The sequence below is a fragment of the Nonomuraea sp. NPDC049750 genome (assembly GCF_040659625.1).
Lineage (GTDB): Bacteria > Actinomycetota > Actinomycetes > Streptosporangiales > Streptosporangiaceae > Nonomuraea.
The window spans coordinates 570139-626333 of record NZ_JBFANB010000005.1; the positions used below are offsets into that span (position 1 = coordinate 570139).

At 69.1% G+C, this 56195-nt stretch carries 51 protein-coding genes and 1 tRNA gene (2 of these 52 only partly in view); 27 read left to right on the forward strand and 25 right to left on the reverse strand.

All coding sequences use genetic code 11. The features are described 5' to 3' along the window. A protein-coding gene (locus tag AB0J16_RS17705; RefSeq protein ID WP_358540181.1) for a class II aldolase/adducin family protein crosses the window boundary here: on the reverse strand, nt 1–556 show its 5' portion. The gene continues 83 nt to the left of window position 1, outside the view; the window shows 556 of its 639 coding nt (coding positions 1–556); the start codon lies at nt 554–556; the stop codon falls past the left edge of the window. A gap of 210 nt (nt 557–766) precedes the next feature. Next, the gene (locus AB0J16_RS17710) at nt 767–1351 is read right to left on the reverse strand and encodes a TetR/AcrR family transcriptional regulator (RefSeq protein ID WP_358540183.1); all 585 of its coding nucleotides are present in this window, start codon (nt 1349–1351) and stop codon (nt 767–769) included. A gap of 72 nt (nt 1352–1423) precedes the next feature. Between AB0J16_RS17710 and AB0J16_RS17715 the strand changes: the two genes are divergently transcribed. From AB0J16_RS17715 to AB0J16_RS17745, 7 genes are all read left to right on the forward strand, one after another. Beyond that, a complete protein-coding gene (locus tag AB0J16_RS17715; RefSeq protein ID WP_358540186.1) occupies nt 1424–2437 on the forward strand; it encodes a PfkB family carbohydrate kinase in 1014 nt (337 codons plus the stop codon). 49 nt (nt 2438–2486) lie between these two features. Next, on the forward strand, nt 2487–3701 hold the full coding sequence (locus AB0J16_RS17720; RefSeq protein ID WP_358540188.1) for an aminotransferase class III-fold pyridoxal phosphate-dependent enzyme: 1215 nt from the start codon (nt 2487–2489) through the stop codon (nt 3699–3701). A 206-nt stretch (nt 3702–3907) separates the two neighbouring features. Continuing rightward, the gene (ngcE, locus tag AB0J16_RS17725) at nt 3908–5353 is read left to right on the forward strand and encodes an N-acetylglucosamine/diacetylchitobiose ABC transporter substrate-binding protein (RefSeq protein ID WP_358540191.1); all 1446 of its coding nucleotides are present in this window, start codon (nt 3908–3910) and stop codon (nt 5351–5353) included. A 3-nt stretch (nt 5354–5356) separates the two neighbouring features. Further along, a complete protein-coding gene (locus tag AB0J16_RS17730) occupies nt 5357–6271 on the forward strand; it encodes a sugar ABC transporter permease (protein WP_358540193.1) in 915 nt (304 codons plus the stop codon). Between the two features lies 1 nt (nt 6272). Then, nucleotides 6273–7148 carry a carbohydrate ABC transporter permease gene (locus AB0J16_RS17735; protein ID WP_358540196.1) on the forward strand — a complete coding sequence of 292 codons (876 nt, stop codon included), beginning with the start codon at nt 6273–6275 and terminating at the stop codon, nt 7146–7148. Between the two features lie 9 nt (nt 7149–7157). Next, the gene (locus AB0J16_RS17740) at nt 7158–7433 is read left to right on the forward strand and encodes a 4a-hydroxytetrahydrobiopterin dehydratase (RefSeq protein ID WP_358540199.1); all 276 of its coding nucleotides are present in this window, start codon (nt 7158–7160) and stop codon (nt 7431–7433) included. Nucleotides 7434–7504: 71 nt separating this feature from the next. Continuing rightward, complete coding sequence (locus AB0J16_RS17745) at nt 7505–8200, forward strand: hypothetical protein (protein WP_358540202.1); 696 nt, start codon at nt 7505–7507, stop codon at nt 8198–8200. A 365-nt stretch (nt 8201–8565) separates the two neighbouring features. On the opposite strand, the gene AB0J16_RS17750 is transcribed toward AB0J16_RS17745, so the two are convergent. Then, nucleotides 8566–9963, reverse strand: coding sequence for a M6 family metalloprotease domain-containing protein (locus AB0J16_RS17750; RefSeq protein WP_358540204.1), 1398 nt, complete (start codon nt 9961–9963; stop codon nt 8566–8568). A gap of 139 nt (nt 9964–10102) precedes the next feature. Here AB0J16_RS17750 and AB0J16_RS17755 point away from each other — a divergent pair, with 139 nt between their 5' ends. Next, entirely contained in the window at nt 10103–11203 is a 1101-nt protein-coding gene (locus AB0J16_RS17755) for a low temperature requirement protein A (RefSeq protein ID WP_358540207.1), read from the forward strand. Beyond that, the gene (locus AB0J16_RS17760) at nt 11200–11529 is read left to right on the forward strand and encodes a nuclear transport factor 2 family protein (protein ID WP_358540209.1); all 330 of its coding nucleotides are present in this window, start codon (nt 11200–11202) and stop codon (nt 11527–11529) included. Before AB0J16_RS17755 ends, AB0J16_RS17760 begins: the two co-directional genes overlap by 4 nt. Before the next feature lie 16 nt (nt 11530–11545). Here the strand turns inward: AB0J16_RS17760 and AB0J16_RS17765 are convergent, their stop codons facing one another. Both AB0J16_RS17765 and AB0J16_RS17770 read right to left on the reverse strand, forming a co-directional pair. Beyond that, on the reverse strand, nt 11546–11917 hold the full coding sequence (locus AB0J16_RS17765; RefSeq protein ID WP_358540211.1) for a hypothetical protein: 372 nt from the start codon (nt 11915–11917) through the stop codon (nt 11546–11548). Beyond that, nucleotides 11914–12468 (reverse strand): MarR family transcriptional regulator, encoded by a 555-nt coding sequence (locus tag AB0J16_RS17770; protein ID WP_358540213.1) that lies wholly within the window; start codon nt 12466–12468, stop codon nt 11914–11916. Before AB0J16_RS17770 ends, AB0J16_RS17765 begins: the two co-directional genes overlap by 4 nt. Nucleotides 12469–12680: 212 nt before the next feature. Between AB0J16_RS17770 and AB0J16_RS17775 the strand changes: the two genes are divergently transcribed. Then, entirely contained in the window at nt 12681–13064 is a 384-nt protein-coding gene (locus AB0J16_RS17775) for a hypothetical protein (protein WP_358178222.1), read from the forward strand. Between the two features lie 153 nt (nt 13065–13217). On the opposite strand, the gene AB0J16_RS17780 is transcribed toward AB0J16_RS17775, so the two are convergent. After that, nucleotides 13218–14177 carry a pirin family protein gene (locus AB0J16_RS17780; protein ID WP_358540216.1) on the reverse strand — a complete coding sequence of 320 codons (960 nt, stop codon included), beginning with the start codon at nt 14175–14177 and terminating at the stop codon, nt 13218–13220. Between the two features lie 136 nt (nt 14178–14313). Continuing rightward, entirely contained in the window at nt 14314–15855 is a 1542-nt protein-coding gene (locus AB0J16_RS17785; RefSeq protein ID WP_358540218.1) for a serine hydrolase, read from the reverse strand. Between the two features lie 186 nt (nt 15856–16041). Here AB0J16_RS17785 and AB0J16_RS17790 point away from each other — a divergent pair, with 186 nt between their 5' ends. Both AB0J16_RS17790 and AB0J16_RS17795 read left to right on the forward strand, forming a co-directional pair. Then, nucleotides 16042–17784: a histidine kinase gene (locus AB0J16_RS17790; protein WP_358540220.1), complete on the forward strand. Its 1743-nt coding sequence runs from the start codon at nt 16042–16044 to the stop codon at nt 17782–17784. Further along, on the forward strand, nt 17777–18469 hold the full coding sequence (locus AB0J16_RS17795; protein ID WP_358540222.1) for a response regulator transcription factor: 693 nt from the start codon (nt 17777–17779) through the stop codon (nt 18467–18469). Before AB0J16_RS17790 ends, AB0J16_RS17795 begins: the two co-directional genes overlap by 8 nt. Before the next feature lie 80 nt (nt 18470–18549). Here the strand turns inward: AB0J16_RS17795 and AB0J16_RS17800 are convergent, their stop codons facing one another. Continuing rightward, on the reverse strand, nt 18550–19395 hold the full coding sequence (locus AB0J16_RS17800) for a fused MFS/spermidine synthase (protein ID WP_358540224.1): 846 nt from the start codon (nt 19393–19395) through the stop codon (nt 18550–18552). A gap of 95 nt (nt 19396–19490) precedes the next feature. Between AB0J16_RS17800 and AB0J16_RS17805 the strand changes: the two genes are divergently transcribed. The 4 genes from AB0J16_RS17805 to lat all read left to right on the forward strand — a co-directional run bounded on the left by AB0J16_RS17805 (nt 19491) and on the right by lat (nt 23696). After that, nucleotides 19491–20957 (forward strand): penicillin-binding transpeptidase domain-containing protein, encoded by a 1467-nt coding sequence (locus tag AB0J16_RS17805; RefSeq protein WP_358540227.1) that lies wholly within the window; start codon nt 19491–19493, stop codon nt 20955–20957. 109 nt (nt 20958–21066) lie between these two features. After that, entirely contained in the window at nt 21067–21714 is a 648-nt protein-coding gene (locus AB0J16_RS17810; protein ID WP_358540229.1) for a hemolysin III family protein, read from the forward strand. Between the two features lie 85 nt (nt 21715–21799). Further along, entirely contained in the window at nt 21800–22333 is a 534-nt protein-coding gene (locus tag AB0J16_RS17815; protein ID WP_358540232.1) for an HdeD family acid-resistance protein, read from the forward strand. A gap of 76 nt (nt 22334–22409) precedes the next feature. Beyond that, nucleotides 22410–23696, forward strand: a complete 1287-nt coding sequence (gene lat / locus AB0J16_RS17820; RefSeq protein ID WP_358540234.1) for an L-lysine 6-transaminase — start codon at nt 22410–22412, stop codon at nt 23694–23696. 80 nt (nt 23697–23776) lie between these two features. Here the strand turns inward: lat and AB0J16_RS17825 are convergent, their stop codons facing one another. From AB0J16_RS17825 to AB0J16_RS17865, 9 genes are all read right to left on the reverse strand, one after another. After that, nucleotides 23777–24547 carry a helix-turn-helix transcriptional regulator gene (locus AB0J16_RS17825; RefSeq protein ID WP_358540236.1) on the reverse strand — a complete coding sequence of 257 codons (771 nt, stop codon included), beginning with the start codon at nt 24545–24547 and terminating at the stop codon, nt 23777–23779. A gap of 485 nt (nt 24548–25032) precedes the next feature. Continuing rightward, nucleotides 25033–25260, reverse strand: coding sequence for a response regulator transcription factor (locus tag AB0J16_RS17830; RefSeq protein WP_357956073.1), 228 nt, complete (start codon nt 25258–25260; stop codon nt 25033–25035). Nucleotides 25261–25416: 156 nt separating this feature from the next. Further along, nucleotides 25417–25492: transfer RNA gene (locus AB0J16_RS17835), tRNA-His, on the reverse strand. A 66-nt stretch (nt 25493–25558) separates the two neighbouring features. Then, nucleotides 25559–26152: an oligoribonuclease gene (gene orn, locus AB0J16_RS17840; RefSeq protein ID WP_358178208.1), complete on the reverse strand. Its 594-nt coding sequence runs from the start codon at nt 26150–26152 to the stop codon at nt 25559–25561. A 70-nt stretch (nt 26153–26222) separates the two neighbouring features. Next, complete coding sequence (locus AB0J16_RS17845) at nt 26223–27365, reverse strand: DUF2510 domain-containing protein (RefSeq protein WP_358540239.1); 1143 nt, start codon at nt 27363–27365, stop codon at nt 26223–26225. A 90-nt stretch (nt 27366–27455) separates the two neighbouring features. Further along, nucleotides 27456–28811: a hypothetical protein gene (locus tag AB0J16_RS17850; RefSeq protein ID WP_358540241.1), complete on the reverse strand. Its 1356-nt coding sequence runs from the start codon at nt 28809–28811 to the stop codon at nt 27456–27458. 23 nt (nt 28812–28834) lie between these two features. Beyond that, the gene (locus tag AB0J16_RS17855; protein ID WP_358540243.1) at nt 28835–30469 is read right to left on the reverse strand and encodes a serine/threonine-protein kinase; all 1635 of its coding nucleotides are present in this window, start codon (nt 30467–30469) and stop codon (nt 28835–28837) included. Between the two features lie 113 nt (nt 30470–30582). Beyond that, nucleotides 30583–33033: a serine/threonine-protein kinase gene (locus tag AB0J16_RS17860; protein WP_358540246.1), complete on the reverse strand. Its 2451-nt coding sequence runs from the start codon at nt 33031–33033 to the stop codon at nt 30583–30585. A gap of 86 nt (nt 33034–33119) precedes the next feature. After that, nucleotides 33120–33758, reverse strand: a complete 639-nt coding sequence (locus tag AB0J16_RS17865) for a pyridoxamine 5'-phosphate oxidase family protein (RefSeq protein WP_358540248.1) — start codon at nt 33756–33758, stop codon at nt 33120–33122. A gap of 71 nt (nt 33759–33829) precedes the next feature. Between AB0J16_RS17865 and AB0J16_RS17870 the strand changes: the two genes are divergently transcribed. Beyond that, on the forward strand, nt 33830–35215 hold the full coding sequence (locus tag AB0J16_RS17870) for a PLP-dependent aminotransferase family protein (RefSeq protein WP_358540251.1): 1386 nt from the start codon (nt 33830–33832) through the stop codon (nt 35213–35215). A gap of 64 nt (nt 35216–35279) precedes the next feature. On the opposite strand, the gene AB0J16_RS17875 is transcribed toward AB0J16_RS17870, so the two are convergent. Beyond that, a complete protein-coding gene (locus tag AB0J16_RS17875) occupies nt 35280–36401 on the reverse strand; it encodes a DegT/DnrJ/EryC1/StrS family aminotransferase (RefSeq protein ID WP_358540254.1) in 1122 nt (373 codons plus the stop codon). Next, on the reverse strand, nt 36398–37480 hold the full coding sequence (locus AB0J16_RS17880) for a GNAT family N-acetyltransferase (protein ID WP_358540258.1): 1083 nt from the start codon (nt 37478–37480) through the stop codon (nt 36398–36400). The genes AB0J16_RS17875 and AB0J16_RS17880 overlap by 4 nt, the downstream gene beginning before the upstream one ends. Before the next feature lie 153 nt (nt 37481–37633). Between AB0J16_RS17880 and AB0J16_RS17885 the strand changes: the two genes are divergently transcribed. From AB0J16_RS17885 to AB0J16_RS17925, 9 genes are all read left to right on the forward strand, one after another. Next, nucleotides 37634–38674 (forward strand): phosphotransferase family protein, encoded by a 1041-nt coding sequence (locus AB0J16_RS17885; protein ID WP_358540261.1) that lies wholly within the window; start codon nt 37634–37636, stop codon nt 38672–38674. A 54-nt stretch (nt 38675–38728) separates the two neighbouring features. After that, complete coding sequence (locus AB0J16_RS17890; protein ID WP_358540264.1) at nt 38729–39478, forward strand: SDR family NAD(P)-dependent oxidoreductase; 750 nt, start codon at nt 38729–38731, stop codon at nt 39476–39478. Between the two features lie 94 nt (nt 39479–39572). Continuing rightward, on the forward strand, nt 39573–40958 hold the full coding sequence (locus AB0J16_RS17895; protein WP_358540267.1) for a xylan 1,4-beta-xylosidase: 1386 nt from the start codon (nt 39573–39575) through the stop codon (nt 40956–40958). A gap of 471 nt (nt 40959–41429) precedes the next feature. Then, nucleotides 41430–43265: an ABC transporter ATP-binding protein gene (locus AB0J16_RS17900; protein WP_358540269.1), complete on the forward strand. Its 1836-nt coding sequence runs from the start codon at nt 41430–41432 to the stop codon at nt 43263–43265. 392 nt (nt 43266–43657) lie between these two features. Beyond that, nucleotides 43658–45016 (forward strand): ATP-binding protein, encoded by a 1359-nt coding sequence (locus AB0J16_RS17905; RefSeq protein ID WP_358540276.1) that lies wholly within the window; start codon nt 43658–43660, stop codon nt 45014–45016. A 65-nt stretch (nt 45017–45081) separates the two neighbouring features. Beyond that, entirely contained in the window at nt 45082–45501 is a 420-nt protein-coding gene (locus tag AB0J16_RS17910) for a roadblock/LC7 domain-containing protein (RefSeq protein ID WP_225292333.1), read from the forward strand. Then, a complete protein-coding gene (locus AB0J16_RS17915; protein ID WP_357956041.1) occupies nt 45498–45857 on the forward strand; it encodes a DUF742 domain-containing protein in 360 nt (119 codons plus the stop codon). Before AB0J16_RS17910 ends, AB0J16_RS17915 begins: the two co-directional genes overlap by 4 nt. Nucleotides 45858–45888: 31 nt before the next feature. Continuing rightward, on the forward strand, nt 45889–46446 hold the full coding sequence (locus AB0J16_RS17920) for an ATP/GTP-binding protein (protein WP_358540278.1): 558 nt from the start codon (nt 45889–45891) through the stop codon (nt 46444–46446). After that, nucleotides 46443–47672, forward strand: coding sequence for a cytochrome P450 (locus tag AB0J16_RS17925; protein WP_358540281.1), 1230 nt, complete (start codon nt 46443–46445; stop codon nt 47670–47672). The genes AB0J16_RS17920 and AB0J16_RS17925 overlap by 4 nt, the downstream gene beginning before the upstream one ends. A gap of 60 nt (nt 47673–47732) precedes the next feature. Here AB0J16_RS17925 and AB0J16_RS17930 read toward each other — a convergent pair whose 3' ends face one another. The 3 genes from AB0J16_RS17930 to AB0J16_RS17940 all read right to left on the reverse strand — a co-directional run bounded on the left by AB0J16_RS17930 (nt 47733) and on the right by AB0J16_RS17940 (nt 50699). Then, nucleotides 47733–49316: an alpha/beta hydrolase gene (locus AB0J16_RS17930; RefSeq protein WP_358540283.1), complete on the reverse strand. Its 1584-nt coding sequence runs from the start codon at nt 49314–49316 to the stop codon at nt 47733–47735. A 91-nt stretch (nt 49317–49407) separates the two neighbouring features. Beyond that, nucleotides 49408–49833: a nucleoside deaminase gene (locus AB0J16_RS17935; protein ID WP_358540285.1), complete on the reverse strand. Its 426-nt coding sequence runs from the start codon at nt 49831–49833 to the stop codon at nt 49408–49410. After that, on the reverse strand, nt 49830–50699 hold the full coding sequence (locus tag AB0J16_RS17940) for an LLM class flavin-dependent oxidoreductase (RefSeq protein WP_358540287.1): 870 nt from the start codon (nt 50697–50699) through the stop codon (nt 49830–49832). The genes AB0J16_RS17935 and AB0J16_RS17940 overlap by 4 nt, the downstream gene beginning before the upstream one ends. Nucleotides 50700–50792: 93 nt before the next feature. Between AB0J16_RS17940 and AB0J16_RS17945 the strand changes: the two genes are divergently transcribed. After that, complete coding sequence (locus AB0J16_RS17945) at nt 50793–51248, forward strand: Lrp/AsnC family transcriptional regulator (protein ID WP_358540290.1); 456 nt, start codon at nt 50793–50795, stop codon at nt 51246–51248. Here AB0J16_RS17945 and AB0J16_RS17950 read toward each other — a convergent pair. From AB0J16_RS17950 to AB0J16_RS17960, 3 genes are all read right to left on the reverse strand, one after another. Beyond that, on the reverse strand, nt 51227–52408 hold the full coding sequence (locus AB0J16_RS17950) for a DUF418 domain-containing protein (RefSeq protein ID WP_358540293.1): 1182 nt from the start codon (nt 52406–52408) through the stop codon (nt 51227–51229). The genes AB0J16_RS17945 and AB0J16_RS17950 overlap by 22 nt on opposite strands. Before the next feature lie 78 nt (nt 52409–52486). Then, nucleotides 52487–55228, reverse strand: coding sequence for a hypothetical protein (locus AB0J16_RS17955; RefSeq protein ID WP_358540296.1), 2742 nt, complete (start codon nt 55226–55228; stop codon nt 52487–52489). Between the two features lie 8 nt (nt 55229–55236). Next, on the reverse strand, nt 55237–56195 hold the 3' portion of the coding sequence (locus AB0J16_RS17960; protein ID WP_358540299.1) for a hypothetical protein. Its footprint extends 358 nt past the window's final position; 959 of the gene's 1317 nt are visible here — the last part of the coding sequence; the start codon falls outside the window, past its right edge; its stop codon occupies nt 55237–55239.

The window sequence follows — 56195 nt, forward strand, 5'->3', positions numbered from 1 at the left end:
GCTTGCCGACGCTCAACCCCCGCACGTACACCTCACACAGCCATTCGAGTAACCGGGTGGCCTCGAAGGCCTGCTCAAGCGTGGCGCCGATGGTGACGCCGCCGTGGTTGGCCATGAGCGCCGCCTGCTTGCCGTCCAGCGCCGCCCGGACGTTGGCCGCCAGCTCCGGCGTCCCGTACGTCGCGTACTCGGCCACCCGCACCACCCCGCCCAGCAGCAGCGCGTTGTAGTGGACCGGCGGCAGCTCGGTCATCGTGGTGGCCACGACGGTCCCGAACACCGAGTGCGTGTGGACGATGGCCTGCGCGCCGGTGGTCTCGTAGACGGCCAGGTGCATCGGGGTCTCCGAGGACGGCTGCAGGTCGCCCTCGACCAGGTACCCCTCGATGTCCACGATCGGGCACATCTCCGGTGTCAGCCGGTCGAGCGCGACTCCGGACGGGGTGACCGCGACCAGTTCGCCCTGACGGACGCTCAGGTTGCCCGACGTGCCGATGACCAGGCCTTGCTCGACGGCTCTCTGCCCGTACTCGCACAGCTGCTCGCGGAGGCTCATGGCGGAGCAATGTAGTCGGTCGTCCGAAATGCGGCAATGCCAGGGTGTTCGGCACCGGCCGAGGATGAGGGCTGAATCGGCCGACGAGGCGCCGTTGCGGCGGGACGTTGCGCCCGGTCAGCGGGCGTCTCCCTGGACAGACGCCCGCCACGTGCGGCGGTTGGCGGGTGGGGCGGCTTGCCGTACAGGATGGAAGGTCTTAAAAGACCATCACAGATGGTCGAGAGTGGCGAGCATCAGGCGCTCCAGGTCCACGCGGGCAAGGCGGCCGGGATAGAGCAGCAGGTGCAGGCTGAGCCCGTCGACCAGCGCCAGCAGGCGCTCCGTGATGTCGTCGAGGTTCTCGTCGCTGGTGAGTTCGCCCGCCGCCCGAGCCTCGCCGAGCACTGTCCGTACGGCGCCGCGGAGCTCGGCGGCCTCGGCGCGCTGGACCTCGGCGAGCCGCTCCGAGGCCAGACTGCGGCTCCAGAAACTGACCTCTAGACGCGTCTCCTGGGTACGCTCCGCGTCGAGGGGCAGGTTGTCCAGCAGCAGCTCGCGCAGGGCGGCCAGGCCGGTGGCGCCCTCGATCTTGCGCGTCAGGCGCTCGCGGATGCGCTGGTGGGACTGCCGCAGCGCCGACAGCAGGATCTCGTCCTTGTCGGCGAAGTAGTGCGCCAGCACGCCGTTGGAGTAGCCCGCCTCCTTGGCGATGGCCCGGGTCGTGGCGGCGTCGATGCCGTCCCTGACGATCACCCGGCGGGCGGCTGAGAGCACCTCGCGCCTGCGCTCGTCATGGTCAACGATCTTCGGCATCCGGTGGCCCCCTTCTTCGGTGCTGTCCTGAGCATATTGACTTTTTATTCGGACGTCTGTCTATTTAGACCCATGACCGTCGCCACGATCGGCGTGCACATCGTCGACATCCTCGCCAGGCCCGTCTCGTACATCCCGGAAGGGCAGGACACCGCCCTGGTGGACCAGATTCGGCTGACCGCCGCCGGATCCGCGGCCGGGACGGCGGTCGACCTAGTCAAACTGGGCAACGAGGTCGTCTCCATGGGCGCGATCGGGGACGACGAGCTCGGGGACTTCCTGGTGGCGGTGATGGCCAAGCGTGGCGTGGACGTCTCCCTGCTCACCCGCAAGTCCGGCGAGCAGACGGCGGCCTCGATCCTGCCGATCAGGCCCGACGGCGGGCGCCCCAGCTTCCACGTCCCCGGGGCGAACCTCGGGGTCACGACGGCGGACCTGGACGAGGCGCGGCTGCGTGGTGTGCGGGCCGTCCATCTGGGCGGGATGGATGTGACGTTCGGGCTGGGGGATCCGGCGTTCTTCGCGCTGCTGGACTCACTCCGGGCGGCCGGGGTGATCGTGACGATGGACCTGTTGTCGGAAATGCCGGACTTGCTGGGGATGGCGCGGGCATTCCTCCCGCACGTGGACTATGTCCTCCCGAACGACTCCCAGGCGCTCCTCATGGCAGCCGGCCTCACCGCCGGCTCCGACACGGGCTCGGGCGCGTCGGCGGGAGACACCTCCGCCGCCGAGGGCGATTCGCCTCCGTCGGCTTCGTCGCCTTCCGTGGCGGAGGTGTCGGCGGCGGCCCTGGCGTTGCTGGGGGAAGGGCCGCGCGGGGTGCTCGTCACGATGGGAGCCGAGGGAAGCCTGGTGGTGACCGAGGCGGGGATCGAGCAGGTGCCCGCGCTGAAGGTCGAGGTCAGCGACACGACCGGCTGCGGGGACGCGTACTGCGCCGGGTTCATCACCGGGCTGCTGCACGGACAGGACGTGGTGGGCGCCGCCCGCTGGGGCACGGCCGCCGCCGCCCAGGTCGCCACCGGACTCGGCTCGGACGCGGGCCTCACCGACCTCGAATCCACCCTCGCCCTCCTGACATGACAACGCCGGCTGCTGTGTTCGACCCGTGGAACTTGGAGAGGGATTTCAGATGACAGACGCTGAGCTTCGTCAGCGGGCGTTGAAGGTCGTGCCCGGCGGCATGTACGGGCACCTCAACGCCGCGATCTTCGCCCCCGGATACCCGCAGTTCTTCGAGCGGGGCGAAGGGTGCCGCCAGTGGGACGTGGACGGCCGCGAGTACATCGACTTCATGTGCAGCTGGGGCCCGGTGGTGCTCGGGCACCGGCACCCGCGCGTGGAGGAGGCGGCCGCCAAGCAACTGGCTCTCGGCGACTGCCTCAACGGGCCGGGGCCGATCATGGTCGAGCTGGCCGAGCTGCTGGTCGACACCGTGCCCAGCGCCGACTGGGCGATGTTCTCCAAGAACGGCACCGACGCCACCACCCAGGCCCTCATGGTCGCCAGAGCGGCCACCGGCCGGACGAAGGTGCTGATGGCCCACGGCGCCTACCACGGGGCCGACCCCTGGTGCACGCCGTCGCTGGCCGGGACGACGCCGAACGAGCGGGCCGACCTGGTGGAGTTCGACTACAACTCGATCGAGTCGCTGGAGGCCGCGGCCGCCACAGTCGAGGGGGAGGTCGCGGCGATCATCGTGACGCCGTTCAAGCACGACTCCTTCGAGGACCAGGAGCTGGTGGAGCCCGCTTTCGCGCGGGCCGCGCGGGCGCTGGCCGACCGGATCGGGGCCGCGCTGGTGATCGACGACGTCCGGGCGGGGTTCAGGATCGACCTGCGGGGGTCGTGGGAGCCCTATGGCGTACGGCCGGACCTGACGGCGTGGTCCAAGGCCATGGCGAACGGCTACGCCATAGCCGCCGTGACCGGCACGGACGCGCTGCGCGGACCGGCTCAGACGCTGTATTCGACGGGTTCGTTCTGGTTCTCGGCCGTGGCGATGGCGGCGGCGAAGGCGACGATCGAGACGCTGCGCGACACCGACGGCATCGCGGCCATGGAGCGGGCCGGGACGCGGCTGCGTGACGGGCTGTATGGGCAGGCCAAGGCGCACGGGTTCGTGGTGAACCAGACCGGACCTGTGACGATCCCGTGGCTGAGCTTCGACGGCGACGCCGACCTGTCGACCGCCATGTACTGGAGCGACGCCTGCCTGCGGCACGGTGTGTACATCCACCCGTGGCACAACTGGTTCATGTCGGCCGCGCACACAGAGGAGGACGTGGCCCGAGCCCTGGAGGGCACCGACCTGGCCTTCGCCGAGACCAGGGCGCACTTCGGCTGACGGGACCCGAGAGCGCTTCGGGTTGACGGTGGGTGGCCGTTTGGGCGGCAGGCATCTAGTGTCCTTTCTGCGGAAGGTTCACGGCAAAGGATCGTGGCAAAGGTGTTACGGCTCGATTGCGCCCCTTGACGGGTGCGCCCGGCCGTTCGTACCTTCGGGCAAACGGTTAGGAAACTTTCCTAATTCGTCCTCTTCAGGAGCCCCCCATGACCCACCCGGGAGAGATCACTCGGCGTCAGCTGCTGCGCCGAATCGGCATGACCGCGTTCGTCGCCGGCCCCGGCGCGGGCCTGCTGAGCGCCTGCGCCACCAGTGGCGCCGGCGACGAGCCCACCGCGACGCCGACCGGCTCGATCGCCGTCTCCGCCGACCCGAAGAACCCCTTCGGCGTCGACGCCAAGAAGCCGCTGGAGGTCACGATCTTCAGCGGCGGCTACGGCGACGCGTACGCCAAGGACCTGCACGAGAAGATGTACGAGAAGAGGTTCCCCGGCGCGACGGTCAAGCACAACGCGACCCAGCAGATCGGCACCCAGCTGCGCCCGCGCTTCGTCAGCGGCGACGTGCCCGACGTGGTCAACAACTCGGGCCCCGAGGCACTCGACCTGGCCGCCATGGCCGGCGAGGGCCAGCTGGCCGACCTGACCGCGCTGTTCGACGCGCCGTCCTTGGACGACCCGTCCAAGAAGGTCCGCGACACCGTGACGCCGGCCGTACTGGACAACGCGAAGATCGACGACAAGGACCTGGTCCTCAACTACACCGTCTCCCACCGCGCGCTCTGGTACAACGCCAAGCTCTTCGCGGCCAAGGGGTGGGCGCTTCCGAAGACGTGGGCGGAGTTCAAGGCGCTCGGCGACACGGCGAAGAAGGAGGGCATCCTGCTGTTCGCCTATCCCGGACAGAAGGGCCCGTACTACCAGCTCTGGAACGCCCTCTACACGGCCGCCAAGATCGGCGGCAACCAGGTCCTCATCGACATCGACAACCTGGTCGACAACGCCTGGAACGCCGAGCCGGTGAAGCAGTCGGTGACCGCCTGGGTGGAGATCCAGACGCTTTATGGCGACAAGGCGTACTTCGGCCTCGACCACACCCAGACCCAGGTCAAGCAGCTCCAGAACAAGCTGCTCTTCTACCCGGTCGGCTCGTGGATCGAGAACGAGATGGCCAAGGACAAGCCCAAGGACTTCGAGTACGCCATCGCCCCGATCCCCGACGTCACCGCCGCCGACAAGATGCCGTACGGGGCCATCCAGGTGGGGGTCGGCGAGAACTTCTTCGTCTCCGCCAAAGGCAAGAACCCGCAGGGCGGCCTGGAGTATCTCCGCATCATGCTGTCGAAGGAAGGGGCCAAGGGCTTCACCGAGAAGACGCTGAACCTCACCGTGGTCAACGGCGCGGCCGAGGGACTGGATCTCACCCCGGGCCTCAAGAGCGCGGCCAAGGCACAGGACGCCGCCGGCCAGAACATCATCACCGACGCCCGTTTCGAGGGCTGGTACAAGGAGTTGTTCGACTACGGCACCCAGCAGATAAACGTGGTCATGGCCGGGCGCATCACGCCCGAGAAGTTCTGCCAGAACATGCAGAAGAAGGCGGACGCCATCAAGAAGGACTCGTCCGTCGTCAAGCAGACGCGGAGCAACTAGCCCATGGAGCGGTTGCGCAAGTACGGGTTCGTCGCCGCGTTTCTCGCCGTTCCTGTCGCTCTCTACTCGGTGTTCGTGATCAGCCCCTACATCCAGGCGTTCCAGATCTCCCTGACGGACTGGAACGGCTACAAGTCGAGGCTGCACTACATCGGGCTGGACAACTTCACCCGGTTATTCGGGGACGAGGTCTTCTGGCGGGCCCTGCGCAATCACGGAATCCTGCTGCTCGTGCTACCGCTCGTGACGGTCGCCATCGCGTTGTTCTTCGCGTTCCTGCTGAACCTGGGCGGGGGAACGCGCGGCGCGGGAATGAAGGGGATCTGGGGGTCGAGGTTCTATCGGGTGGTGTTCTTCTTCCCCCAGGTGCTCGCCGTGGCCGTGGTCGGGGTGCTGTTCAAGGCGGTCTACCGGCCCGACGAGAGCGGCGTGATCAACGGAGTCCTGGTCAAGCTGGGCCTTGATCCCGTCGGCTGGCTCGTCGAGCCGAACCTGGCCCTCTGGGCGATTCTGGCGGTGATGATCTGGCAGGCCGTCGGATTCTACGTGGTGCTCTTCTCGGCGGGAATGGCCGCCATTCCGAAGGACTATTTCGAGGCGGCGGCGCTCGACGGGGCCGGGCGGGCGCGGCTGTTCTTCTCGATAACGCTGCCGCTGCTGCGCGACACCATCCAGGTGGGCTGGGTGTATTTGGGGATCGCGGCGTTCGACGGGTTCGCGCTGATCCTCGTACTCGCCGGGGACAAAGGAGAGCCCGACGGGGCCACGACCGTGCTGCCCGTGGAGATATGGAAGACCGCGTTCACCTATTCCAAGGTCGGTTACGCCTCGGCGATGGGGGTCGTGCTGTTCTTTCTCACCGTGACGTTCGCGGTGCTGACCTTGCGCACCACGCGGCGCGAGAGGATCGAGCTCTGACATGACATCGACCTCCTCTCGCATGGCCACGCCTCGTCCGGCCAGACCCCGGCTCGGGGTCCTTGGCGGCCTTTCTCATCTGGCGCTCTTCATCTGGGCGCTGCTGATCATCCTGCCGCTGCTCTGGACGTTCCTCGCGTCGTTCAAGAACAACACGGAGATCTTCGGGGACGCGCTTCAGCTGCCCGGTCAGTTGCGGCTCGACGCCTGGGGGAGGGCCTGGGACAAGGCCCATGTGGGGCAGTACATGCTCAACACCGTTGTCGTCGTATTTTTCAGCACTTTGGGGACGATGCTGTTCGGCTCTATGGCGGCGTATGTGCTGGCGCGCTACCAGTTTTTCGGCAACAGGGTGATTTACTACTTCTTCGTGGCGGGGATGGCGTTCCCGATCTTCCTGGCGCTGGGGCCGCTGTTCTTCGTCGTCCTCCAGCTCGGGCTGCTGAACTCCCACATCGGGCTCATCCTGGTCTACATCGCGTACTCGCTGCCGTTCACGGTCTTCTTCTTGGCCGCATTTTTCCGTACATTGCCGGACACCGTGGCCGAAGCGGCGGCGATCGACGGCGCCTCCCACACCCGCACGTTCTTCCAGATCATGCTCCCCATGGCCAAGCCCGGCCTGATCAGCATCACCATCTTCAACGTGCTCGGCCAATGGAACCAATACCTGCTGCCTCTGGTCCTGCTCACGGACGACAAGGACAAGTGGGTCATCACCCAGGGCATCGCCGACATCTCCACCATCGCCGGGTACGAGGCGGACTGGCCGAGCCTGTTCGCCGCCCTCAGCATGGCGATCATTCCGGTGATGATCGTCTACATCATCTTCCAGCGCCAGATCCAGTCCGGCCTCGGCGCGGGGGCGCTGAAGTAACGTGAGCTTATGGACGTCGACAGCAAGCTCAACGACCTGCCCAAATGGCGTAGGGAGGGCGAGGAGATCCGGCGCACGATCACCGCGCCCGACTTCCCCACGGCCATCCGGATCGTCGACGAGATCGCGGTCCAGGCCGAAGAGATGAACCACCATCCCGACATCGACATCCGGTGGCGCAAACTGCACCTCTCGCTGACCACCCACGACAAGGGGCGGCTCACGGAGAACGACTTCACCCTGGCCGGACTCATCGACGGGATCGCCGCCAAACACGGTGCGTAGTGGGTCGGTTACTGGTTAGAGTGGTGGCCCCGTGAGCCTGGCCAGGGCTCGTCATCGCTTTGGGGGTTCCCATGCGCCTGCCCACGCCCGCCATCGCACAACGGATGCCCGCGTCCGTCCGGTCACAGAGGGCGCGTGCCCAACTGAGTCCTGGATACCCCGACTTCGTCATCGTGGAGCAGTCCACCGCCCCGCGCGTTCGCCCGCTGAGGGTGCGTTCGGCCGCGTTGCTGCTCGCTCTGGCGGTCGCGGGCTGTGCGCAGAGCCCGGCCGATCCCGAGGCCGAAGCGCCCGTGGGAAACGCCGTCCACAGCTCCGACGCCGCCGCGGCGCCCACCACGCTCACGGGCGCCGGGGTGTTCAAGCCGCGCACCACGATGGCCATCGTCTACAACCGCAAGCTGGTGCCCAAGGGGGCTCAGGCGAGCGTGACCGCCGAGTCCACGGGCGGTAAGACGGTGACCTCGTTGGTGGTGGAGGGCCTGGTGCCCAACCATCGATACGGCGCCCACCTCCATGTCGCGCCCTGCGGAAAGGGCCCCGCCGACGCGGGGGCGCACTTCCAGCACATAGCCGGCCGAGCCGACGCCACCAGCGAGGTGTGGCTGGACCTGAAGACGGACGGCTCCGGCGCCGGGCGCGCCACCGCCCGCCACGACTGGCCGCTGACGGGTGGCGAAGTGCCCCACTCCCTGGTCCTCCACGCCAGGCCGACCACCCCCTCCGAGCAGCCCGCCCCGCGCATCGCCTGCCTCACACTGAACTGAGCGTCTTTACGGGCGATTTTTACGGGCGATTTTTTACGGCCGGCCACACCCACCCCACCCATCGTCCCACCTGGGCTCCGTCCAGGGGCACGCTCCTGCGGTTTACGTGGCTGGGCGCCGTGACGCGCGCACTCTTGGCCGCCCGCAGGGCCCATTCGCAGACCGGTGGCAGCACGTATGACGAGAGGTTCGTGGATCGCTGTCAGCGCGTGCGACGGGAGTTTCGTCGACCGCGGTCAGCCCGTACGACGAGAGAATGGCGGACCGCGGTCGGCGTGTGCGACGAGATAGAGCCAGTTACGGCAGATGCTGGGCGGTCGCGGCACTCGCCCAGCATCTGCCGTAGTCCCCGTCATGGACTGCCCTTATGAGCTGACCACGACGTCGATCGTCATCTCATCGTCGCCCGGTGTGCCGGAGACTTCGATGGTCACGCCGGTCCATCCGCCCCCGGGCAGATCGAGCGGGGGCCTGGTGTCCCGGCCGATGCTCGTGTTGCCCAGTGAGGGATACAGATCGTTGGCGTCGCCCCTGTTTCCCAGGCTGCCGATCTGGGCGAGTTGGCGCAGGCCGTCGGCCTGCATCAGCTCGATCGCCAGCCGCCGCTCGTCGTCGACGTTGGGAATGGCCTCGTCCACGACGTAGGCCGCGATGCCCTGGTCGGGCAGGAACTCGTCCTGGCCCCGCTTGCGGCGGTATTCCACGACGATGTACTGCGAGTCCTTCATCGTCCGATCGTTACGGACGACGACGAAGTCACCGCCCTCGGCCACCGGCCGGAGCGTGATGCCGTGGGTGGTCTCGGTGACCAGTCGCGGGGTGACCCAGTCGTGGAACATCCGCAGCATGCTGGTCGGGAAGACGGGCGTGACGCCGCGGTTGCCCCACGAGCCGGCCGCCATCAGGCAGAAGTTGCCCAGCCCGTGCGACTTGGCGCCGGTCTGCGCCCGGTCGGTGTCGTAGTAGTCGGCCCAGCGCGCCGCCAGGTGCCCCCACTCGTGGGCGCAGACGCCGACGTTGCAGTCCTCGGGCACGGTCAGGAAGGTGCTCACCTCCAGGTCGGGCCCGACCGCGATGGGCTCGTCGCCGACGGTCCACTTCAGGCTCCAGATGTACTGCAGCCCTTCGGCGTCGGCGAAGGTCTCGGCGCCCGGCCCGGCGTGCACGACGAACAGCGCGGTGACCCGGTGCTCGTCGAGTACGTCGTAGGAGGGGTCGAACTCGACACCCGCCGCCAGGGCGGCCTGTACGGCGTCCCGCGCCATACCTTGGGCGTTGCGCGGGAAGTGGTCCTCGTCCAGCCCCGACTTGTTGTTGGCGTAGAAGGCCAGGGTCTCCGGCAGCCGGAACCAGCCGAACACCTCGCCCTGCACGTCGATGCCGTGGTCGTCGCCGAAGCCGCTGACCTTCCGGTAGAAGTCGCGCATACTGCCCGGCTGGGTGCCGAACAGCAGCCGCCTGAAGTGCTCCGCGTCGTGAGCCGGATCGTGCGGCTTGTCGGCGAAGTCGACCAGCAGCACCAGCGTCTTGATGACGCCCTTGAGCTTCTTCGGCGGCCGGTTGATCAGGCTCACGTCGGGAGCCTGCGGGGTGAGGTTGCCGTCATCCAGGCCCACCGAGCGCGGCCCACGCCGCTCGGAACGCCACATCGCGTAGTAGTCCTCGAACGTCAGGTGCTCGGGCAGGAGCCCGGCCGCCTTCAGCTCGTAGAAGCGGGTCTCCAGCTTGGCCAGCGCATCCGGCGCTAATGGAACGAAGTGCATGGTGTCCCCCCATCGTCCGTCCTTCCGTGAAGGTAGGCCGGATAATGGGGTTCGTCCTGAGTACCCCCTACTCAACCGATGCCGTGCGCACCAGACCTCCAGGGCGACATAATTACACGATTACATGTGGGAGGTATGGGTGAGCAGGAGTTGGCAGCCGCCTAGGTTACGGCTGTTCGAGGGAGTGCAGCGACGGGCCACCTGGCTGGAGCTGCTCTATGACCTGGTGTTCGTGGTGGCCGTGGCCGAGTTGGCCGATGTGCTGGCCGAGGGGACCGAACCAGGGCGGATTCTGGCGTTCATAGGGCTGTTCGTGCCCATCTGGTGGGCCTGGGCGGGGTACGTGTTCTACGCGAACAGGTTCGACACCGATGACGTGAGCCATCGTCTGCTCGTACTACCCCAAATCCTGGCCATTGGCACGATGGCCGCGAGCGTGGGCGACATCGGGCAGCGTTCCGCGTTGTTCGCGCTCTCCTATGTGGCGGTGCGGATCCTGCTCATCGTGGCCTACCTGCGCGCCGGGCGGCATGTGCCCGAGGGGCGGCCGCTGACCAGCAGCTATGTGGCCGGGTTCACGGTGTCGGTGGTCATCTGGACGGCGTCGCTGGCCGTCGAGCCGCCGCTGCGCTATGTCCTGTGGGCCGTCGCCATGGTGATCGACCTGGCCACGCCGCTCCTGGCGCGGCGGCACCAGGGCGCGCTGCCGCCGCAGAGTGAGCACCTGCCCGAGCGGTTCGGACTGTTCGTGGTGATCGTGCTGGGCGAGGTCGTCGCCGCGGTGGTGGTCGGGCTGAAGAGCCACGCGGTCACGCCCGGCACCCTGCTGATCGCCCTCGCGGGCATCGCGATCGCCATGGCGTTCTGGTGGCTGTATTTCGGGCATATTGACGAGTCCGTGGTGCTGCGTACTCAGCTGGCCGGACAGGTCTGGGTCTACTCCCATCTGCCGCTGTCGCTGGGTCTTGTCGCGTTCGGCATCGGTGTCGAGCACGCGATCACCCACCCGGGGACGGGCTGGGCCGTCGGAGTCCCCGCCGCGGTGGTGTTCGTCACTCTCGGCCTCCAGCACCTGTGCTCCGGCGACCGGCTCGCGACCGGCATCCGCGTGGCGGCCGCCGTGCTCACGCTCGTCACCTCCGCGCTCCCGGCCGCGCTGGCGCTCCCCTTGATTCTCTTGTACGGCGGAGCGCAGGTCGCCTACGATCTTCGCCGTCCCCTGCCCGGAGGAGAGGCATGACCGTGATGGAGCTGTTCGACCGCCAACTGGCCGCGATCGCGGACCGGGACCTGGAGGCCCTGCTGGCGCAGTACCACGAGGAGGCCATGGTCGTCCGCTTCGACCGCGTGGCCAGGGGTGCGGCGGAGATCCGGGAGCTGTTCGGCGCCTATCTGGCCGCCGAGCCGCAGGTCGTCGAGGTCACGTCGGTCCAGGCGGTGGACGACGTCATCTTCTACAACGCCCTCATGACCATCGCCGGCAACAAGGTCACCACGTTCGGCACGCTAGTGATCAAGGACGGCAGGATCTGGCGCCAGACCGCCGCCGCCCTGCCGTCCCCCTGACCGCTCACGGCTGAGCTCAGCCCATCAGCTGTCTCATCGGCTGCCACGGCGTGGCGTCGAAGATCAGCATGATGGAGACGATCCGGCCGTCGACGAGCTGGAAGTGCTCGGCGGTGCGCTGGGTGCCCACCGGCGTGGCGGTGTGCACGTCGTACACGAGCGTGGCCTCCGACTCGCCGTAGAGCTCGCTGATCAGGTCGACGCCGGTGACCACTTGGACGAAGCCGGTGATCCCGGCCAGGTGGCCGGCGGCGTCGTCGGAGCTCATGAGCGGGCTACGGAAGCTGAACCCGTCGCCAATGAGCGCGGCGGCCGTGGCCACATCGCCACGGAAGCGCGCCTCGTGGTAGTCGCGTACGACCTCACGCGTCCGGTTCTCGCCGCTCATGAGGCACCTTCCAGATACTGCGCGAGCCGGTGCTGATTGTCGGCCACCCGCAGGCACAGGTCCCGGAACCGGGTCAGGTCGTCGGCTGTGAAGTCCCTGAACATCGCCGCCATCGCCCGCTGCGACGGCTCGCTGAACGCCTTGATCCAATCCCGTCCCTCTGTCGTGATCTGGGCCAGGACCGAACGCCGATCCCGCTGGTCGGGGACCCGCCGCACCAGACCCTCACGCTCCAGCGTGTCGACCAGCCCGGTCACGTTACGGGAGCTGACACCCGCGGACTGGGCCAGCTCCCCGATGCTCACTCCGTCTCCCTCGGCGGCGCCGAGCCGCATCAGCAAGTCCATCGCGCCGGAACTCAACCCCCTGCCCTGGCTGCCATGGGCGCGCATCCGCTCGATGGCGTGGAAGGCGGTGCGAACGGCGGCCGCGGCCTCCAGCGCGGCGGTGTCGCCTCCGCCGGTGAACTGCCGCATGGCGGTCCTGGTCGTGGGATCGAAGAGGCTTCCGTCGGGGTCAGTGTCGAAATCTGATTTATGTACGTCCTTCATGATGAATCAGCACATTAGTACGTACTTCACGACTTGTCGATCGGCTGGTGCCGGGATCGCGGGGGCTTCCCGGGCGCCTCGTCGCGCCCGGCCGGTCCGCCCGGCCATGGGCCGCCCTCGACGAGCGCGCCGAAATCGGCTCGCACTTTTTATGAACTTTGCCGCCGATGTCGTCGTCTTTCCTACGGAAATGCAAAACGACAGGGGGCATTGTGAAAAAGCTGCTACTCGTCACCGCCATCGCCGGACTGGCGCTCGCCACCGTGGGCACCACCGCCGCTTCGGCCACCGCTCGGGCGATTCCCCGCGCATCCCTGAGTGACGGGCACGGGGGCGTGCTCGCCGAAGCCCAATTGGAGAGCGACACGAGAATCATCGTCTGCGACCGGAATGCCGACCACCGCTACGCGATGGCCAAAGTCAGGTATCAGGGGCACACCTATCAGTACGCCAACTACTACAAGAACCAGGACTGCCTTGAGCAGCGGACCAGGCGCATGTCGCACGGCAAGATCGAGCTCTGGGCCTGTGTGAGCAAGCCGTACAAGGTGAAATTCGACCACTGCGGGCCGAAGAAGACGGTGGTCCGCCCGTAACCGCCGCGTCGCCCTTTAAACACAATGGGCCGCCGTGAATAACGGCGGCCCAGTTCCAATGACTTGGCGGCGCGCTCAACAGCGCCCGTTCAACAGCGGCCTACTCGATAGCGGACCCGCTTAACAGCGGGCCGCTCGATGCGATTCTCGTAATCAGGCGGCGGGAATGGAGCCCAGGCGTCCCGCCTGATAGTCCTCGAAAGCCTGGGCCAGCTCGGCGCGGGTGTTCATGACGAACGGGCCGTAATGGGCCACCGGCTCGCCGATCGGCTGACCGCCGAGAATGATGACCTCCATCGTGTCCTTCGCCGACAGCGTGATCGTCTCGCCCGACGTGGTCAGCCCCGGACGGTCGCCGAAGCCGTCGAACACGGCCAGCTGGCCGCTGACCAGCGGGCGCCGCTCGGTCCCGACCGTGCCGCGGCCCGACAGGACGTAGGCGAGGGCGTTGAAGTCCTTGCGCCACGGCATGGTCAGCCGCGCACCCGGGCTGATCGTGGCGTGCAGCAGGGTGATCGGCGTCTGGGTGCTCCCGGGTCCGGTGTTCCCGGCCAGGTCGCCCGCGATCAGGCGGACCAGGGCGCCGCCGTCGTGGCTGCTGAGCAGCGCGACGCTGGAGCTTCCGATGTCCTGATATTTCGGGGCGATCATCTTCTTGGCGCCCGGCAGGTTCACCCACAGCTGGACGCCGTGGAACAGCCCGCCCTGCTGCACCAGCCACTCCGGCGGCGCCTCCTTGTGCAAGATGCCGGCGCCGGCGGTCATCCACTGGGTGTCACCGTTCGTGATCGTGCCGCCGCCTCCGTTGGAGTCGAGGTGCTCCATCACACCGTCGATCATGTACGTGACGGTCTCGAAGCCGCGATGTGGGTGCCACGGGGTGCCCTTGGGCTCGCCGGCCGCGTAGTCGACCTCTCCCATCTGGTCCATCATCACGAACGGGTCGAGGTATTCAGGCTTGATCGCGGCCAGGGCCCGGCGTACCGGGAAGCCCTCGCCCTCGAAGCCGCTCGGCGCGGTCTCGACGGCGAGCACCTTGCGGTCCTGCGCCTCGGCCAGCGGCTCCGGCAGGCGGGGCAGGCTGAGCGGGTTCTCTACGGTGACGGCGGGCATGTCGGGCTCCCTTCGGCGGAATCTGCTGTGCTCAACCAAGTTGAGAATTCAACTATTCCAGGCGAGCGGACTCCGCCGCCAGGAGCCCGGACTCGGCCGTCGGAAATCCAGCCTCAGGACGCCGAAGGGCCCAGGGTCAGGACGACTTGAGCAAGGCGAAGGCGCCCCGCGAGAGCGCGACGAGCTCCTCGTACACCTGGTCCTCCTTGAGGGCGGCGGACGGGTCGGAGGCCAGGGCCGTGACCACGAAGGTGCGGCCGGATGGCGTGCGGGCCAGGTAGCTCAGGTCGAGCACGCCCGGCTCGGAGCCGCCCTTGTACCAGACGGTGGACCACTCCTTGGCCGGCAAGTTGATCCCGCCGTCGTTCTGCGACATCACCTCGCCGATCCGCTTGTCCCGGCTCTTCGCCAGTCCCGCGTACGCGCGGCAGATGTCGGCCGGGGAGCCGAACCACTCCACGGTGTCCAGCTCACGCGGCGCGATCCACGGGACGATGCTGGACAGCGGGAGCTTGTCGACGACCGCCGACAGGTAGCCCCGCCGCCCGGCCGTGTCGCGCGACAGGAACTCCTTGGAGTGTCGCGGGTAGTCGGCGCCCTTGAGCGCGAACAGCTCCCTGGTGGTCAGGAACGGCGTGTTCCGCTTCACCTGGCCGCGCCAGGCCCGGACGCGCTCCTCGACCGCCGTCCGGCCGGCCTGGTGGAGCAGCAGGTCCGCGCCCGTGTTGTCGCTGATGGAGATCATCATCTTGGCAGCCTCCAGCACCGGCACCTGGCTGTTGTCGGGGCGGTCCTGGAGCTGGCCGCTGGGCAGGCTCTTCAACTCGGGCTTGATCGTCATCGCGGTGTCCCACGAGAACCTGCCCTGCTCGATCTTCTTGGCGACGGCCCCGAGGACGTACAGCTTGAACATCGAGCCGAGCGGGCGCGCCTGCCGGCCGGCGACGGCGTGGACCGGGCGGCAGGTGCCATCGCGCTTGACCTCGGCGGCGAGGAACCCCACGCGGGCCGCTGCCTTGCGCGCCCGCTGATCCAGCTCGTCCCAGCTCGTGGGGGAGGGCTGAGGGGTGGCCGGTTCGGTGAACTGCGCGCTGTTGATCTTGCCCGTGGCGTCCACCGAGAGCGTCAGCTTGAGCGTCTGGGTGCCGACCACCACATGCGCGATCAGAACGGTGGGCACGGCTGCGATGATCTTCTGCGGCTGGATCCCGCGCAGCCCGGCCAGGGTCTCGTTGATCCTGTCCGCGGGGACCTGCTGCAGGAACGCCGGGGCGAAGTGCTCGGCCAGCTCGGCCTGCCCGATCGGCGCCCTGGCGGGGGCGTCGAGCAGCCAGCGCAACTGCTGGCCGACAGGCGTACTGGGAATCTCCACGGGCGGCGCGGTCGTCGCGGGGGGAGTACTTGGAACGTTCCTGACGGCGGCGGAGACCGTGAGCGGGTTCGCGGCGGTCACGGGCGAGCTCGTGTCGCCCGTAGACCGGTTCGCGACGCGCCCGGACAGGCTCGTCACGCCCGCAGGCCGATTCGCGGCGGTCCCGGACAGGCTGGTGAGGGTCGCAGGCCGGCTCGCGGCCGCCCCGGGCGGGCTGGTGGTGGTGGTCCCTGTCGCGCAGGCGGTCAGTGACACGGTCACGGCGGCGGCCGCGACAGCGAGGGCGGGCTTCGACGGGGAGTGCATGGTGGCTCCTTCGACTTCGCGTTCGATTTCGACTCAGACCCCGGTGGAACACGTGCCTCCCACCCAACAGACCCCGTCCTGCATATCCCACCTGGTGAGCCGCCGTCTTGAGACTGCGGATAACCGCACCGGATGTGCGGTTATCCGCATAGACGCAGCCCACCGCCCCCGCGACGATGGGGCCTTATGAGTTCCAGGTTGGTGGCCGGGCTGCTCGCGGTGATCGCGGCCGCAGGTGTGACGGCGGGGACGCTGCTGGGGAGCGGCCTGCCCGCCCCTCCCACGGAGTGGGCGTACATCGTCATCGGCCTGGTCCTGCCGGCACTCGGCTGGCTGCTGGCGGTCCGTCGCCCGCGGATCCCCTATGTCTGGCTGCTCCTGGCCACGGCGGTCTGCCTGGGTGTGAGCACCTTCGGCGTCGGGCTGAGCACGCTCGACGTGGCACCGGTGCTCGTCCGCGTGCTGGTCGCGGTCTTCCCCGTCTATTACGGACTGTTGTGGATCTTCGTCCCGCTGCTGTTTCCCGAGGGCCGGCTGTCGTCGCGCCGCTGGCGGCCCGTCGCGTGGATCGGGGCCGTGGCGATCGCCGTCCACTTCACGGGCAACCTCATGATCGGCCCCATCCCCTCCGCCACGCCCGGCCAGCTGGTGTCGGCCGGCTCGGCCGACCTGGTCGCCTGGCTCGTGTCCGGGGTCGGTCAGTTCGTCACCTGGATCATCACCCTCGTCGTGTTCGGCGGGCTGGTGGCCCGCTGGCGGCGGAGCGGGAGCGGTGAGCGCGGCCAGTACGCCTGGATGGTCGCGGGAATGACCGTCAACCTCGCCGGGTTCGTGCTGCTCTCCTTCTTCCTCGTCGGGCTCGCCGCGCCGCTGGCCGGGGTGGTCGGCGTGCTGGCCGTGCTGGGGTCCCTGCCCGTGGCGATCGCTGTCGCGGTCGTCAGGCATCGGCTGCTCGACCTCAGGATCGGCATCAGAGGCTCGCGGCTCCTCGTGGTGTTCGACGTCCGGCCGACCGTGGGCGAGATGCTGACGAGCCTGGGCACGGCGTTAGAGGAGACGCCGGAGCCCGTGGAGCAGCTCGGCAGGCTCGCGGCGGCCGTACGCGATGGGTTGGAGGTCAGGTGGGCGGCGGTCACGCTCGCCGACGGCACCCGCGTGGTCGCCGGGCGGGAGGAGGGCGCCGCGGCGCTGACGCTGCCCGTGCGGGGCGGTTCAGGGTGGATCGAGTGCGGGCCCAGGGACGGCGACCGCCTCACCGCCGGCGACCGGCGGCTCCTGGAGGCGCTGGCCGTGCCGGCGGGGCTCGCCATCCAGAGCGCCGGGCTGGCCGGACGCCTGGTCTACGCCCAGGAGGCCGAACGCCGGCGCATCGAGCGCAACATCCACGACGGCGTGCAACAGCAACTCGTCGCGCTCATCGCCGGGCTGGAGCTGGCCCGCGCCACCGGTGGCGGCCCCGACATGCTCGCCGAGCTGCGCGAGCAGGCCCGCCAGACGCTCAACGACCTGCGGGAGCTGGCCGCCGGCATCCATCCCAGCTCGCTCAGCCAGGGCGGCCTGGTGGAGGCTGTGGAGGGGCGCTGCGCCCGGCTGCCGGTGCCGACCACGGTCGTCGCGAGCAGGGAGCTGCGCGCCCAGCGCTTCCCCGACGAGGTGGAGGGCGCGATGTACTTCACCGTGAGTGAGGCGGTGGCCAACGCGCTCAAGCACGCGGGCGCCACCAAGATAGAGGTACGCCTGGCGCGGGCGGACGGCCGCCTGCGTGCGATCGTCACGGACGACGGGCAGGGCTTCGATCCGTCGGCCGCCGGCCGCCGGGGGCTGGCCACGCTCGCCGACCGCCTCGACGCGCTCGGCGGCGGACTCGACCTCGACAGCGGGCAAGGAGAGGGGACACGGATGAACGCCTGGGTGCCGGTCGATGCCTGAGCGGATCCGCACGATCGTGGCCGACGATCACTACCTGGTACGCGAGGGCACCCGGCGGCTGCTGGAGACCTCGGGCGAGGTCCTGGTCGTCGGCGCGGTGGGCAACGCCGACGAACTGGTCGACGCCACGCGCAGGCTCGGCCCCGACGTGGTGATCACCGACATCCGGATGCCGGGAGGGGACTGGCGCCAGGGGTTCGAGGGGATCGACGCCGCCCATCGCGTCCACACCGATCATCCGGGCGTCGGGGTCGTGGTGCTGTCACAGTTCTCGGACGCGCTGTTCGCCTTCGAGCTGTTCAAGCACGGCACCGAGGGGTTCGCCTATCTGCTCAAGGACAGAGTGGGCGATCTCGACGAGCTGCTCGGCGCCATCAAGGCTGTTGCCTCTGGCGGCTCGGTCATCGACCCCAAGGTGGTGGAAGGGCTGCTGGCCAGGCGTGACGTGCGGGGCGAGCAGGAGGCGCTGACGTCGCGTGAGCGCGATGTGCTGCGTGAGATGGCACATGGCCGATCCAACGGTGCCATCGCCAGGGCGCTGCACCTGTCGGTCTCGTCGGTGGAGAAGAACGTCAACTCCATCTTCGCCAAGCTCGGCCTGGAGAACAGCGGCGACGTCCACCGCCGGGTCGCCGCGGTCCTGGCTTACCTGGGGCCTGAGCAAGGGGGCCGGACTGGGGTCTGAGCGAGGGGGCGGCCCGGGTCCCGAGCGGGGCCCCAGGACCCAGGGCTCAAGACCCGGCCACTCGGTCCTGAGCGCGGTTCTCAACCGAAGACGGCCGGGGGTGGCACCGGGGCCAGCACCGCGTCGCCGTCCTTGATCGGGTGGGCGCCCGCGACGAAGTTCGTCAGCGCCTCCCCGTACACGCACCTGGCCTGGGTGAGGCCGCCGGCCGCGCGGCGCGTCAGCAGGTCGATCGGCAGCTCCGCCCGCGAGGCGGCGACGATGAGGTTGCCGAAGCGGCGGCCGCGCATGACGCCCGGCTCCGCCAGCAGCGCGACATGCCGGAACGTCCCCTGGACCGTCGCCACGAGCCGCTTGGCGAAGGCCAGGCCCTTGCCGTCGGCCATGTTGATCAGCAACGTGCCCGACGGGCGCAGCACCCTGGAGATGTCGCCCATGTACTCCGTCGTGGCCAGCTCGACCGGCATGGTGGCGCCGGAGAAGGCGTCGAGGACCAGCAGGTCGGCCGAGTCGTCCCAGACCTTGGCGGTGCCCTCGCGCCCACCCTGCACTATCACCTTCAGCCGCGGCACGGACCGCAGGCCGAGCTGCTCGCGGATCAGGTTGACCAGGAGCCCGTCGGGTTCGAGGACGATGTGCCGGGACCCTGGCCGGGTGGCCGCGACATAGCGCGGGATCGTGCACGCCCCGCCGCCCACGTGGACGCAGGCGAGCGCGCCTTCCGGAAGAAGGTCGATCACGTCCGCCATAAGCCGTACGTACTCGAATTCCAGATATGTAGGGTCTTGTAAGTCAACGTACGACTGAGGTACGCCATCCTTGGACAGTACCCAGCCGTCCTGCCTGTCCAGGTCCCGGAGCAGTTCGATCTCGCCGAACGTCACCGGGTAGAGGCCGGGCATCGGCTCCCGCTGTCCTCGTGCCACGATGATCCCCTCCTGGGAGTAACCGTATGCGACGACGAAGGCTGATTGTGCTGGTTATCGCCGTTGTTGCGGTAGTGGGTGCAGGTGTCTTCGCGATGGTGGTGTCCAAGCGGGTCAAGGGCAGCGCCGCGCAGACCTCGGCCGCGTACTTCACGGCGTGGCAGCGGGGAGACCTGGGGGCCATGGCCATCCTGGTCTATCAGCCGCCCGCGGACTTCATCGCCCGGCACCGGTCGTTCTCGGACGACCTGCATGTTCAGGACATCCAGTTGCGGCCCGGGCCCGTGAAGAGCACGGGGGAGACCTCGGCCGAGGTGCCGTTCACCGGGAGCAGGACGCTGAGCGAGTTCGGGGCGTGGCCGTTCAGCGGTACGTTGCGGCTGGCCGTGCGCGACCGGACCTGGAAGGTGCTCTGGGCGCCGGAGACGCTGGACCCCCGGCTCAAGGACGGGGGCACGGTGCGGCTGGCCGAGTTCGACGGGCCCGCGGTCGAGCTGGTGACCAGCGAGGGTGACAAGATCCCCAACGACAGCTACGCCGAGTCCTATCTCGCCGAGCTCAAGCCCGAGTTCGACGAGGTGGCCCAGGGGTGGGCGCTGGAGTCTGCCCTGCCGGGACAGCAGGCGCGGCGGCTCATGACCGTCGAGCCCAAGGTGAACCTGGAGCGTACGACGCTGTCGCGCTCGGTGCAGGCGGCGGCCGCGCGGGCGCTCGACGGGGTGCGGGACGCCTCGATCATCGCGATCCGGCCCAGCACCGGCGAGGTGCTCGCGGTGGCCGATCGGCTGGAGGGCAACTACAGCGCCTTCCGCGACTTCTTCCCGCCCGGGTCCACGTTCAAGACGGTTACGGCGGCGGCGCTGCTGGAGTCGGGCCTGGATCCGGCGGCGGAGGTGGACTGCCCGGCCAGGTACACGATCCCGAACTTCAGCTCCGTCAAGAACGCGGGCGAGCAGGCGCACGGCCGCGTGACGTTCGCCGACGCGTTCGCGTACTCCTGCAACACCACGTTCGTGCGCGAGACCGTGGGCCGATTATCGGGTGCCGATCTTATGGAGACCGCCGTGAAGTGGGGGTTCGGCGGCGCCAAGCTGGCCACGGGCCTCGGCGGCGACTGCGGTCGGATGGACCCTCCCGACGGCGTGGACGAGCTGGCGGCCGACTCCTACGGCCAGGGCACGGTGGAGGCGACCCCGCTGTGCATGGCGATGGTCGCGGCGGCGGTCGAGAGCGGCACACTGCGCGTGCCGCGCATCCTGTCCAAGGCCGCTGTCGAGCGGATCGACGGCCCGGCCGCCAAGCCGGTCGACCTCGACGAGAGGACGATCGCGGCGCTGCGGGAGATGATGGCCGCCGTCGTCGACCACGGTACGGCCGCCGCCGCTGGGCTGCCCGCGGGTGTGTCCGGCAAGACGGGCACAGCCGAGGCCGGTGGCGGGCGGGAGCACGGCTGGTTCATCGGCTACCGCGACGACCTGGCCTTCAGCGTCTTCGTACGCAACGGCGGCTCGGGCCGGAGCGCCGCGCTGCCGGTCGCGGCCCGCTTCCTCAACGGGATATGACCCTTTAGGGGATAGGACCTTTGGGGATAGGCCCTTTTGGGATATGAGCTTCGTCTCGTCGAGGGTCCACACCCTCAACGTGGCCATAACCTACGGTACCGTAGGTTATATGACGACCATCACCGCGAAGCCGAGGCTACGAGGCTGGTTGCACACTGGAGCGTTGCCCGTGACGCTGGTCGCCGGGTTCGCGCTCGTGGCGCTCGGCCCCACCCTCCAGGCCCGTCTCGCGTCCGCGATCTACGCGATCACCTCGGGTCTGCTCTTCGGCATCTCGGCCACCTACCACCGCGGCACGCTGGGCCCCCGCCTGGCGGAGGCGCTGCGGCGCTTCGACCACGCCAACATTTACCTGATCATCGCGGGCACCTACACGCCCTTCGCGCTCCTCGCGCTCGACGGGGCCGCCCGCGTGGCCGTCCTGGCGGTCGTCTGGGGCGGCGCGCTGTCCGGGGTGCTCTTCCGGGTGTTCTGGATGAGCGCGCCGCGCTGGCTGTACACGGTCCTCTACCTGGCGCTCGGCTGGACCGCGATCTTCGTGCTGCCGCAGTTGCTCGCGGGCGCGGGCGTGGCCGCCGTCGTGCTGGTCGCCGTCGGCGGCGTCTTCTACAGCGCCGGAGCCATCGTGTACGGTCTGCGCCGCCCGGACCCGGCCCCCGGCTGGTTCGGCTACCACGAGGTGTTCCACGCGTTCACGATCGCCGCCTACCTGGTCCAGTACATCGCGGTGTCGATCGTGGTCTACTCCCACGTCTAGGGCGTTTCGCCCCGACGGCGGCGGGTTACCGAGTTTTGACCGCGCTGTGGGCTGCTTGCGTGATCGATCGGGAGATCACACCAGTATGGAGCAAATCGCACGCAACTGGTGGCTCGTCCTGATCCGCGGCATTTTGGCGGTGATCTTCGGCATCCTGGCGCTGATCTGGCCCGCGATCACGCTGCTCGTGCTCGTGGTCTTCTTCGGCTCGTACGCCATCGTCAGCGGGCTCGTCTCGGTGTTCTCCGCCTTCCGGCATGGAACGGACTCCCGCGTCTGGCTCATCATCTCCGGAATTCTCGGGATCCTGGCGGGGATCATAGCCTTCGTCTGGCCGGGCAAGACCGCGCTGGTCCTGCTCTTCGTGATCGCGTTCTGGGCGATCCTCAGCGGCGCGTCGGAGATCGTCGCGGGCGTGCAGATGCGCAAGGTGATCGAGAACGAGTGGATGCTCATCATCGGCGGAATCCTGTCCATCGTCTTCGGCGTCCTGCTGCTCGTCTGGCCCGGCGCGGGACTGCTGACGTTGGTCTGGCTGGTCGGGATCTTCGCCATCCTGTACGGCATCGCGATGATCGTGCTGTCGTTCGAGGTAAAAAAGTTCGCCCATGCCACCTGAAATCAGGAAATTTTCCGCATAGACATAGGTTCAACTGGGAAACGTACGCCATGTCTGGTTTCAACGTGGAGGTGACATGGACGTACACGACCGCCTTGCCCGCCATCTGCTCGTCGACGGTTACCGGCTCGTGCTCGATCTGGAGCACAGCCAAGGCTCCTGGCTCGTCGACGCCGGCAACGGCCGCCGATACCTTGACTTCTACACGTTTTTCGCCAGCGCGCCGCTCGGCGTGAACCCGCCCTTCGACCCGGAGTTCGTCCGGCTTCTCGGCGAGGTGGCCCGTAACAAGCCCGCCAACTCCGACATGTACACCGCCCACCTGGCGGACTTCGTCGAGACCTTCTCCCGTGTCCTCGGCGACCCCGAGCTGCCCCACCTGTTCTTCGTCGAAGGCGGTGCGCTGGCCGTCGAGAACGCCCTGAAGACCGCCTTCGACTGGAAGAGCCGCCGCAACGAGGCGGCGGGCCGCTCCCGCGACCTCGGCACGCAGGTCATGCACCTGACGAAGGCGTTTCACGGCCGCAGTGGCTACACCTTGAGCCTGACCAATACCGAACCAGGCAAGACCGACCGCTTTCCCCAGTTCCGCTGGCCGCGCATCGACGTACCCGCCGTACACCTCGGAAATGTGGAGGCCGCCGAGGAGCACGCGCTCGCCCAGGCGCGCGCCGCCTTCGAGGCGCACCCGCACGACATCGCCTGCTTCATCGCCGAGCCCATCCAGGGCGAGGGCGGCGACAACCACATGCGCCCGCAGTTCCTGCAGGCGATGCAGCGGCTGTGTCACGAGCACGACGCGCTGTTCATCCTGGACGAGGTGCAGACGGGTGGCGGCACCACGGGCACCCCCTGGGCCTACCAGCAGCTCGGCCTGGCGCCGGACATCGTGGCCTTCGCGAAGAAGGTCCAGGTGGGCGGCATCATGGCGGGGCGCCGCGTGGACCTGGTCCCCGACAACGTCTTCCAGGTCAGCGGCCGGATCAACTCGACCTGGGGCGGCGGGCTGGTGGACATGGTCCGCTCGCGCGGCCTCCTGGAGATCGTCGAACGCGACAACCTCATCCCGCGCGCCGCCACGCTCGGCACCGTCCTCCTCGAACGCCTCGTCAAGCTGCAGGCCGAACACCCGGACCTGGTTTCCAACGCCCGGGGGCGCGGCCTGATGTGCGCGTTCGACCTGCCCGACGGGGCCGCGCGCGACGCGCTGGTGACGCGGCTGCGGGACGAGGCGGGCGTACTGCTCCTGGCCTGCGGGCCGCGTTCGGTACGGCTGAGGCCCGCGCTCAACATCCCCGAATCCGACCTGGAACACGGCCTCGCGGCCATCTCGACGGCTCTTCCGCAGATGGCACGGGCATAGGCCGCCAAGCCCCTGACACACGGCGACGCCCACACGGGCGTCGCCGCCGCCTCACCGAAACTCCACCGGGCCGACCTGGGTCAGTCGCGGTGGCGGGACCGCAGGAAGGCCGCTGTGGTGGCGTCGGCGGGCAGGAACGCCTCCAGCTTGAGCTCGGCCAGCGTGACGTCCACCGCGGTGGCGAAGGACGTGAGCGTGGTCAGCAGCCGCAGCTCGGTATCGCCGGTACGCAACCGCAGCGGCACCGCGAACCCGAGATGATCGCTTCCCGGCACCGCGTCGGGCACGTAGGACTCCAGCTCGGCGATGAACGCGTCGAGCCGCGGATCCGGGCTGCGGAGGAGCTCGGCCCGCAGGCTCTCGATGATGTGCCGGCCCCAGTCCGCGAGGTTGACCACCCGAGGGCCCATGCCCTTGGGATGCAGGGCGAGCCGCAACACGTTGACCGGCGGCTCCAGCAGCTCGGGCGCCGCCCCCTCGGTGAGCACGTCGAAGGCCGCGTTGGCCGCCAGCAACTCGCCGTAGGGCCGAACGACGACCGCCGGATACGGCAGGTGCCCGTCGAGGATGCTGTCCAGAGCCTCGCGTACGGGGCGCAGCATGGCGTCGTCCAGACCCGACTCGGGGAACACGGGAGCGTAGCCGGCCGCCAGCAGCAGGCCGTTGCGTTCGCGCAGCGACAGCTCGAGTGACTCGGCCAGGCGCACGACGATGGCCCGCCCGGGGTGGGAACGGCCTTGCTCGATGAAGCTGAGGTGGCGCTGGGTGGTGCCGGCCCGGTTGGCGAGCTCCAACTGGCTCACCCGCCGACTGCTACGCCATCGCCGCAACTCGCTCGCGAATCGTTCCACGCCTCCCTTTCTAGCCCACGCGGGTGATGAAGCACGATTCCCCGCAGGGAATCACCACGATTCCCCGCAGGGCGTCATCAGAGGGTCGGCTCGGGCTCACAAATGGCCCTCAGACGGTCTCACCGTCTCGTAGCGGCGGCCGACCACCTCCACCGGAGGAGCGTCCCCCTGGACAGAGCTCAGCCACCTGTGGCGGGTGGGGGTGCCCCATGCTGGCCGTAAAAGACATGCGGGCCGTAAGACAAAGGCCCCGCAACGCCCGCGCGGGGATCCGGCACGCGCGGGGATCCGTCCACGTGAGGCGGCCCACCACCTGAGAAGGGCCGCCATAGGGGTGGCCGTCGTGTGAGATGGCGCGTCACACGAGACAGCCCACTACGCGAACCAGCCCAGTATGCGAGACAGCCCGCACACGAGAGGGCCCGCACACGAGAGGGCCCGCCTCCTGAGACAGCCGTTACGGCGAAACGCGCGAGATCGCCTGGTCAGGGCAGGGGGCGGGATTGCCAGAGGCCGATCGCGGTGACGCGCGAGTCCACGCCGAGCTTGGCGTAGATGCGGTTGACATGGTTCTTGACCGTTTTCTCGCTGAGAAACAGCCGCTGCGCGATCTGCCCATTCGACTGCCCAGTGGCGATCAGGTCCATGACCTCGGTTTCGCGCTTGCTCAGGGACGTGAACACGCTATCGAACGCTGCGTCTTCGACTCTCATCCGGCCTCCGGGGGCGCGCGCAGACGGTCAGATCGCCGAGGCCCCCGCGCATCCGGCGTAAGCGGTAGACAGCGAGCATAACTCGCAATGTCATGTTTTGGGGACGTTGCCGTAGAAAAACGACAACGGCCGGTCCCGAAGGACCGGCCGCGTGCATGGGGTGAGTGAAGGGACTTGAACCCTCGACATCCAGGACCACAACCTGGCGCTCTACCAGCTGAGCTACACCCACCATTGGCCGCCGACGTGGCGGCACAGGAAAAGTGTAGCGTTCTTCGGGAGTCTTTACGCCACTCGATTAGCCGCTGACACGCTCGGCGACCGCTCTGGCGGTGGCCGAATCGGGGCCGGGCTGGCCGACGAAGATGGCCGCCCGGTAGTAGCGGAGCTCCCTGATGCTCTCCGTGATGTCGGCCAAAGCGCGGTGTCCGCCCTGCTTCTCCGGGGCCGCGAAGTAGACCCGGGGGTACCAGCGGCGGACCAGCTCCTTGATCGACGACACGTCGATCATCCGGTAGTGCAAATAGCCATCGACCACGGGCATGTCGCGCGCGATGAACGTGCGGTCGGTGCCGATGGAGTTGCCGCAGAGCGGCGCCTTCTTCGGCTCGGGGATGTGGCGGCGGATGTAGTCGAGCACGAGCGACTCCGCCTCCGCCAGCGTCACCCCGCCCGCCATCTCGGGCAGCAGCCCCGAGGCGGTGTGCATCTCGCGGACCACCTGCGACATCTGCTCCAGCGACTCGGGCGGCGGCTTGATGACCACGTCGACGCCTTCGTCCAGCTGGTTGAGCTCGCTGTCGGTGATGATGCACGCCACCTCGACGAGCGCATCGCGACCCAGGTCGAGCCCGGTCATCTCGCAGTCGATCCAGACCAGCAAGTCACTCATTCGATCTCCTCGCCCAAGCGGCTCGGAGCCATCCGCCCGCCTGAATACCCCACCAGCCTAGTGCCACCGGTTACGCGGGCTTGAGCGAGCTGAGAACCTTCTCGACCACGTCGGTGCCCAAATTGTCCGGAACTGACACGTATACGAGGGCTGGGCTCTGGCCCGCGCCGCGATCCATCACCACGATCGCGCCGTTTTCCTTGTTCCACTTGTAACCTTTGGCCTTCGACTCCTTCGAGAAGTCGAGCTGGAACTGGAGCACCCAGGCGGACTTATCGCCGATTTTGAGTGCTTTGTCCTGAATGATCTTGTTGGTGTGGGCAACCGGGTAGTACTCGGCGAAGTCCACGAACACCGTCTTGGCCGTGTCACCCAGCCCGTCCGTCCCCGTGTAGGGGTATTGCTTGTTGAGCAGCCCCGTGTAGACGTTGCCGCTCCAGTCGTCCTTGCCGTTGTACTTCTCCTGCGAGGTCGCCCCCACGCCACTCGACCAGGCCTGCTGGGACGGGTCGCTGCCGTTCAGGGAACCGGCGGCCGGCACCTTCCAGCCCTCGGGCACCTGGTACGACAGGTTGGCCTGCGGGTCGGTGATGCGGCCGTCCTGGGGCTGTGGCAGCTCTGTGACGCTCGGTGGCGGTTCGGTGGTCTCCTGCTGCTGCGGCAGCTGCTCCGTCTCGCTGGGCGTCGGCGACGAGGCGAGGGTGCCGTCGGTGTTGCGGTTGACGAAGAAGATCCCGGCCACCACGATCAGGCCGACCACCACCAGCGCCGCCAGACCGCCGAACACCCACGGCAGCGGATTGCTCTCCTTCGGCGGCGTACCGTAGCCGGGGCCGGGCAGCGGCGTGTCACCCCACTGACCCTGCCCGTAGGGGGCCGAGCCCTGACCAGGTTGCCCATAAGAGCCCTGCGGGGGCTGGCCAAAAGAGGGCTGGCCCTGGGTGGATTGCCCGTACGCGGGCTGTTCCTGCGTCGGTTGCCCGTACGCGGCCTGTCCGTATGTCGGCTGCCCGAACTGCCGCGTCGGATTCGCCGGCGTGGCGGACCAGTCGGGGCTCGACTGCTGCTGCGGTCCGGACGGCGGTTGCTGTTGCGGTGACGCCCCCTGCTCCAGCGGGTGGGTGGCGTCCGTCCACTGGCCGCCGTCCCACCAACGGAGTTGGGGCGATCCGTACGGGTCGGGGTACCAGCCCGCGGGGGTCTGCGTGGTCATGTTCGTCAGCGTAGTAACAACAGCTTTGATATGCATTGCTGGCTCGGCACCAACGCTCAAGATCAGCGCTCAGAGATCAGCGCCCAGGGGTCAGCACTTGTACGTGAAGCTCGCCTTGTCCGTCCTGAGCGGGCCGGGAGACAGCACCCGCAGCGTGGCCGTGGCCTTGACGGTGCTCTTGCCCTTGAGCGTCCACCGGAGGGGCACGGTGTAGGAGGTCTGGTCGGCGGTCGTCTGGAGCGTCTGCTTGACGACCTCCTTGTCCAGGTTCTTGCGCCACTCGTAGCTGATCTCGCCCGCCTCACCATTCGTCACGATCTTGCCCGTGACGACGACGGCGCTGTCGCAGCCCTGCGTCTTCTTCGGGGCCACGACGTCGATCGATTTGATCGCCAGCTCCGGCGCGCCGCTCAGCTTGAGCCAGGCCAGGATCGCGCCGCCCATGATGACCGCGAACAGTATCGCCGAGAGGATGGTCCGGCGCCGCCTCGCCCGTGCCGCCTTACCCGGCTTGCCACCGCGCTGGACCGTTCCGACCTGTTCCCGGCCCTCACGCCAGATCCGTTCGGCCGTGGTGCCGGCCTGGGCCGATTCCGTACTTACTTCAGAGCTCACGCCGGGCCCGAAGTGCACCGGCGTCTGATGCGGGCTGGGAACGGCGAGCAGCGTGATGATGTCGCCCTCGTCGAGCGGCGGCTGCGCCTCCACGGGAGGATGCGCGAACGCCGACCTGCCACGGGCCGCCTGGGCCAGCTGATCGTGCCTGATCGCCCCGCCCGGCAGCGCCGTGGGCTCGGAGAGCACGACGGACCTGGCGGTGCCCAGGCCGTGCGTCGTCGTGGTGACCGCGGCCCGCTCGAACAGGGCCGCCGCGCGCGGGGCGCTCCGCGTGACCGAGGCGGCCAGCGCCCGCGCCAGGGACGCCCACGCCGCCACGTCCCGTTCCGGCGGGGAGACCTGGCCGCGGATGGCGTCGGATAAGCCGCGTTCCGACAGCAGCGCCGCGCCTTCGGCGGTGATGACCACCGAGCCGGGATGCACCGAACCGTGGGTGACCCCGGCCGCGTGCAGCGCGAGGAGGGTCTGGGCCGTCTCCGCCAGTACGGCCGCCGCGCCGCTCGCGTCGATCGCCCCCGAGGCCAGCAGGTCCGACAGCGTCGGGCTCACGGCCTGCGCGGTGAGTAGCCAGACCTGCTCGCCCGCCGCGACGACGTCGGCGACGGGGATCAGCCCGGCCAGCCCGCCCAGGACCAGCCGCTGGTCGGTCAGAACCGTCGCCACGACGCGCTCGCGCACCCCGGGCAGCCCGATGATCTTCGGGTCGAACAGCAGGGCCCCGGCCCGGCGTCCGTCGGGTGAGATCGCGTCGATCCAGTTGCCCAGTTCGGTGTTCCAGGTGTGCTCGGTGAGCCGGAAGCCGGCGATACCGTTTCTCGGGTTGTCCATCGCCGTAGCCCCCCGAAGCCTTTCTAACGCTTTCTCCGATGTCGTCCCGCCATACGGCGCTTAACCGCAAGTGTGACCGGAAGCGCGCCAGACGTCACCAGCACGAGCCCCAGGAGGGCGCCGTCCTGCGGTGACGGAGTCCGCGTGGATCCTTCCCCGCTGCCGCTGCCGCTGCCTTCCCCGCTACCGGGACTGCTCGGCGGGTCGGAGGAGGGGGCCGGGCTGCTGAGGGTACGCGTCGGACGGACGGTCGGGGGCGCGGTCGTGGGCGCCTTCGTGGCGGCGGCCGTGGCTCCCGACGGCGGGTTGTCGACCGTGCCGGTGAACTCGGGCTCGGCCGACTCGACCGCGGGCGGGGTCTTGATCGCGGTCTTCGACGGCCTGGGCTTCACGGTCCTGATGGGCTTGCGGGTCGGCGTGGGCGTCGGCGTCCGCTTCGGCGTCGCGCTGGTGACGGGCGGTGGCGCGGTGCTCGCCGGCGTCGTCGGCTCCGGCGTCGTCTCCTCCGCCGTCGGTGTGGGCTCCTCGGAAGGCTCCTCTTCCTCCTCGGCCGCGGCGGAGGGTTCCGGCGCCGCCGTGGTGGGCGTCACCTGCGAGGTCTGCGCCTGCAGGGCGGGCTCGGCGGACATCGTCTTCACCAGGACGATCGCCACGCCGATCAGCAGGCCCGTGCAGGTGGCGCCGACCACGATCTTCGTGGAGAGCCTGCTCAGCAGCCCGCGCGGCTCGGTGAAACGGGTCTCGGCCAGCGAGGTCTGCGTCTCGGCCGGCACCTCGGGCGGGCTGGGGAACAGCATGAGCAGCAGGCCGGACAGCCGGGCCAGGCGGCGCTTGCCGCGCTCCTCCCAGTCGGACCCGTACGCCCTGGTCGCGACCGCTTCGAGCTCCGTCAGGAACGCCTCGGCGGACGGCGGGCGGTCGAGGGCGTTCTTGGCCAGGCCGCGCTCGACCAGGTTCCGCAGCGGGCCGGGCACCTCCTCGATGGGCGGTGGCGAGCTCTGGTGCTGGCGGGCCAGCGCCGCGAGGTTGGGCGAGCGAAAGGGGCGGGTGCCGGTCAGGCACTCGAAGAACACGATGGTGGCGGCGTACACGTCGGTGGCCGGTGCGGCGGAGGCGCCCGACCACTGCTCGGGCGCCATGTACGGCGGGGTGCCGGCGGCGCTCGCGTCCTCGCCGGTCCTGACCGCGATGCCGAAGTCGACCAGCTTGCTGGAGCCGTCGCCCTGGACCATGACGTTCTCGGGCTTGAAGTCGCGGTGCACGACGCCGATCGCGTGGGCCGCGGCCAGGCCTTGCAACGAGCCCTTGAGCACCAGCAGCGCGGCCTCCGGGCCCGTGGGACCCTCCGACCTGAGCAGCTCCCGTAAGGAGACCCCGTTGACGAGCTCCATGACGATGGCCGCGCCCCCGCCGCTCTCGACATAGTCGATCAGGCGGGCGTTGTGCGGGCTGCGCAGGGTGCCCAGCAGCCGGGCCTCGTGCCGGAACCGGGCCACGAAGCCGACGTCGGACCGGAGCTCGTCGGACAGGTACTTGACGGCCACCTCCACGCCGTCATGGTCCCGTCGGGCCAGCACGACCCGCCCGGCGGATCCCGCGCCGAGTTCGCGAATCTCGGTGTAGCCCGGGACCACCCACTGACCATGGTCGTCGTACATGCGGTCTCCCTCTGCGGTCCTCTGGGCCCCCACCCTCATCAGACGGACCGTAGCTTAACCAGAGGCGACCGCTTTCCCACAGTTAATGTCCGGACACAGTATGAATCCGGAGGTCAACCAATGGTGCCCGAATCGTCGTCCGAAGGGGTGTCGGGGGCCGGGGTCTTCGGTCCGTCCTTCGTGGGGTCGTCCTTCGGCGGGTCGTCCTTGGGTGGGTCGTCGTCCGTGGGCGGGTCCTCCTGACAGGCCGCGGTCTTGCCGCCCGAGCTGTCGCCGCCGTTGTCCGCCGTGGGACGGGTGGCGGCCGTCACGAGCCAGGACGTGCCGCACGGCACCTTGTCGAAGGTGTAGCTCACGGTCCTGGTGTAGGAGGTGTCGCCGGACAGGGTCAGGGTCTCGGTGTGCGCGATCCGGCCGCCCAGGGAGAAGGCGACGCTGAGCCGTACCGGCTGGTCGTTGTCGGTGGTCACGGCGACGACCGCGGTGGCCGGGCCGCGCGGGCTGAGCGAGGCCCGCACGATCGACACCTTCCGCACGCTCGGCGGGCAGGTCACCCTGGTCCGGGCGGTGGCCGTCCGGTCGCCCGCGCGGACCACGACGGAGACGGTGGTGTCGCACGGGCGGGACCTGAAGGCGTAGGTGAACGTCCGCGAGTAGGCCGTCCGGCCGGACAGGGTGGCCGAGCGGGTGGCGACCTGGTCGCCGTTCAGCGCGAACGCGGCCTCGACGGGCACCTCGGCGGTACCGCTTGTGGTCACCCTGACCCGGGCCTGAGCCGTACGGCCCGGCGAGGCGGCCAGATCGAGCGAGGCCCGCAGGCCCGTCACCCGCGTGGGACATGGCGGTACGTTCACCGTGGCCGTCCGCGCCCCGCCCGGAGCGGCGGGGAAGGTGGTGACGGCCAGCGTGACGGTCTTGCCGCACGGGCGCTCGTCCGCGGTGTAGCTGAGCGCGCGGTCATAGGACCGGTCGCCGCTCAGCCGCAGAGTCTGGCTGCGTACGCCGACGCCCCCCACGGACCAGGCGGCGGTCGCCGTGACCCGTCCCGTGCCGGTGGTGCGGATGGACAGCGTGGAGCCGGCCACGTTGTCGTCGTTGAACGTCAGCCCGCCGAGCGTGAGCCCCGCGACCGAGGTCACCGGGACCGGCGTCGGCGTCACCGTCGGCGTGGTCACGGTGACGACCGGCGTCGGCGTGATGGTCTTGGGCGGCTTAGGCGTCTTGGTCGGCGTGGGCTTACCAGGCGTGGGCGTGGGCTTGCCGGGTTTGGTGACTGTGGGTGTGGGTTTAACAGGCTTGGTGACAGTGACCTTGGGAGTGGGCGCGGGCTTGGTGGTCGGTGGCGAGGTGGCCACCACGGGCTCGGCGGTGTGCGGCTTGGGGCTGGGGGAGGCTACGGCCAGTGCCGTCGGCTGGTCGCGGGGCAGGTCGACCGGGGACTCCTCGGGCGGCTGGCTCAGCGTGACCGGTGTGGCCGGCGGTGAGCCCTCCTCGGCCGGTCCCTGCGACTGCGAGGGCCTCGCCAGGGCCACTTCCACGGCCTGGTCGCGGCTCGACAGCACGACGATCACGGCGATGGTCGCGACCGCGACCACTCCCACGCCCATGGCCAGCCGGGCCGCGTTGTGCTTGGCCGTACGCAGCGTCGTACGGAAGACGGTCTGCGCCAGTGAGGTCGTGACCTCGGCGGGAGGCGTCTGGGGCACGGGCAGCAGCAGGGCGAGCAGGGCCACCAGCCCGGCCAGTCGCCGCCTGCCGCGCTCCTCCCAGTCCTCGCCGTACGCGGCCCGCGCCGCCGCCTCCAGTTCGATGACGAACGCGGCGGCGCTGACGGGCCGCGCGGCCGGGTCCTTGGCCATTCCGCGGGTGATCAGCTCGCGCACCGGCTCGGGCGCGTCGTGGACCGGGATCGGCGCGTGCATGTGCTGGTAGCCGAGCACGCTCGGCTCGGTCGACCGGTAGGGCCGGTGCCCGGTCAGGCACTCGAAGAACACCGCCGTCGCCGCGTACACGTCGGTGGCGGGCGAGGCGGGCATGTTCTCCCACAGCTCGGGCGCCATGTACGGGGGCGTGCCCTCGGCCCGCGAGGCGGTCCCCTGCTGGACGGCGATGCCGAAGTCGACCAGCTTGCTGGCCCCGTCGTCGCGGACGATCACGTTCTCGGGCTTGTAGTCCTTGTGCACCAGCCCGTGCGAGTGGGCTCGGGCCAGGCCGAGCAGCGAGCCCTTGAGCACGGCCAGGGCCGCCTCCGGCCCCGTCGTCCCGTGCTCGCGCAGCAGCGCCCGCAGGGACACGCCGTTGACCAGCTCCATCACGATGGCCGCGCCGTAGCCGTCCTGGATGTACTCCCACAGTGTGGCGATGTTCTGGTCGCGCAGCGTGGTCAGCAGCCGCGCCTCCGACTGGAACCTGGCCAGGGCCACCGGGTCGCTGAGTAACCGCTGCGAGAGGTATTTGATCGCGACCTTGACGCCGGTCTCATCGTGCACCGCGAGCACGACTCGGCCGCTGCCGCCCGCCCCGAGCTGCTTGATCTCCGTATAACCAGGAGCGTTCCACTCCATCGCCATCCCCCATCAGGAGTTGGGCCCACCTGATGAGACGTGTGATCAAGGAGAGAAGTTTGCCAGGTGGTTCCTGATTTATGGAACTACCTCCGGCCGCGGATGTGAACAGGTACATCGATACCTTCTGGGAGTGCCGGATCCGGCAGCGGCTCTCCCCAGGACGTCACGAGCGGCAGAACCCCGGCCCAGACGGGCAGCTCGTAGTCCTCCTCCTCGTCCAGAGGAGCGCCGCGCCGCATCTTCACCGACGCCTCTTCGAGCGACAGGGCCAGCACGGCCGTCGCGGCCAGTTCCTTGGGCGACGGCTCCCTGACGTAGTCCCACTGGCCCGGCGCGAGCTGTTCGGACACGGCGCGGAGCCCGGCCAGCCGCTCTTCCGGGTCCGTCAGCAGCCGGGCGCGGCCGTAGATGATCGCGGAGCGGTAGTTGACGGAGTGATGGAAGATCGACCGGGCCAGCACGATGCCGTCGAGGTGGGTGACGGTGACGCACACGTCCGTGCCCTCGCTCGCGCGCAGCGACCGCGCGCCGGTGGAGCCGTGCAGGTAGAGCGTCTCGCCCAGGCGCCCGTATCCGGTGGGTATCACCATGGGGTGGCCGTCGACCACCACACCCAGGTGGCAGATCAGCCCGGCGTCGAGCACCTCGTACAGGTCGTTCCTGTCGCTGCTGCCCCGGTCCTTCGAGCGGCCGAGCGTGGTGCGGGGTGTGGTGGAGAGCATGGGGCCACGGTAATGAGAAAGTGGACATAGCCTGTAGGGCCACTAATGACCGCTTCCCGGAGACCACTTTCGTGCGCACCCTCGTCGACCTGCCCGTATCCCTGTCCAGGGGGTCGGGTGTCCCGCTCTCGGCACAGCTCACCGGCTGGCTGCGCCAGGCCATGCTGGCCGGGACGCTCGCGCCGGGGGAGCGCCTGCCGTCCTCGCGCGGGCTCGCGGAGCAGCTCGGCGTGAGCAGGACCGTGGTCACGGAGGCGTACCAGCAGCTGTACGCGGAGGGGTGGCTGGAGGGGCGGCACGGCTCCGGCACGTTCGTGGCCGCGCTGGAGGCGTCACACCTGGCCGTCGAGCCGCCGGCCGCGCCCGAGCCGCCGCCGCGTCCACCGGCCGAGCGGGTGATCGACCTGACCCCCGGCACTCCCTGGGTGCGCGACTACGACCACGCGGCCTGGAAGCGGGCCTGGCGCAGGGCCGCCGATCTGCCTCCTGGCGACCACCCGGACCCGTACGGCCTGCCGTACCTGCGCGAGCTGCTCGCCGACCATCTGCGGCGGGCCAGGGCCGTGACGGTCGGCCCCGAGAACGTCCTGGTCACCAGGGGCACCGGCAACGGCCTCGACCTGTGCGCGCTCGCGCTGCTGGGTGAGGGCGGCCGGGCAGGCGTCGAGGATCCCGGCTATCACGTGGCGCGTACGGTGTTCGGGGCCAGGGGGGCGAAGGTCGTGCCGTGCCCCGTCGACGAGGAGGGCGTGATCGTCGAGGCGCTCCCCGACGACCTCCGCGTCCTCTACACCACGCCCGCCCACCAGTACCCGCTCGGCGGACGCCTGCCGATCCCGCGCAGGGAACGGCTGCTCGCCTGGGCCCGGAGTACCGGCGCGATCATCGTGGAGGACGACTACGACGCCGAGTTCCGCTACGACGTCGCGCCGCTGCCCGCCCTCTACGGCCTCGACCCGTCGCGCGTCGTCCTGCTCGGCACGCTCTCGAAGACGCTCGCCCCCGACATCGGCGTCGGCTGGCTGGTGGGCTCCCCCGAGCTGCTCGATCGGATCGCCGCCATCCGGGTCTCGATGTCCGACCGCACCAGCGGCCCGGTCCAGCAGGCCGTCGCGACCCTCCTGGAGCGCGGCGACCTCGACCGCCACCTGCGCAGGATGCGCCTGGAGTACGCCCGCAGGCGCGGCGCGATCGTCGAGATCCTGGGCCCGGTGTGCCGCCTGCGCGGCGACACGGCCGGCCTGCACCTGCTGGCGGAGCTGCCGCTCGAAACGGTCTCCGGGCTGGTCGCGGCAGCGCGGGAGCAAGGCGTGCTGCTCGACTCCACCGCCCGCCACCACTACGGCACCGAGCGCCTGCACGGCCTGGTGATCGGGTACGGCTCGGCCACACTGGCCGAGGTCAGGCGCGGCTGCCGGACGGTGGCCGAGCTGATCCGCTCGGCCACCGGCGCGTAGCTCGGCCTGCGCCGCAAAGCCCAGCCACCGGTGCGTGGCTCAACTACCGGCGCGCGCAGCCGTCTCAGGCGGGCTCGAGCTCGCGCAGGATCGGCAGGGAGCGGGCGGCGTAGACCGGGTCGACGGGCAGGGCGTGGCGGGCCCACCAGCGGGCCGGGGCCGGATCGGGGGAGGGGTCGGTGAAGGCGGGCGCGTAGTCGTCGTACGGCGGGTCGTAGAGGTAGCCCGTCACCACCCCGCGCCGCTCCAGCGCGGCGATGGCCGCGTCCCGGTCGCGCACCAGCAGCGGCACCCGGAACAACGGCTGGTCGGCATGGTCCCGTACGCCCGCCGCCACCGACGGCAGCTCCGCCAGCGAGCGCACCCCCGCCAACCGGCGGGCCCGCTCTCCGGGCACCTTGGCCAGCCGTCTCGACTGGTACCAGCGGGCGAGCGCCCCTCTCCGGGCGCGGTAGTCGTGCAGGTCGGCGCGGACCCACGGATCGAACGGCGGCAGCGACGGCACCTGCTTCATGGCCGCCGCGAGCTCGTCGGGCCGCAGCGGGATGCGGTAGCCCTCGCGCGACTCCTCCATGCCCAGCAGGCGGGAGAGCCGGAGGGCGGGCCGGACCAGGTCGAGCCGGAGGGCGGCCTGGCGGGCCATCGAGGTGGTCACGGCCAGGAGTTCGGCGCGGAAGGCGCCCGGCTCCAGCAGCGCGTCGCGGGCCCGTTCGAGCGCGCGCAGGTCCGCCAGGCTCTCCACCGCGAGGACCCCGCCCGAGCCCGCGCCCGGGTGCTTGGACAGGCTGAAGACTCCGGCCTGGCCGAACGTGCCGAGGGGGCGGCCGGCGACGCTGGTCTCCATGGCGTGGGCGACATCCTCGATCAGGATTTTTCCCGTGAAGGCGGACACGGTGTCCGGCAGGCCGTACAGGTTGGTGGTCAGGACGGCGTCCACCTGGCCGAGGTTGACGCGGGTGGCGTCGATGTTGCCGTCACGGCGCGACAGCGGCGCGATCACCGGGCGCAGGCCCGCCGCCAGCACCAGGAAGAGGATCTCGTCGGCGGAGATCGGCGACATGAGCAGCCGCTGGCCCGGCGTGCACCAGTGACGCAGCACGAGGTAGAGGCCGAGGCGGTTCGAGGGGAGCAGCAGGCAGTGACGGCCGGTGCGCTCAGCGATTCTTTTCGCTGGAGGCTCCTTCACGACTGGAGGGCCGTGCGCAGCCGCCCGAACGTCTTCAGCGCCCGGTCGGCGGTCCTGTGCAGCAGCGGGTTGGCCAGTACGGTGGCCCGCGTCTTGCGCACGGGCACCCGCAGCAGCCAGTGGACGGCCGAGGCGGCGCCGACCGTGGCGACCCGCCCCTCGGCCACCTGGAACTCGCCGTTCTTGAGCTTCTCTTTGTACTCCTTCTCGCCCCGGCCCATGTCGATCACCTGGATGCCGGAACCGGCGGCCTGCTCGGCCATCGCCAGGTGATGGATGAGGCCGGGGGAGTATTTGGCGTAGTGGGTGTCGTAGGCCGGGAACCAGCCTGCGAGCGTGGTGCGCGTGCGGAGCCCGAAATGCCCGGCCATCGGCAGGTCGTTCACGTAGATCATGTCGAGCACCCCGGCGAAGCCCTCGGTCTGCGTGGCCAGCAGCCGCTCGACCAGCTCGACGATCCACTGCTGCGCGAACCGGTCGGTGCGCCCCGTGCGCCGGTATTGGTCGGTCTTCCAGCCGAGCAGCGTGTGCAGCGGCGCCGGGTCGGTGGTCGCGTAGTCGTGGCGGATCGGCCCGACGTCGCGCTGGAGCTTGCGCGACTTGGCCAGGGTCGTCTTGTACGTCTTGCCGGAGTGCAGGCGCAGGAACTCGGTGTAGGGGCCGTGCCCCTCACGCAGATCGATGATCGGCGACGGGTGGCGCTCGTGCCGCCCGGCGATCAGCGGCTGGCCCGCGACCAGGTGGTCGAACTCATAGACCGACAGCCCGCACTGCTTGATCAACCGGCGTGGGTCGATCTCCAGATCCTTGGCGTGGACCAGGCCCTGCGCGTCGGTGAGCCCGGCGGCCACCGGCTTGCCGATGCCCATCGGATGGCGCTCGAAGGGGAAGAACCCCACGATGTCGGGCCCGTCGTAGAGCACGGCGACGCGGACCATGTCGCGCAGCTCACCGACCGTGATGGTGAACTCGGGAGACAGGAACGGATTGTCGAAGGCCGCGTGCCCCTCCTGGAGAGCCCGCCATCGGCTCAGCTCAGGTGCTCCCAGCTCGCGAGGGTGAGCAAGTGTGACGCGCATGGGCTCCTACGTTCGGCATACCTTCAGTTAGTTTGGAGGTAGCTGTATACAACCAGGGTAAATGGTCTCGCATGATGGTCGTCTCCGCAGCTCCGGAACGTTACACAACTCTCAGCTAGCGTTCAGGACAGAGTGACGTTCTAATGTGTGTGCATGACCGTACCTGGGATTGACCGGCCCCGGCTGTTCGGCTGGATGGGCGCGAACGTGCCCGACGCGGGCGAACCCCTGTCCGTCTCCCTGATCTCCGGCGGCAGGTCGAACCTCACGTACCTCATCGAGACCCGCGAACGCCGGGTGGTGCTGCGCCGCCCGCCCCTCGGTCACGTGCTGCCCACCGCGCACGACATGCGGCGCGAGTGGCGGGTCATCTCCGCGCTCGCCGCGACGCCGGTCCCGGTGCCGGAGCCGGTCGCGTTCTGCGCCGACGAGGAGGTCATCGGAGCGCCGTTCTACCTGATGGGGTACGTGGACGGCCTGGCCGCCAGGACCCGCGAGCAGCTCGGCGAGCCCGCGCCCGCCGAGACGCGGCGGCTGGCGGAGCGGCTCGCCGAGGTGCTGGCCGCCATCCACGCCGTCGACTACCAGCAGGTCGGGCTCGGCGACTTCGGCCGCCCCGACGGCTACCTGGCCAGGCAGCTCGGCCGGTGGTGCCAGCAGTGGGACCGCTCGAAGACGGCCGACCTGCCGGAGTACGACCGCCTGGTCACGCGGCTGCGCGCGTGCATGCCGGCCCACTCGGCCAGCACGCTCGTGCACGGTGACTACCGCCTCGACAACACGCTCGTACGGCTGGCGCCCGGTCCGCCCGAGATCCTGGCCGTGGTCGACTGGGAGATGTCCACCCTCGGAGACCCGCTGGCCGATCTGGGGCTCACGCTCACCTACTGGCAGGACTCCGGTGACGAGGAGCGGGCGGGGATCCCGGTGGCCGGAGACGTGACGCTCGCCCCCGGGTTCCTCAACGCCGCCGAGTTCGCCGCCCACTACACGAAGGTCTCCGGCCGCGACATCTCGGACCTTCCGTTCTACGTGGCGTTCGGGAACTTCAAGCTCGCGGTCATCGTGGAAGGTATCCACGCCCGTTTCCGGCAGGGTAAGACCGTGGGTGAGGGCTTCGAGAACATCGGCTCCGCCGTACCCGCACTCATCGCCCGCGCGCACCGCATGCTGGACCAGCCCGTGAACCCCTGAGCGTGAACCGCCCGACCCGTGAACCGCCCGAGCATGAGCCCCTGAGGAGCGCACATGAGCACTGTGGCACTGATCACCGGAGCGGCGAGCGGCATCGGCGCCGCGGTGGCACGGCGGCTGTCGGCGGGCGGGGCCAAGTGCGTCCTCCTCGACCTCGACGCCGAAGGGGCCGAGCGCCTGGCGAAGGAGGTCGGCGGCGTCTGGCTGGCCGGTGACGTCGGCACCGAGGAGGCTTCCCGGCAGGCCGTCGCGCTCGCCGAGGAGACCTACGGCCGGCTCGACCTGGTGCACCTCAACGCGGGGATCTCGGGCGGGGTGGATCTCGCGGCGTTCGACGTCGAGCGCTATCGCCGGGTCGTCGGGGTGAACGTGGACGGCGTGGTCTTCGGCGTCGCCGCCTGCCTGCCGTCGCTCAAGCGCTCGGGCGGTGGCGCGATTGTGGTCACCTCGTCGCTGGCCGGGCTCGTCGGCTTCGCCGGTGACCCCGTGTACACGATGACCAAGCACGCCGTGGTGGGGCTCGTCAGGGCGCTGGCCGCGCCGCTGGCCAAGGAGCGGATCCGGATCGGCGCGGTCTGCCCGGGGTTCACGGACACGCCGCTGGTGGCGGGAGCGCGCGAGATGTTCGTCAACGCGGGGTTCCCGTTGCTGAGCGCCGCCGATGTCGCCGCGGCCGTCGAAACCGCCTTCTACGCCGACGAACCGGGCACGCTCCTCATCGTGCAACCGGGGAGGCAGCCAGTGCCGTACCGTTATGCGGGAGTCCCCGGACCGGCTGGAGGGCAGCGCCCGCCAGCCCCTTGATCGACCGCAAGTCCCTTGCAAGTACTGATATATACCGTGGGAAGGGCTGGGAGAGGCGTCCCGGCCCTTGTCCACGCGCGAGGGTGGAGGCACCGTGATTCCCACCGATGGCAAACACGCACGCAGACGGCCGCCATGGCCGATCGCGCTGGGCGTCGGGATCCTCGCGGTCGCGCTCGTCGCGGCGATCATGGTGTACGCGGGCACGCGGGGCGGCCCCCGAGACGAGTACAAGGGCGGCGAGATCGCCCAGACCCAGCCAAGTGAGCCGCCGCCCACACTGGAGCAGCCGCCGGCCCTGGACGACTGGCCGCGCTGGGGCGTCACCCACACCCAGTACAGCGCCGACAACGTGCCCCGCGAGATCACCGAGCAGGCCAAGAACATCCTCGGCCGCGTCCCCATGGTGCAGAACCAGCACATCATGGGCTGGGGCGTGGGCAACCCGGAGCCGAGCCCGGACCAGTACAACTTACGAGACCTCGACCGGCGGCTGAAGCTCATGGCCTCCTCGCGGGCCGTCCCGGTCATCACGCTGTGCTGCGCGCCCGACTGGATGAAGGGCGGTCAGGCCGGCCGTACGGACTGGTCCAAGAACCACACGGTCGCCCCCAAGCGCGAGCATTTCGACGATTACGCCAAGCTCGCCGCGCGGATCGCCAGGCAATATCCGACGGTGAAGTACTTCATGGTGTGGAACGAGTTCAAGGGCTTTTGGAACCCGTCCACGAACCGCTGGGACGCCGAGGGCTATACCGAGCTGTACAACAAGGTCTACGCGGCGCTGAAGAAGGTGAACGGCGACATCCAGGTCGGCGGCCCGTACATCCCGGTCGAGACCAACTCCGGCGGCGGCCCCTCCGAGCTCAGCGGTCCCTGGGGCACGGTCGACCAGCGCGCGCTCGACGCGATCGAATACTGGATCGAGCACAAGAAGGGCGCCGACTTCATCGTGGTCGACGGCGCCTCGATGACCAACGACAAGGCCAACGTCCCGGACGACTTCGCGGCCCAGGCCAAGTTCAGCGCGGTCACCGCCTGGCTCAGGCAGAAGAGCAACGACATGCCGGTGTGGTGGGCCGAGTGGTACGTCGAGCCCACCAACTCCGGCTGGAGCGAGGACAAGCGCACCGCCGTACAGGCCACGACGCTGATGGAGTTCGCCAGGAGCGGCGTGACGACGGCGCTCTACTGGAACCCGGAGCAGAAGGACGGGACGGAGTGCCCCGGCTGCCTCTGGTCGTCCGGCACGGGCCAGGAGCTGCCGATGGCGGGGCTGCTGAGCGGGTTCGCGAAATGGTTCCCCGCCGGGGTGAAACTGGATGCCGTCACCACCTCCGACCAGCGCATCAAGACGCTGGGCCAGGAGCGGCAGATGGTCATGGTCAACACGGCCGACACGAGCGTCACCGCCACCGTGGACGGCAAGCGGGTGACCTTGAAACCGTACGAGATCCAGTGGGCGGGACGCGGGGCCTGACCCTCGGTCAAGGGCTCCGTTCGTCTGCTCGGACGGTCGGCCGGAGCCCTTCTCTCACCATTCTTCGGAACAATCATTGCCGTCCCCCGGAATTCCATTGCCTGGGGCGACTTGCGGCGGGCAGAGAAACGTCAAACCGCTTTTCCACTTCTGTGGTGATCGAGGCGTCGGCTTGGGTTTGCCCAGGTCCCAACGGGGTTCTGGTATGGGGCGGACTGCGAGCGCTTTATCGCTGATTTACATATCACACATGCGCAGATCTTTTCCATGAGCACCGGTCAAATCAGATCAAAGAACGCCCCCAAGCCCTGATTTTTCACCATTTGGGTGCTAGCGTCCTATTTTGAAAGCCGAAATAGTGCGACCTGCACAGGGGGGAATCATGACTCTCGGTAAGCTCTTCCCGGCTCACCGTAGCGACTGGTGGGGATGGGGCCGTCGCGGTTGTGGTCGGCGTCGCTGGTGGGGTGGATGCGGCGGTGGCTGCGGTGGCGGCTGGCGCAGGCGGTGGTGGTGGTAGAAGAGGTGCCACCTGAGAGCCGTCGGGTCTCCCAACGGCTCTCACTCACCGCTCCGCCTCTGGCGCCGACGGTGTCCATCCGGAACACCTTCCGGGCATTCTGGCCGGACACCCGCGGCGTCAGGGCGCTGTTCGCGGCCGGGGTCGTGTTCGCGATCCTGGCCGCTCTGTGTGAGGTCGCCGCGATCGCCCTGTTCGGCTACATCACCGACAAGGTCCTCAGCGAACGGGACCTGGGCGCCTTCTGGGCCCCCGCGGCCGCCTGGCTCGGCCTGGCGGTTCTGGCCGGTCTCGTCTCCTTCGCCGGCGCGTACATCACCGCCGCGGGCGCGGAACGCTTCCTCCTCAAGCTCCGCGACCGGGTCTTCGGCCACGTCCAGACCCTCACACCCGACTTCTTCGAGAACCGCCGTACGGGCGACCTGATGGCCCGGCTCACCGACGACATCGAGGCCATCGAGGAGCTCGTCGGCTCCGGCCTGGTCAAGATGTTCACCACCGTGGCCAGCGTGATCTTCTTCGCCGGCGCGGCGTTCATCATCCGATGGGACCTGGCGCTGGTCACGTTCGCGCTGATCCCGGCGTTCCTGGTGGTCTCCAAGGTCTTCGCGTCCCGGTTCAGGAACGCGGCGGCCCGCGAGCGGACCAGCAACGGCACCATGAACAGCGTCATCGAGGAGAGCCTGTCCAACCAGTCACTCGTCCAGGCCTACAACCAGCAGCAGACCGAGGCCAGGCACCTGCACCGCGAAGGTCGCACCTGGCTGCGCGCGAACCTGTCCCAGGCGTGGCTCTCCGGCCTCTACGGCCCCGCCGTACAGGTGCTGGAGACCATCTGCCTGATCGTCATTCTGGGCTTCGGCGCCTGGGAGATCACCCAAGACCGCCTCACGCTCGGCGGCCTGCTCGCATTCGCCGCCTACCTCGCCTATCTCTATCCCGCCGTCCAGGGTCTGGGCCAGCTCGCCCTGACCGTCTCGGAGGCCGCCGCCGGTTCGGACCGCGTCATGGAGGTCCTCTCCGTACGTCCGACCGTCGTGGACCGTCCGACCGCCGTACCGGTGGTCGGGCGCAGCAAGGGGCGGATCGAGTTCTCGCGGGTCGGCTTCACGTACCCCAAGCGGATCAGGGCGACACTGCGCGAGCTGTCGTTCGTGATCGAACCGGGGGAACTCGTCGTCTGCACCGGAGCCAGCGGTGCGGGCAAGTCCACGCTCGCCAAGCTGCTCCTGCGTTTCTACGACCCGAACACCGGCCGCATCCTCCTGGACGGGGTGGACCTGCGCGACCTGACCCGATCGTCGCTGCGCGACACCATCACGCTCCTGCACCAGGAGAACCTCCTGTTCTCCGGCACGGTGCGCGACAACATCGCCTACGGCTCTCCGGGTGCCGACGACGCCGCCGTGATTCTGGCGGCCGAGCTGGCCGACGTACACGATTTCATCCAGACATTGCCCCAGAAGTACGACACGCCCATCGGTCAGCGGGGCCGCCTCATGTCCGGCGGCCAGCGCCAGCGCCTCGCCATCGCCCGCGCGATCCTGCGTGACTCGCCGGTGCTGGTGCTGGACGAGCCGATGACCGGGCTGGACGTGGTCACGGCCGAGCGGGTGATGGTGCCGTTGCGCCGGTTGATGGAGGGGCGGACGACGCTGCTCATCACCCATGACCTGCGGCATGTTCCGGAAGGGGTGCGCCGGATCGACCTGGAACCGGTACGACGTTCGGATCGGATTCGGCTCCGGCCGAAACGGAGTGACCTCGGGGTGCATGGCGCATACTGACCCGACAATTCACCGGCCTGGGCGGGAAACCGCCCAGGCCCTGTCATGTGAACGCCACCCCCGCCTCGGCCAACTGTGCCATGATCAACAACGCCGGGGGGCCTCCCGTCATCGCCATTCAGTAGCCGAGAGCCTACTAATCCGGCATACTCCACACCCAGCAAGATCTGTTGTCAGATCCGGCGCCCATGCTCAAGGAGCTCGACTATTGGGCAGGGCGGGCGACAATGGCCGCAATTGGTTACCAAGTGCCCACGCAAAGCGAAGATTCCACTACAATCCGATCAAGACTTCCAGGCCGTATGTTTCTGACCTCCGACGAGGACTTGATGTCAGCAACTCACATACCTGTTCACCGTCGGGCCCTGCTCGTACCGCTTGGCGTCGCCGTCGTGGCCGGCGTCGCGTGCGTATGGGCCGTGGCCGAGGCGCCGGTCGAGGGGCGAACGCTCGTGGCCTGGTGCCTGGGCATAGCCGCCCTGCTGCTGTGCGCCGCCATCACCTATGGCTTGTACGGCCGGCAGCAGGCGAGCCTGCTGCGTGACCGGCTCGCCATGAGGGAGGCGGACCTCGCCCAACTGGCCGACCACACCCTGCCCGCGCTGGTGAAGAGGTTGCGTGACGGGGCGTCGGTCGACACCGCGCTCGCCGAGGTGCCCAGGCCCGCCGACCTGGCTCAGCAGCGCATCCTGTGGACGCTGGCGCAGGAGGTCGGCAGAGGAGACCGGATGCGCGCGGCCGCGATGTCGGCCTGCGCCAACGCCGCCGGCCGGGTGCAGGCACTGGCGACCAGCATGCTGGCCGATCTGCGGGAGATGGAGGACCGGCATGACGAGAAGGTCCTCGGGGACCTGCTGAGGCTGGACCACAGCACCGCCCAGGCGGGCCGGCTGGCCGACAGCATCGCCGTGCTGACCGGTTCGCGTTCCGGGCGGCGCTGGACCAAGCCGATCGTGATGGAGAGCATCATGCGCGGCGCGGTGGGCCGGATCAGTGCCTACCAGCGGGTTCGGGTGCACTCGGCCAGCACCGTCGCGATCGCCGGGCACGCCGCCGAGGGCGTCATGCACGCCCTCGCAGAGCTGATGGACAACGCCACCAGCTTCTCGCCTCCGTCCGAGGAGGTGCACGTGTACGTCGAAGAGGTGAGCACGGGCATCGTGATCACCATCGAGGACTGCGGTCTGGTCATGAGCGCCGTGGCGCTGAACCGCGCCCGGCAGGCCGTCTCGTCCGAGCCCCTGGACCTGACGACGCTGTCCGGTACGCGACTGGGCCTGGCGGTCGTGGGCTGCCTGGCTCGCAAGCACGGTCTGACCGTCTCCTTCAGGCCGTCCTCACGCGGGGGCACCGGAGTGGTGGTCATGATCCCGCAGAAACTGGTCACCCAGCCCGCGCCGGCTCCCCAGGTGGAGGCCCCGCGTAAGCCGAGCGTCCCGGCCGCCCGCCGGGCCGCCTCGGCCCCCGTCCCCGCGCAGGCCGACCCGGCGAAGGCCGACCCCGTCGCGGATGGCGAGCTGCCCAGGCGACGGCGCGGTCAGACGCTCGCGGCGGCGACGTCCGCGGCCCCCGTGCCCGAGCAGGCTCCGGCGCGGCCCAGGCCGTCCCTCTCCGAGGCCGGAGCGAGATTCAGCGCTTTCCGCCAGGCCAGCCGTGGGACCGGTGCCGGCGCCGGTGCGGCGGGTCAGGAAGTGGAACACCCGCAAGCAGAGGGCCCGGCAGCAGAAGGCCCGAAAGACGACATCCGGTGACCAACTTACAGATTGGAGGGAGGGCTGCTCGTCCGGCGACGCCGGATGACCGTCCCAGACTCTCGATGAGAACCTCAGACCGCGACCTCGCCTGGCTGCTGGAGAACCTCCTGGAGAGGACACCGCAGACCCGGCACGTCTTGGTGCTGTCGAAGGACGGCCTCAAGCTCTCCCACACCCACGGGCTGTCGGTGGACCGGGCCGATCAACTGGCCGCCATCGCCTCGGGCATCCAGAGCCTGGCCCACGGGGCGTCGATGGAGTTCGGCGACGGTTCCGGCGGGCTGCGGCAGTCCATGACGGAGTTCCACGGCGGGCTGCTGTTCATCGTGGAAGCGGGAGAAGGCGCCCATCTCGCCGTCGTGGCGAGCGACGACGCCGACCCCGGCATCATCGGCCACAACATGAACGAACTGGTCGAGCAGATCGGGGAGTATCTGACCGCTCCGCCGCGCGAACCTCAGCAGAGCAGCCGCTCGCTATGATCTCGCGGCGAGTGGCCAGCGAGAACCCGGACCGGCTGTACACGGTCACCGGGGGGCGCAGTCGCGCGGACGAGAGTGCCATGGACGTGGTCACGCTGATCGTGAGCGAATGCGATCCGACCCCCGGCATGCAGTCCGAGCACGTCAAGATCCTCCAGATGTGCCGCCAGCCGATGGCGGTCGTGGAGATCTCCTCGGAGCTGAGACTGCCCGTCAGCGTCGTACGGATCCTGCTGTGCGACCTGCTGGACACCGGACGCATCACCGCCCGCCATCCGCCCAAGGCTCCCGCCAAGGCGCAACTGCCCGATCCCGAAATCCTGGAGCAGGTGCTTGTTGGACTTCAGAACCTCTGACCCACCCGGCCGTACACCGCTACGGAGCACGATGACCACCGGTCTCAAGATCGTGGTCGTCGGCGGGTTCGGCGTGGGCAAGACGACCATGGTCCGCTCGGTCAGCGAGATCCGGCCGCTGAGCACCGAAGAGACGATGACCCAGGCAGGCATGGGGATCGATGACGCGAGCGGCGTACAGACCAAGACCACGACCACGGTGGCCTTCGACTTCGGCCGCATCAGCCTGAACGAGCAGATGGTGCTCTACCTGTTCGGGGCGCCCGGCCAGGACCGGTTCTGGTTCCTGTGGGACCGGCTGTTCTCCGGGACGCTGGGAGCGGTCGTCCTGGTCGACGCCCGCCGCCTGGCCGACTCGTGGTACGCCATCGACCGGCTCGAACACCACGGAATGCCGTTCATCGTCGCGCGCAACAACTTCGACGAGCCGACGCATCCCCTGGAGAAGATCCGGGAGGCGCTGGACCTGTCCGAAGAGGTTCCGCTGATCGACTGTGACGCCCGTCAACGTGACTCGAGCAAGGCCGTGCTGATCGCCCTCGTCAACCACCTCCACGCGATGTCCTCCGCCCGGGGGGTTACCCGATGACCGATACCCACTACACACCCGAGCCCATCCGGATGTACGGGCCCCAGTTCCAGGAGGATCCGGAGCAGCTGTACCGGGACATGCGCAAGCTGCACGGGCCCGTCGTCCCGGTCCTGATGGAGGGCGATATTCCCGCCTGGCTGGTGATCGGCTACCGCGAGCTGCGCTACGTCCTGAGCAATCCGCAGCTCTTCGGCCGCGACTCCCGCCGGTGGAACGCCTGGGACCGCATCCCGCCGGACTGGCCGCTGTTGGCGTTCGTCGGCTATCAGCCGTCCATTCTGTTCACCGAGGGCGCCGAGCATCAGCGGCGGGCCGGCGCCCTCAGCGACGCCCTCGCCTCCGTCGACCAGTTCGAGCTGAGATCACAGTGCGAGAGGGTCGCCGACGGCCTGATCGACGCGTTCACCGGCCACGGCCGGGCTGACCTGATCGCGCAGTACTCTCAGCCGATGCCGCTGCTGTCCATGGTCACGATGTTCGGGTTGCCGGAGGCGGAGACGCCCCGCATCGTGGCCGACGTGACCATGATCCTCAACGTCGGCCCGGAAACCGCGGAGGCGTACGGGCGAGTCCAGACCGCGATGCAGCGGCTGATCGCCACCAAACGCGAGCGCCCCGGCCCGGACCTGCCCTCACGCCTGCTGGCCCATCCCGCGGGGCTCAGTGACGAGGAGATCGTCCAGGACCTGGTCGTGCTGTTGAGCGGCGGCCAGGAGCCGACCGCCAACTGGATCGGCAACACCCTGCGGTTGATGCTGACCGACGAACGGTTCGCCGTGACCCTGTCGGGTGGCCGCCGCAGTGCCAGCCAGGCGCTGAACGAGGTCATGTGGGAGGACTCGCCCGCCCAGAACAGCCTGGGCCGCTGGGCGGCGCACGACACGCAGCTGGGCGGGCAGCGCATCCGGGCCGGTGACGCGCTCATCATCGGTCTCGCCGCCGCGAACGCCGACCCGCAGGTACGGCCCGACTCCTACGGCGGCTCCGCCGGCAACCACGCGCACATGTCCTTCGGCCACGGCGAGCACGGCTGCCCGCACCCGGCGCCGGAGCTCGCCGAGGTCATCGCCTACACGGCCGTCGAGGTGCTGCTGGACCGGCTCCCGGACATGGGGCTGTCGGTGCCCGCCGACCAGCTCGTCTGGCGGCCGTCCTTCCGGCTGCGCGCCCTGACCACCCTGCCGGTCGAGTTCACGCCCGGCTACCTCAGGGGACCCGGCTAGGACCGCTGAAGTGGTGTGTCCCCTGACACCTCAGGGGACACACCACCGGTCAGCTCGCCGTCAGTGAACCGGGCGGCCCGTGATGGACCGCGGGGAGTCCTGCGGGGACAGCGTCGTCGCGGGCGGTTCCGTCGGGAACTGCGTGGCGCAGTGCGTTCCCGGCGCGGGCATGGTGCGGTTGATCAGGTACTTCTCGATGTAGTCGCGCGCACAGGTGCTGTTGCGGAACTGGCCGTGGCCGACGCCGTCGTACTCCAGTACGACCGAGCGCGGGATCTGCCGTGCGGCGGCGTAGTTCCAGGCCGCCGGAGTGGCCACGTCGTCCTTCGCCTTGATGACCAGGATCGGCGGCGTGCCGCTGATCCTGAGGCGATGCTGCGGGTTGGACGTCTTGCCCTGCCAGTTGAGGCAGCTCATGACGTCGCTCCAGAACGGGGAGAGCTCCGTGTGCGGGGCGATGGCCTTGAGGCGGCGCTTGTAGGCGTCGAGCTCGGCGAAGCCGCTGACGTTCCACTTCCAGTCGGAGCACCAGATGACCGGGTAGGCGTAGTTGACGCCCTCGGCGGTCGACGTCGAAGCCTCGGCCGCGGCCCTGGCCGTCGACTTCGCCGCCGCCGATTCCGATGCCACCGGCTTGTCCGCGACCTGCTGGTCCGCCTGGCCGGCCGCCAGCGCCTTCAGCCGCTCGGCCAGCGGGAAGAAGCCCGTCGACGGCTTGTACATCGGATTGAACACCTCGATCCGGAGCTCCTCGTCCGAGATCACGGCGCCGGTCTCCGGGTCCTTCAGGGTGCCGGCCCTGGCCTTGGCCAGCAGGCCGTCCAGGACCGCCGTGGCGTCCTGGCCGTGCAGCGCGCAGGCCGCCGTCTCGCCGCACCACTTCGCGAACGCCAGGTAGGAGCCTTCGAGGTCCTCGGTGGTGGTCTTCATGTACTGGTAGGCCGAGGTGATGCTGTGGTCCATGTTGGAGTCGATGGCCATCGCGCGCAGGTTCTTCGGGAACATCTCGGCGTACTCCTGGCCGACCTGCGTGCCGTAGGAGATGGCGAAGAAGCTGATCTGGCGCTCGCCGAGCGCCGCGCGGATCGAGTCCACGTCGCGCACCACGTTGGTGGTGCCGACGTGGTCGAACAGCGGGCCCGTGCGCTCGCGGCAGTCCTTCGACAGCTTGGCGTTGAAGGCCAGCCAGTTCTGATACTCCGCCTCGTTGGCCGGGTAGGTGAGCGGGGTCTCGTTGACCACGTCCTCGCTGCACAGAATGGGCGTGCTGCTGCCGACGCCGCGGGGGTCCACGCTGACGATGTCGAAGTACTGGCGCAGCGGGCTGTCGTCGGGGATGCCGCGGCCCATGATGTACGCGTTGAGGCCGGACCCACCGGGACCGCCCGGGTGCACGAACAACACGCCCTGCCGCTTGGCCGGGTCGAGCGCCTTCAACCGGCCGATGGCCAGGTCGATCTTCGGGCCGTCGGGCTTCGCGTAGTCCATCGGCACCTTGATGGTGGCGCACTCCCCCTTGTACGTGGTGCCACATTCCGCCCAATCGATCGCGGTCGAAGGGCCTGACTGGGCTGATGCCACTCCGGCGAGCTGGGTCACCAGCGCGGCACCAGCCAGTGCCGCCGTGAACAGTCTTAACCGCACTATCGCTCCTTCCAGAGGTATCCCTTGATCATCCTGGCGGACGACAGTGCGGTTTGCGGGACTTTACGGGGTTTGTTGGTGAATATGAGCGCTAGACGTAGTAGCCCTCGACCGGCGCCCGCGCCTCGTCGTACAGCGCTGGTCCGTCGAGCCGTGCCCCGGCGTTCCCGGCGGGTGGCTTGAGCCCGCCGAGCTGCTCGCTGGACAGCGCGAACACCACCCGCCCGAGCCCCGACCGCTCGATGGCGCCCGTGCACATGCCGCAGGGCTGGCAGCTGGTGTACATGACGGTGGTCGCCGCGGCCTCGGGGCTGAGCTCACGGGCCGCCCAGCGGGCCAGCTTCAGCTCGGGGTGCGCGGTGATGTCGGCGTCGCTGATGGAGGTGTTGACGTCCTCGGCGAGCACGCTGCCGTCCGGCCCCACCAGGAGGGATCCGAAGGGCGGGTTGCCCGCCGCCCGTGCCTTGGCGGCCAGCCCGATGGCCCGGCGCAAGAACTGCTCGTCGTCATGTGTCATGGCTGCTCCGTTCGTGGGTGGTTCGTGTGGAGGTCCCAGGAGGCGGCTACGGCCGCGAGGGCGTGCCAGGCCACCTCGGGGTGGCACGTCTCCCGCGGGTCGCCGCCGAAGGGGTCGAGGACGACGGTGTCCGCGCCGAGGAGGCGTAGCTGTTCGAGGTCGTCCACGATCTGCTCGATCGTGCCCTCACCGGCGCGCCGCTCGGGATCGGTGATCGGCGACGTGGTGAGCCTGAGGATGATGCGGGGCGCCTGGGCGGGCATCGGGCGGCCCTGCTCGTCGGCGAGGGATTTGAGCCGGCCGAAGGCCTCGCGCAGCCAGGGCAGGGTGTTGCGCAGCGGATGCCAGGTCTCGCCGAGGCGCACCGCGCGGCGCAGGCCGGCGTCGCTGTTGCCGCCGATCCAGATCGGCACCGGCCCGCCGCGGTAGTCCGCGCCGTCCGCCCAGGCGGCGCGCAGCGCGTCGAGGTATTCGTCGGTCAGCGCCCCGCGCCGGTGGAACGGCATGCCGAGCGCCTCGAACTCCTGCCGTGCCCAGCCCACGCCCACGCCGAGGACCAGCCGCCCGCCGCTGAGGTCGTTGAGGTTGGCGGCCATCCGGGCGACGAGCAGCGGATGCCGGTACGGCACGATCAGCACCGTGGTCCCGAGCCTGATCCGCTCGGTGATGCCCGCCAGCCAGGCCAGCGTGGTGAAGGGCTCGTAGAACGGCGCCGGATACTGCTCGGCCACGTCCGGCGTCACGACCACGTGGTCCGACAGCATCAGCAGGTCGTAGCCGAGGCCCTCCACCGTCCGCGCCCAGCCGCGCAGCACGTCGGGGTTGGTGCCTGGTCCGAAGTTCGGGACGTTCACGCCTATTCGCACCCGTGCAGGCTAGCCAATGGATCATGGCGGTAGGAAGGGAGTTCTCCCTGCGCACCGGACGATTGGCCGGGGAATTGCCGGTATTTTGGGCCGATGACCGAGAGCCTTGACGCGACGGACTGGGCGATCATCGCCGAGCTCCAGAGAGACGGGCGCGTCGCGCTCACCGAGCTGGGGCGGCGGGTCAACCTCAGCTCCTCCGCGACGACCGAGCGGGTCAAGCGGCTGGAGACGGTCGGCGTCATCACCGGCTACCGGGCCGAGGTCGACCTGGAGAAGGTCGGCTACGCCGTGCTCGCCGTGGTGCGGCTCAAGTATCCAGGCAGTCGGCACGAGCCGCTGCATCGGCTGCTCGGTGAGCGCTCCGAGATCCTCGAATGCCTGCGGACCACCGGTGACGACTGCTACCTGCTGAAGGTGGCCGCGGCCTCCATGGCCCATCTCGAACGGGTCGTGGACGAGCTCGCCCAGTTCGGCAGCACCACCACCAACCTGGTCTACAGCCGGACGCTGCCCTATCGGGGGCCTCAGGCGCGCGCCGACTTCTGATGGGCGCCCCGGTGGCCGGGCCGGCTCCAGTACGTCACGGCGCGCAGCACCCATTCCACCGGCCCGTACCGGTGCCCACGCAGCCACCAATGGCTGAGGAAGACCTGCCCGACGAAGACCACCAGCGCGATCACCACCTCCACCGGCGGGCTGACGCGGTCCACGAGCGCCAGGCCGTACCCCGTGAAGATCAGTGAGCAGATGAGCGACTGCCCCAGATAGTTGGACAGCGCCATCCGGCCCGGCGCCGCCAGCGCCCGTCCGATGCGCGGCAGGTGCGGCAGCAGCCGCAGGAACGTCGCCGCGTAGGCGGCGGCGAGCAGGGGAGCCGTGACCAGGTCCACGGCCTCACCGAGGAACTTGTTCACGCTGCCGTGCCAGGCCGACAGCGTGTAGACGAACGCGCCGCCCAGCCCGAGGGTGAACCCGAGCCACTGCAGCCGGCGGAGCGTGGCCGTGTGCGCGGACACATCGCGCAGCACACCCAGCTTGCCGACCGCCAGCCCGATCAGGCAGGCGGCCAGTACGGCCGGACCCTGGAAGAGCACGCGCAGCACGACGATGAGGGAGAGCTTGCGCAGGTGCTCGCCGATGATCTGGAAGCCCGAGCCGCGCAGGGCCGTGTCGGAGTGCACCGCCTCCGCCACCCCGTGCGAGACCGTCCCGGCCGTGTCCAGACCGACCATCGCGAGGACGGCCAGCAGCACGAAGCCCAGGGCGAGCATGGAGGTCAAGGCGATCGCGAGCATGACCGCGGTCTTGGGCGAGATCTTGCGGAGCAGCAGCAGGGCCAGCCCGACCGCGGCGTAGGTGGTGAGGATGTCACCCGGGAACAGCAGCACCGCGTGGGCCAGCCCGATCAGGAACAGCCCGGCCAGGCGGCGCAGGAACATCGGCACGAACGCCTTGCCCCGCCGTACGGCCGAGTCGACCTGCAGCGTGAAGCTGTAGCCGAACAGGAAGGAGAACAATAAGTAGAACTTGTTCTCCATGAACAGGGTCACGGTCCACCGCACCGCCCAGTCGAGCGGTGAGATGAACGCGGGCTCGGCCATCCCGGCCATCCGGTAGCCGGAGGCCAAAAAGGCGATGTTCACGACGAGGATGCCGAGCAGCGAGAAGCCGCGCAGGGCATCGACCGAAGTGATGCGTGTAGCCATGGATCGCCCAGGTGAAATGGCGGGATGTGTCCTCATCAGCGAACATCATTCCGCAAAACCTGAGGGTTTCCTGTGAATCTAGGTATTTGATGCGATATAGATAAATCGCTCAATGATCACACCCACGGCCACGGCGAATGCCGGGATGGCCACCCACAGCAACCGTCGGCGCGCCTTGACCGCCCGGTTCGGCCCGTTGAGCCGGATCACCTCGTAGCCGAACAGAGTTACCCAGGTCAGGGCCAGTGCCGCGAGGCCGACCGGTGTCCAGGGCGAGGTGGGGTCGCCGGGTCCTATGTACGACCGGGGCTCCGGGATCTCGGTGCCCTTGACGAACTTCTTCCAGGTGTACAGAGCGGCGTCTTTGTTGGCGTAGACCCTCTTGACATCCGGCGAGGCGTCCAGCGCGGCCCTGAACCTGGGACCCCAGTCTGCCGGGAAGCCCTCATTGAGTTGCAGGTAGGCGATCTGACCGGTGCTGACGGCGAGATAGGTGTTGCGCTGGCTGGCCTTGAGCGTCGCGACCGCCTTGGCGATGTTCGTCGGATCCTGGTACACGAGCGCCTGGCCGTTGAAGTTGACCAGTTCGATGTCCTTCTCGCCCCACGGCAGTGTCGGCGTGACCTCGGGGCCCTCCTTGGCCGTCAGGTAGAGGACCTTGGCGCTCGGCTTGTCGTGCGCGTAGATGTAGTGCATCGCGGCGACCTCGCCGGTCGTCACCCGCTCGAACTTCTCGTTGCCGTAGCGGGCGATCAGGAACGCCCCCGCGAACACCACCGCGAAGCAGGCCGCGAGCACGACCGACAGCTTCCTGGTCAGCTCGGGGTTGAAGCGGACGTTCCGCTTGCGCATGGGCACGGTCTCTTCGCGCACGTCCGCGCTGTCGGCGGGCAGGTTCGGGAAGAACGCGTACGCCGCCAGCAGGCAGGCGCCGGGCAGCGCGAACATGTAGATGCGCAGCCCGATCTCGCCGCCGTAGCTCTGCAGCCCCAGCGCCAGGACCGGCACACAGAGCAGGATCAGCGCCGCCCGGTCGACCACCCCGCGCCGCAACCGCCTGAACAGGCCGGTCGCCGCCAGGGCGAGGATCACGACCAGGATGCCCAGCCGCGCCTGCAGCACCATGGCGTGCGCCGGGTCGCTGCCCGCGATGCGGTCGCCGGTGTTGCGTTGCAGGTTCGTCAGGATCCGGCCCAGGCCGCCGAAGATCGCGTCGATCTGGCCCGCCCAGAAGCCCACGGTCTCGTAGCTGATCCAGGCCAGCACGCCCAGACCGAGGAAGAACGGCAGCGCCCAGGTCAGCTTGGTCCGCTTGAAGATGAGGAAGGCCGTCACCACGCCGAGCATCATGAACGGCGTGATCTGGTGCGAGGCCGTCGCCGCGAAGAACAGCGCGAGCAGCATCAGCAGCATCAGCAGCCGGTCGGCCCGGAACGTACCGGTGTTGGCGATCTCGCCCGGCGTCATCGCGTCGAGGCGGCCGAGCAGCTTGCGCAGCCCCTTCGGCGCGATCGGCTTGGTGCGCGGCTCCACCCGCCCGAACCAGCGCAACAAGATCGCGACAAAGGCCAGATAGAGCGCGAAGGTAAAGCCCTGCGGCGAGAAGTAGTCCTGCCCGATCCACTGCACCAGCACGAACAGCAGCGCCGCGTACCAGCGCGCCCGCGTGGTGGCCACCACCTGGCGCAGGATCAGCACGAACGGCAGGAGATAGAGCAGGTTCGTCAGCAGCGGCGTCCACTGCAGGATCGTGGTCATGTCGCTGATGCCGGCGGCTTTGGTCACGAAGGCGAACAGCGCGAAGTAGCCCGGCCAGCCCATGCGGGCGTCGATGCTGATCGCGGTCTCGCCGGTCCGGCCGATGAAGTCGACGAAGCCCGCGTGGATGTACGCCGTGGGGAACCTGGGCTCGCTCGCCACCAGCGAACCCGCGCCGTGCAGGGCGAAGGTGATGACGGCGATCTGGAACAGCAGGAGGAACTTACGGTCCGTGCTCTGGGCGACGGTGACGAAGAACGACACCAGCATGATCAGGATCGCGGCGAACGCGCTGACCGGGAGGGCGGCGATCAGGCCGAGACCGTTGATGTCGGCCGGGTTCACGCCGCGCAGCGGGCCCGGGGCCACGCGCAGGGCGAGGACGTACATGATCAGGCCCTCGACCGTGAGCAGCGCGGGGAGCCACATGGGCGCGCTGCGCCCCAACTGCCGCAGCCGCTCGCCCAGGCCCTTCGCCTTGGCGGGGGCTGGTTCGGTAGCGGCGGGTTCGGCGGTGGTGGGTGCCTTGGTCGGAGGCTCTGCCGGGGTTTTGGCCGGGGTCTTGGTGGCGGTTGAGGCGGGGGTTGTGGCGGGGGGCTCGACGGGCGCTTTCGCGGGAGCCGGGGGAGCTTCCACGGCCAGACTCGCGACCGGGGGGGCCGTCACCTTCGTCGGTACGGTCCCCGCGGCGCTGTCATCCGCGACGGACGCCGACTCGTCCGAGCCCGGACCCTTGGCGCCCTTCGACCCCTTCGGGTCCTTGGTGTCCTCGGGGGCCTTTGGCGGCGTGCCGATATGGAGGGTGGCGGGCAGGCGGATGGCGGGCAGGGTGCCCGTCTCCGCCTCGTCATCGTCGTCACCGTCGGCGACGTCCGTGGCGGCGTCCGGCACGGGGGCGGCCGGCCCCTCCAGGACCGGCAGTCGGGGGATGACGCCCGTGGCGTCCGGATCGAAGGGCACGCCCGTTTCCCCCTCTGCCTCGGTGCCGTCCGTGGAGTCGCCCACGTGCTCGGAGGAGCCCGTGATCCCCGTTGTCATGCCATCGCCGTCGCGTTGCCTCACGTTGACCATCATGCGGCCCCGGACGACCCCTGAGTGACGGGAGCGCGCCGAGTATCGCCAAGAATGAGTATTTTGCGAAGAGATTTGAAGATCAAAAGTGCCATCAAAGTCTCGCTGAGCAACAGGCCGTACCCAACGGCGTTGACCCCGGCGAACGGGAACAGCGCCAGGATCGACACGAGAACGAGCACCGCGAGCCCGATCTGCACGATGGCCAGTTGCCGCGCGTCGCTCCGCGCCCGCAGCACGCTCAAATAGACCTCGATCAGCACCCGTGGCAGCACGGCCAGCGCCATGAGCCGCAGCAGCGTCGTACCCTCCGCCGCGAAGCCTTCGCCGAAGACGCTCAGGATGAGCGGCGCTCCCGCGATCACCACGACGATGATCGGGACGATGATCATAAAGGCTCGCTGCAGCGCCCGCCGGCAGTTCTCGGCCAGTTGCGACCGGTCGAAGGAGCCCTCGACGGTCAGCGACACGGCCATGTTCATGGCCAGCAGTTCGATCATGCTGGCCAGCGTGTGCGCCATCGAGAAGCGCCCGAACGTGGCCTCGTCCACCCGGGTCGCGACGACCGTGGGCACGAGGTAGACGATGGCCAGGATCGACAGCGTGCCGGGGAAGTCGCCGGCCAGGAACCGGCCGATCTGGCGCAGCCGCGGCGGCTCCTGGACGGTCTCGGTCCGCTTCATGTGCCGGGGCACGATGACGCCGAAGATCAGCCAGTTGACCGGGATCAGCGCGAGCGCCGTCGGCACCATCCAGGAGGTGAAGATGCCGCCGTCGGGCAGCGCGCCGGCCATCGCGATCAGCAACCCCATCTTGGCCAGGCCGAAGACCAGGTTGTTGAGCGGCACCCAGGTGGCGTTGCGCAGCCCGGTCAGCACCACGTCCTGCAACGTGAACACCGACCAGACCAGCACCGAGCCGAGGAAGAACAGGCCGGGCCCGAACGCGCCGAGCACCG

Excerpts from the sequence above, each read along its gene's own strand:
- AB0J16_RS17815 (WP_358540232.1), top strand. The coding sequence starts at position 21,800 with ATGGAGCAAATCGCACGCAACTGGTGGCTCGTCCTGATCCGCGGCATT.
- AB0J16_RS17760 (WP_358540209.1), top strand. The coding sequence starts at position 11,200 with ATGACCGTGATGGAGCTGTTCGACCGCCAACTGGCCGCGATCGCGGAC.
- AB0J16_RS17720 (WP_358540188.1), top strand. The coding sequence starts at position 2,487 with ATGACAGACGCTGAGCTTCGTCAGCGGGCGTTGAAGGTCGTGCCCGGC.
- AB0J16_RS17885 (WP_358540261.1), top strand. The coding sequence starts at position 37,634 with ATGACCGTACCTGGGATTGACCGGCCCCGGCTGTTCGGCTGGATGGGC.
- AB0J16_RS17935 (WP_358540285.1), bottom strand. The coding sequence starts at position 49,833 with ATGACACATGACGACGAGCAGTTCTTGCGCCGGGCCATCGGGCTGGCC.
- AB0J16_RS17780 (WP_358540216.1), bottom strand. The coding sequence starts at position 14,177 with ATGCCCGCCGTCACCGTAGAGAACCCGCTCAGCCTGCCCCGCCTGCCG.
- AB0J16_RS17910 (WP_225292333.1), top strand. The coding sequence starts at position 45,082 with ATGAGAACCTCAGACCGCGACCTCGCCTGGCTGCTGGAGAACCTCCTG.
- AB0J16_RS17845 (WP_358540239.1), bottom strand. The coding sequence starts at position 27,365 with ATGACCACGCAGACCCCCGCGGGCTGGTACCCCGACCCGTACGGATCG.
- AB0J16_RS17865 (WP_358540248.1), bottom strand. The coding sequence starts at position 33,758 with ATGCTCTCCACCACACCCCGCACCACGCTCGGCCGCTCGAAGGACCGG.
- AB0J16_RS17735 (WP_358540196.1), top strand. The coding sequence starts at position 6,273 with ATGACATCGACCTCCTCTCGCATGGCCACGCCTCGTCCGGCCAGACCC.
- AB0J16_RS17805 (WP_358540227.1), top strand. The coding sequence starts at position 19,491 with ATGGTGGTGTCCAAGCGGGTCAAGGGCAGCGCCGCGCAGACCTCGGCC.
- AB0J16_RS17785 (WP_358540218.1), bottom strand. The coding sequence starts at position 15,855 with ATGCACTCCCCGTCGAAGCCCGCCCTCGCTGTCGCGGCCGCCGCCGTG.
- AB0J16_RS17855 (WP_358540243.1), bottom strand. The coding sequence starts at position 30,469 with ATGTACGACGACCATGGTCAGTGGGTGGTCCCGGGCTACACCGAGATT.
- AB0J16_RS17810 (WP_358540229.1), top strand. The coding sequence starts at position 21,067 with ATGACGACCATCACCGCGAAGCCGAGGCTACGAGGCTGGTTGCACACT.
- AB0J16_RS17880 (WP_358540258.1), bottom strand. The coding sequence starts at position 37,480 with ATGCGCGTCACACTTGCTCACCCTCGCGAGCTGGGAGCACCTGAGCTG.
- AB0J16_RS17850 (WP_358540241.1), bottom strand. The coding sequence starts at position 28,811 with ATGGACAACCCGAGAAACGGTATCGCCGGCTTCCGGCTCACCGAGCAC.
- AB0J16_RS17925 (WP_358540281.1), top strand. The coding sequence starts at position 46,443 with ATGACCGATACCCACTACACACCCGAGCCCATCCGGATGTACGGGCCC.
- AB0J16_RS17945 (WP_358540290.1), top strand. The coding sequence starts at position 50,793 with ATGACCGAGAGCCTTGACGCGACGGACTGGGCGATCATCGCCGAGCTC.
- AB0J16_RS17715 (WP_358540186.1), top strand. The coding sequence starts at position 1,424 with ATGACCGTCGCCACGATCGGCGTGCACATCGTCGACATCCTCGCCAGG.
- AB0J16_RS17890 (WP_358540264.1), top strand. The coding sequence starts at position 38,729 with ATGAGCACTGTGGCACTGATCACCGGAGCGGCGAGCGGCATCGGCGCC.
- AB0J16_RS17750 (WP_358540204.1), bottom strand. The coding sequence starts at position 9,963 with ATGCACTTCGTTCCATTAGCGCCGGATGCGCTGGCCAAGCTGGAGACC.
- AB0J16_RS17915 (WP_357956041.1), top strand. The coding sequence starts at position 45,498 with ATGATCTCGCGGCGAGTGGCCAGCGAGAACCCGGACCGGCTGTACACG.
- ngcE (WP_358540191.1), top strand. The coding sequence starts at position 3,908 with ATGACCCACCCGGGAGAGATCACTCGGCGTCAGCTGCTGCGCCGAATC.
- AB0J16_RS17745 (WP_358540202.1), top strand. The coding sequence starts at position 7,505 with ATGCGCCTGCCCACGCCCGCCATCGCACAACGGATGCCCGCGTCCGTC.
- AB0J16_RS17950 (WP_358540293.1), bottom strand. The coding sequence starts at position 52,408 with ATGGCTACACGCATCACTTCGGTCGATGCCCTGCGCGGCTTCTCGCTG.
- AB0J16_RS17920 (WP_358540278.1), top strand. The coding sequence starts at position 45,889 with ATGACCACCGGTCTCAAGATCGTGGTCGTCGGCGGGTTCGGCGTGGGC.
- AB0J16_RS17790 (WP_358540220.1), top strand. The coding sequence starts at position 16,042 with ATGAGTTCCAGGTTGGTGGCCGGGCTGCTCGCGGTGATCGCGGCCGCA.
- AB0J16_RS17740 (WP_358540199.1), top strand. The coding sequence starts at position 7,158 with ATGGACGTCGACAGCAAGCTCAACGACCTGCCCAAATGGCGTAGGGAG.
- AB0J16_RS17795 (WP_358540222.1), top strand. The coding sequence starts at position 17,777 with ATGCCTGAGCGGATCCGCACGATCGTGGCCGACGATCACTACCTGGTA.
- AB0J16_RS17900 (WP_358540269.1), top strand. The coding sequence starts at position 41,430 with ATGCGGCGGTGGCTGCGGTGGCGGCTGGCGCAGGCGGTGGTGGTGGTA.
- AB0J16_RS17730 (WP_358540193.1), top strand. The coding sequence starts at position 5,357 with ATGGAGCGGTTGCGCAAGTACGGGTTCGTCGCCGCGTTTCTCGCCGTT.
- AB0J16_RS17765 (WP_358540211.1), bottom strand. The coding sequence starts at position 11,917 with ATGAGCGGCGAGAACCGGACGCGTGAGGTCGTACGCGACTACCACGAG.
- AB0J16_RS17860 (WP_358540246.1), bottom strand. The coding sequence starts at position 33,033 with ATGGAGTGGAACGCTCCTGGTTATACGGAGATCAAGCAGCTCGGGGCG.
- lat (WP_358540234.1), top strand. The coding sequence starts at position 22,410 with ATGGACGTACACGACCGCCTTGCCCGCCATCTGCTCGTCGACGGTTAC.
- AB0J16_RS17770 (WP_358540213.1), bottom strand. The coding sequence starts at position 12,468 with ATGAAGGACGTACATAAATCAGATTTCGACACTGACCCCGACGGAAGC.
- AB0J16_RS17710 (WP_358540183.1), bottom strand. The coding sequence starts at position 1,351 with ATGCCGAAGATCGTTGACCATGACGAGCGCAGGCGCGAGGTGCTCTCA.
- AB0J16_RS17830 (WP_357956073.1), bottom strand. The coding sequence starts at position 25,260 with ATGAGAGTCGAAGACGCAGCGTTCGATAGCGTGTTCACGTCCCTGAGC.
- orn (WP_358178208.1), bottom strand. The coding sequence starts at position 26,152 with ATGAGTGACTTGCTGGTCTGGATCGACTGCGAGATGACCGGGCTCGAC.